Annotated in this window: 50 protein-coding genes (1 of these 50 only partly in view); 32 read left to right on the forward strand and 18 right to left on the reverse strand. The window is 41.7% G+C overall.

Going from position 1 to position 57,671, the window contains the following annotated elements; translation table 11 throughout:
• The first annotated feature begins 333 nt into the window (after positions 1-333).
• The 4 genes from RMX89_RS20850 to fabD all read left to right on the forward strand — a co-directional run bounded on the left by RMX89_RS20850 (position 334) and on the right by fabD (position 5,281).
• Positions 334-1,815: a leucyl aminopeptidase gene (locus RMX89_RS20850; protein WP_322682256.1), complete on the forward strand. Its 1,482-nt coding sequence runs from the start codon at positions 334-336 to the stop codon at positions 1,813-1,815.
• A gap of 322 nt (positions 1,816-2,137) precedes the next feature.
• Positions 2,138-3,160 carry a phosphate acyltransferase PlsX gene (gene plsX / locus RMX89_RS20855; protein WP_322673323.1) on the forward strand — a complete coding sequence of 341 codons (1,023 nt, stop codon included), beginning with the start codon at positions 2,138-2,140 and terminating at the stop codon, positions 3,158-3,160.
• Positions 3,161-3,301: 141 nt separating this feature from the next.
• Positions 3,302-4,294 (forward strand): beta-ketoacyl-ACP synthase III, encoded by a 993-nt coding sequence (locus RMX89_RS20860; protein WP_322690276.1) that lies wholly within the window; start codon positions 3,302-3,304, stop codon positions 4,292-4,294.
• 105 nt (positions 4,295-4,399) lie between these two features.
• Positions 4,400-5,281 carry an ACP S-malonyltransferase gene (gene fabD, locus RMX89_RS20865; protein WP_322690277.1) on the forward strand — a complete coding sequence of 294 codons (882 nt, stop codon included), beginning with the start codon at positions 4,400-4,402 and terminating at the stop codon, positions 5,279-5,281.
• A gap of 5 nt (positions 5,282-5,286) precedes the next feature.
• On the opposite strand, the gene RMX89_RS20870 is transcribed toward fabD, so the two are convergent.
• Entirely contained in the window at positions 5,287-5,562 is a 276-nt protein-coding gene (locus tag RMX89_RS20870) for a hypothetical protein (protein ID WP_322673326.1), read from the reverse strand.
• Here RMX89_RS20870 and RMX89_RS20875 point away from each other — a divergent pair.
• From RMX89_RS20875 to RMX89_RS20890, 4 genes are all read left to right on the forward strand, one after another.
• Positions 5,555-6,193 carry a lysophospholipid acyltransferase family protein gene (locus RMX89_RS20875; protein ID WP_322690278.1) on the forward strand — a complete coding sequence of 213 codons (639 nt, stop codon included), beginning with the start codon at positions 5,555-5,557 and terminating at the stop codon, positions 6,191-6,193. The genes RMX89_RS20870 and RMX89_RS20875 overlap by 8 nt on opposite strands.
• A 216-nt stretch (positions 6,194-6,409) precedes the next feature.
• Positions 6,410-7,447: an AI-2E family transporter gene (locus tag RMX89_RS20880; protein WP_322673328.1), complete on the forward strand. Its 1,038-nt coding sequence runs from the start codon at positions 6,410-6,412 to the stop codon at positions 7,445-7,447.
• Positions 7,448-7,521: 74 nt separating this feature from the next.
• Positions 7,522-7,818: a DUF2288 domain-containing protein gene (locus tag RMX89_RS20885; protein ID WP_289796739.1), complete on the forward strand. Its 297-nt coding sequence runs from the start codon at positions 7,522-7,524 to the stop codon at positions 7,816-7,818.
• A gap of 194 nt (positions 7,819-8,012) precedes the next feature.
• Entirely contained in the window at positions 8,013-10,436 is a 2,424-nt protein-coding gene (locus RMX89_RS20890) for an endonuclease MutS2 (RefSeq protein WP_322690279.1), read from the forward strand.
• Positions 10,437-10,712: 276 nt separating this feature from the next.
• Here RMX89_RS20890 and RMX89_RS20895 read toward each other — a convergent pair whose 3' ends face one another.
• Together RMX89_RS20895 and RMX89_RS20900 are read right to left on the reverse strand one after the other, a co-directional pair.
• Positions 10,713-11,531: a PEP-CTERM sorting domain-containing protein gene (locus RMX89_RS20895; protein WP_322690280.1), complete on the reverse strand. Its 819-nt coding sequence runs from the start codon at positions 11,529-11,531 to the stop codon at positions 10,713-10,715.
• A gap of 73 nt (positions 11,532-11,604) precedes the next feature.
• Positions 11,605-12,543 carry a molybdate ABC transporter substrate-binding protein gene (locus RMX89_RS20900; RefSeq protein WP_322690281.1) on the reverse strand — a complete coding sequence of 313 codons (939 nt, stop codon included), beginning with the start codon at positions 12,541-12,543 and terminating at the stop codon, positions 11,605-11,607.
• A 743-nt stretch (positions 12,544-13,286) separates the two neighbouring features.
• Between RMX89_RS20900 and RMX89_RS20905 the strand changes: the two genes are divergently transcribed.
• Positions 13,287-13,892, forward strand: a complete 606-nt coding sequence (locus RMX89_RS20905; protein ID WP_322660741.1) for a DUF3038 domain-containing protein — start codon at positions 13,287-13,289, stop codon at positions 13,890-13,892.
• A 253-nt stretch (positions 13,893-14,145) separates the two neighbouring features.
• Positions 14,146-15,747, forward strand: a complete 1,602-nt coding sequence (locus tag RMX89_RS20910; RefSeq protein WP_322690318.1) for a DUF4335 domain-containing protein — start codon at positions 14,146-14,148, stop codon at positions 15,745-15,747.
• Between the two features lie 251 nt (positions 15,748-15,998).
• Here RMX89_RS20910 and RMX89_RS20915 read toward each other — a convergent pair whose 3' ends face one another.
• Genes RMX89_RS20915 through RMX89_RS20925 form a run of 3 tightly spaced genes read right to left on the reverse strand, consistent with a single transcriptional unit; the run spans position 15,999 to position 17,095 of the window.
• Positions 15,999-16,460: a ferredoxin gene (locus RMX89_RS20915; RefSeq protein ID WP_322673333.1), complete on the reverse strand. Its 462-nt coding sequence runs from the start codon at positions 16,458-16,460 to the stop codon at positions 15,999-16,001.
• A complete protein-coding gene (locus RMX89_RS20920; RefSeq protein ID WP_322660747.1) occupies positions 16,460-16,846 on the reverse strand; it encodes a DUF1257 domain-containing protein in 387 nt (128 codons plus the stop codon). The genes RMX89_RS20915 and RMX89_RS20920 overlap by 1 nt, the downstream gene beginning before the upstream one ends.
• 39 nt (positions 16,847-16,885) lie before the next feature.
• A complete protein-coding gene (locus RMX89_RS20925) occupies positions 16,886-17,095 on the reverse strand; it encodes a DUF2997 domain-containing protein (RefSeq protein WP_322673334.1) in 210 nt (69 codons plus the stop codon).
• A 570-nt stretch (positions 17,096-17,665) separates the two neighbouring features.
• On the opposite strand from RMX89_RS20925, the gene RMX89_RS20930 reads away from it, so the two are divergent.
• Together RMX89_RS20930 and RMX89_RS20935 are read left to right on the forward strand one after the other, a co-directional pair.
• A complete protein-coding gene (locus tag RMX89_RS20930) occupies positions 17,666-18,211 on the forward strand; it encodes a protein-tyrosine phosphatase family protein (protein WP_322690282.1) in 546 nt (181 codons plus the stop codon).
• A 43-nt stretch (positions 18,212-18,254) separates the two neighbouring features.
• Entirely contained in the window at positions 18,255-18,944 is a 690-nt protein-coding gene (locus RMX89_RS20935) for an SAM-dependent methyltransferase (protein WP_322690283.1), read from the forward strand.
• A gap of 55 nt (positions 18,945-18,999) precedes the next feature.
• Here the strand turns inward: RMX89_RS20935 and RMX89_RS20940 are convergent, their stop codons facing one another.
• The 4 genes from RMX89_RS20940 to RMX89_RS20955 all read right to left on the reverse strand — a co-directional run bounded on the left by RMX89_RS20940 (position 19,000) and on the right by RMX89_RS20955 (position 21,213).
• Positions 19,000-19,323 carry a type II toxin-antitoxin system PemK/MazF family toxin gene (locus RMX89_RS20940; protein ID WP_322690284.1) on the reverse strand — a complete coding sequence of 108 codons (324 nt, stop codon included), beginning with the start codon at positions 19,321-19,323 and terminating at the stop codon, positions 19,000-19,002.
• On the reverse strand, positions 19,317-19,577 hold the full coding sequence (locus tag RMX89_RS20945; protein ID WP_322690285.1) for an AbrB/MazE/SpoVT family DNA-binding domain-containing protein: 261 nt from the start codon (positions 19,575-19,577) through the stop codon (positions 19,317-19,319). Before RMX89_RS20945 ends, RMX89_RS20940 begins: the two co-directional genes overlap by 7 nt.
• Positions 19,578-19,745: 168 nt before the next feature.
• Entirely contained in the window at positions 19,746-20,849 is a 1,104-nt protein-coding gene (locus RMX89_RS20950) for a hypothetical protein (RefSeq protein WP_322690286.1), read from the reverse strand.
• A 148-nt stretch (positions 20,850-20,997) separates the two neighbouring features.
• Positions 20,998-21,213, reverse strand: coding sequence for a KTSC domain-containing protein (locus RMX89_RS20955; RefSeq protein WP_322690287.1), 216 nt, complete (start codon positions 21,211-21,213; stop codon positions 20,998-21,000).
• 299 nt (positions 21,214-21,512) lie between these two features.
• Between RMX89_RS20955 and RMX89_RS20960 the strand changes: the two genes are divergently transcribed.
• The 6 genes from RMX89_RS20960 (at position 21,513) to RMX89_RS20985 (ending at position 25,879) form a co-directional block, all read left to right on the forward strand.
• Positions 21,513-21,758: a UPF0175 family protein gene (locus tag RMX89_RS20960; protein ID WP_322690288.1), complete on the forward strand. Its 246-nt coding sequence runs from the start codon at positions 21,513-21,515 to the stop codon at positions 21,756-21,758.
• Positions 21,755-22,243, forward strand: coding sequence for a DUF3368 domain-containing protein (locus RMX89_RS20965; RefSeq protein ID WP_322690289.1), 489 nt, complete (start codon positions 21,755-21,757; stop codon positions 22,241-22,243). The genes RMX89_RS20960 and RMX89_RS20965 overlap by 4 nt, the downstream gene beginning before the upstream one ends.
• Positions 22,244-22,489: 246 nt before the next feature.
• Complete coding sequence (locus RMX89_RS20970; RefSeq protein ID WP_322690290.1) at positions 22,490-23,341, forward strand: ABC transporter ATP-binding protein; 852 nt, start codon at positions 22,490-22,492, stop codon at positions 23,339-23,341.
• Positions 23,298-24,152 carry an ABC transporter permease gene (locus RMX89_RS20975; protein WP_322690291.1) on the forward strand — a complete coding sequence of 285 codons (855 nt, stop codon included), beginning with the start codon at positions 23,298-23,300 and terminating at the stop codon, positions 24,150-24,152. The genes RMX89_RS20970 and RMX89_RS20975 overlap by 44 nt, the downstream gene beginning before the upstream one ends.
• Before the next feature lie 19 nt (positions 24,153-24,171).
• Positions 24,172-24,645 (forward strand): MarR family winged helix-turn-helix transcriptional regulator, encoded by a 474-nt coding sequence (locus tag RMX89_RS20980; protein WP_012410989.1) that lies wholly within the window; start codon positions 24,172-24,174, stop codon positions 24,643-24,645.
• Positions 24,611-25,879 (forward strand): MFS transporter, encoded by a 1,269-nt coding sequence (locus tag RMX89_RS20985; RefSeq protein WP_322690292.1) that lies wholly within the window; start codon positions 24,611-24,613, stop codon positions 25,877-25,879. Before RMX89_RS20980 ends, RMX89_RS20985 begins: the two co-directional genes overlap by 35 nt.
• 228 nt (positions 25,880-26,107) lie before the next feature.
• Here the strand turns inward: RMX89_RS20985 and RMX89_RS20990 are convergent, their stop codons facing one another.
• Entirely contained in the window at positions 26,108-26,533 is a 426-nt protein-coding gene (locus tag RMX89_RS20990) for a hypothetical protein (RefSeq protein WP_322673347.1), read from the reverse strand.
• Positions 26,534-27,227: 694 nt separating this feature from the next.
• Between RMX89_RS20990 and RMX89_RS20995 the strand changes: the two genes are divergently transcribed.
• Positions 27,228-27,902, forward strand: a complete 675-nt coding sequence (locus tag RMX89_RS20995; protein WP_322673348.1) for a VOC family protein — start codon at positions 27,228-27,230, stop codon at positions 27,900-27,902.
• A gap of 51 nt (positions 27,903-27,953) precedes the next feature.
• Here RMX89_RS20995 and recN read toward each other — a convergent pair whose 3' ends face one another.
• Positions 27,954-29,702, reverse strand: a complete 1,749-nt coding sequence (gene recN / locus RMX89_RS21000) for a DNA repair protein RecN (protein WP_322673349.1) — start codon at positions 29,700-29,702, stop codon at positions 27,954-27,956.
• 347 nt (positions 29,703-30,049) lie between these two features.
• Between recN and RMX89_RS21005 the strand changes: the two genes are divergently transcribed.
• Positions 30,050-32,041, forward strand: coding sequence for an AarF/ABC1/UbiB kinase family protein (locus tag RMX89_RS21005; RefSeq protein ID WP_322690293.1), 1,992 nt, complete (start codon positions 30,050-30,052; stop codon positions 32,039-32,041).
• 31 nt (positions 32,042-32,072) lie between these two features.
• On the opposite strand, the gene cysC is transcribed toward RMX89_RS21005, so the two are convergent.
• A complete protein-coding gene (cysC, locus tag RMX89_RS21010; RefSeq protein ID WP_322690319.1) occupies positions 32,073-32,645 on the reverse strand; it encodes an adenylyl-sulfate kinase in 573 nt (190 codons plus the stop codon).
• Positions 32,646-33,543: 898 nt separating this feature from the next.
• On the opposite strand from cysC, the gene RMX89_RS21015 reads away from it, so the two are divergent.
• Both RMX89_RS21015 and RMX89_RS21020 read left to right on the forward strand, forming a co-directional pair.
• Positions 33,544-34,647, forward strand: coding sequence for a TIGR03032 family protein (locus RMX89_RS21015; RefSeq protein ID WP_322690294.1), 1,104 nt, complete (start codon positions 33,544-33,546; stop codon positions 34,645-34,647).
• A gap of 64 nt (positions 34,648-34,711) precedes the next feature.
• On the forward strand, positions 34,712-39,442 hold the full coding sequence (locus RMX89_RS21020) for a beta strand repeat-containing protein (protein WP_322690295.1): 4,731 nt from the start codon (positions 34,712-34,714) through the stop codon (positions 39,440-39,442).
• Between the two features lie 91 nt (positions 39,443-39,533).
• On the opposite strand, the gene RMX89_RS21025 is transcribed toward RMX89_RS21020, so the two are convergent.
• Both RMX89_RS21025 and RMX89_RS21030 read right to left on the reverse strand, forming a co-directional pair.
• Positions 39,534-39,968 (reverse strand): hypothetical protein, encoded by a 435-nt coding sequence (locus tag RMX89_RS21025; RefSeq protein ID WP_322690296.1) that lies wholly within the window; start codon positions 39,966-39,968, stop codon positions 39,534-39,536.
• Positions 39,969-40,127: 159 nt separating this feature from the next.
• Entirely contained in the window at positions 40,128-43,112 is a 2,985-nt protein-coding gene (locus tag RMX89_RS21030; protein WP_322690297.1) for a valine--tRNA ligase, read from the reverse strand.
• Between the two features lie 193 nt (positions 43,113-43,305).
• Between RMX89_RS21030 and RMX89_RS21035 the strand changes: the two genes are divergently transcribed.
• From RMX89_RS21035 to RMX89_RS21050, 4 genes are read left to right on the forward strand one after another with little or no spacing between them, the layout of a single operon-like run.
• The gene (locus RMX89_RS21035; RefSeq protein WP_322690298.1) at positions 43,306-43,617 is read left to right on the forward strand and encodes a hypothetical protein; all 312 of its coding nucleotides are present in this window, start codon (positions 43,306-43,308) and stop codon (positions 43,615-43,617) included.
• 7 nt (positions 43,618-43,624) lie between these two features.
• The gene (locus tag RMX89_RS21040) at positions 43,625-44,887 is read left to right on the forward strand and encodes a glutathionylspermidine synthase family protein (RefSeq protein ID WP_322690299.1); all 1,263 of its coding nucleotides are present in this window, start codon (positions 43,625-43,627) and stop codon (positions 44,885-44,887) included.
• A 30-nt stretch (positions 44,888-44,917) separates the two neighbouring features.
• The gene (locus RMX89_RS21045; protein WP_322690300.1) at positions 44,918-46,189 is read left to right on the forward strand and encodes an AmpG family muropeptide MFS transporter; all 1,272 of its coding nucleotides are present in this window, start codon (positions 44,918-44,920) and stop codon (positions 46,187-46,189) included.
• 14 nt (positions 46,190-46,203) lie between these two features.
• Positions 46,204-47,160: an N-acetylglucosamine kinase gene (locus RMX89_RS21050; protein ID WP_322690301.1), complete on the forward strand. Its 957-nt coding sequence runs from the start codon at positions 46,204-46,206 to the stop codon at positions 47,158-47,160.
• 26 nt (positions 47,161-47,186) lie between these two features.
• On the opposite strand, the gene RMX89_RS21055 is transcribed toward RMX89_RS21050, so the two are convergent.
• A complete protein-coding gene (locus RMX89_RS21055; RefSeq protein ID WP_322690302.1) occupies positions 47,187-47,927 on the reverse strand; it encodes a dienelactone hydrolase family protein in 741 nt (246 codons plus the stop codon).
• Positions 47,928-48,306: 379 nt separating this feature from the next.
• On the opposite strand from RMX89_RS21055, the gene RMX89_RS21060 reads away from it, so the two are divergent.
• Both RMX89_RS21060 and RMX89_RS21065 read left to right on the forward strand, forming a co-directional pair.
• Positions 48,307-50,424, forward strand: coding sequence for a tetratricopeptide repeat protein (locus tag RMX89_RS21060; protein WP_322690303.1), 2,118 nt, complete (start codon positions 48,307-48,309; stop codon positions 50,422-50,424).
• Complete coding sequence (locus tag RMX89_RS21065; RefSeq protein WP_322690304.1) at positions 50,402-51,985, forward strand: DUF2357 domain-containing protein; 1,584 nt, start codon at positions 50,402-50,404, stop codon at positions 51,983-51,985. Before RMX89_RS21060 ends, RMX89_RS21065 begins: the two co-directional genes overlap by 23 nt.
• 355 nt (positions 51,986-52,340) lie before the next feature.
• Here the strand turns inward: RMX89_RS21065 and mnmA are convergent, their stop codons facing one another.
• A complete protein-coding gene (mnmA, locus tag RMX89_RS21070) occupies positions 52,341-53,396 on the reverse strand; it encodes a tRNA 2-thiouridine(34) synthase MnmA (RefSeq protein WP_322690305.1) in 1,056 nt (351 codons plus the stop codon).
• A gap of 349 nt (positions 53,397-53,745) precedes the next feature.
• On the opposite strand from mnmA, the gene RMX89_RS21075 reads away from it, so the two are divergent.
• From RMX89_RS21075 to RMX89_RS21090, 4 genes are all read left to right on the forward strand, one after another.
• Entirely contained in the window at positions 53,746-54,702 is a 957-nt protein-coding gene (locus RMX89_RS21075) for a hypothetical protein (RefSeq protein WP_322690306.1), read from the forward strand.
• Positions 54,703-54,847: 145 nt separating this feature from the next.
• Complete coding sequence (locus RMX89_RS21080; protein ID WP_322673363.1) at positions 54,848-55,822, forward strand: cysteine synthase A; 975 nt, start codon at positions 54,848-54,850, stop codon at positions 55,820-55,822.
• Positions 55,823-55,967: 145 nt separating this feature from the next.
• The gene (locus tag RMX89_RS21085; protein WP_416211996.1) at positions 55,968-56,321 is read left to right on the forward strand and encodes a (2Fe-2S) ferredoxin domain-containing protein; all 354 of its coding nucleotides are present in this window, start codon (positions 55,968-55,970) and stop codon (positions 56,319-56,321) included.
• Positions 56,322-56,370: 49 nt separating this feature from the next.
• Positions 56,371-57,303, forward strand: coding sequence for a DUF5331 domain-containing protein (locus tag RMX89_RS21090; RefSeq protein WP_322690307.1), 933 nt, complete (start codon positions 56,371-56,373; stop codon positions 57,301-57,303).
• 5 nt (positions 57,304-57,308) lie between these two features.
• Here RMX89_RS21090 and RMX89_RS21095 read toward each other — a convergent pair whose 3' ends face one another.
• Positions 57,309-57,671: the 3' end of a folate-binding protein gene (locus RMX89_RS21095; RefSeq protein WP_322673365.1), read on the reverse strand. 633 nt of this gene lie beyond the right edge of the window; 363 of the gene's 996 nt are visible here — the last part of the coding sequence; its start codon lies off the right edge, out of view; it ends in the stop codon at positions 57,309-57,311.

Consider the following 57,671-nt stretch of genomic DNA (forward strand, 5'->3'; position numbering starts at 1 on the left):
GTTAACGGAGTTCTGAGGTGGATTAATGAGGATCAAAGACTCGTTAACGGAGTTCCGAGGTGGATTCACGAGGATCAAAGACTCGTTAACGGAGTTCTGAGGTGGATTAATGAGGATCAAAGACTCGTTAACGGAGTTCTGAGGTGGATTCACGAGGATCAAAGACTCATTAACGAGTGCTATTTATACTAATTCGTTAACTTATACTTACTAACCCTTGATGCCCCATGCCCCATGCCCCATGCCCAATGCCCAATACCCACTCCCCTCACCATGAAACCAGAATTTTGAGCAATACTGGTACAAGAAGGAATATTTACAGAAAATCCCAAAATGACAATTCAACCTAGTGATAAGCCTTTACTAGAGTGGGCGGGCGATAGTTTGGCAATTGGATTATTTGAAGATGCAGTAGAGTTAACCGGAGAACTAGCTACTTTAGATCAAAAGTTTTCTGGAGTCTTAAAAGAACTGATTACTGAAGAAGAATTTAAAGGTAAAGCCAACAGTACTATTTTCACCCGTGTAAATGCTGATAGCCCAGTGCGGAAATTGATTTTAGTGGGTTTAGGCAAACCAGAAGCGTTAAAACTAGATACTCTGCGCCGTGCTGCTGCTGCTGTAGCCAGGGTAGGAAAAAAGCAAAAAAGCAAAATTTTGGGTTTTAGTTTTCCATTGTGGAACAACGATCCAGCCGCGAGTGCCCAAGCGATCGCAGAAGGTGTGGAATTAGCACTTTACCAAGATATTCGCTTTAAATCTGAACCAGAAGAGAAAGGTTCACAAATAGAAAGTATAGATTTACTGGGTTTCGGCGGACAAGAAGCCGCCATAACCCGCGCCAATCAAATTGTTTCTGGGGTAAATTTGGCACGGCAATTAGTGGCAGCACCAGCCAACGCAGTCACACCAATTACTTTAGCGGAAACTGCTCAAGCGATCGCCAAAGAATACGGTTTACAACTAGAAATTCTAGAACGAGAAGACTGTGAAAAGTTAGGTATGGGCGCATTTTTAGGAGTAGCCCAAGCTTCCGATTTGCCACCGAAATTCATTCACCTAACTTACAAGCCAGAAGGTACACCCAAAAAGAAATTAGCAATTATTGGTAAAGGTGTAACCTTCGATTCCGGCGGACTCAACATTAAAGGTGCTGGTAGCGGCATCGAAACCATGAAAATGGATATGGGGGGTGCAGCTGCTACCTTCGGCGCAGCAAAAGCAATTGCTCAAATTAAGCCGGATTCGGAAGTTCACTTCATCTCCGCAGTGACCGAAAACATGATTAGCGGTCATGCCATGCACCCTGGAGACATTCTCACAGCATCAAACGGCAAAACAATTGAAGTGAACAACACCGATGCAGAAGGACGTTTGACCTTAGCAGATGCCTTGGTGTATGCCGAAAAATTGGGATTAGATGCGATCGTTGATTTAGCCACCCTGACTGGTGCCAACGTCATTGCCTTGGGTGACGATATTGCTGGTTTGTACACTCCCGATGATGGTGTTGCTTCCCAGATCGAAAAAGCTGCCCAAACTTCAGGAGAAAAGATTTGGCGGATGCCAATGGAAGAAAAATATTTTGAAGGGTTAAAGTCAGGTATTGCGGACATGAAAAATACAGGGCCGCGTCCAGGTGGTGCAATCACCGCAGCCCTTTTCCTCAAGCAATTCGTCAAACAAACCCCTTGGGCGCACATAGATATTGCAGGCCCAGTGTGGACAGATAAAGAAAATGGCTACAACAGCGCAGGGGCAACTGGCTACGGCGTTCGGACGCTAGTTGATTGGGTATTAGGGATTGGGGAGTAGGGACTGGGGACTGGGGACTGGGGACTGGGGACTGGGGACTGGGGACTGGGGACTGGGGGGCAGGGGGCAGGGGGACAAGGGGGCAGGGGGACAAGGGGGAATTATTGAACAAGCCTCTCCCTTGTCTCTCCCATCTTCCTTGTCTACCTTGTCTCTTCTCCATGCCCAATCCCCAATGCCCAATCCCCAAATTCGTGCTATCTTGAGCTTGCCAGTAAAAATTGTTGCAATAGTAACAGAATTAATTTGGCGGTCAGAAAATTAAGCTTTTTCGGGCATTGCCATCTGGTAAAATTTGTAAGGTTTCTAGAAGCTGTGAGCAATGGGATCGACTCGCGTACGGATCGCAATTGACGCAATGGGAGGGGATCATGCACCTGGTGAAATCGTTGCTGGCGCATTGCGAGCAAGAGAAGAATTGGGTGTAGATATATTTTTAGTTGGCGATCCCCAACAAATAGAAGCTGCCTTGCCATCAAAAACAAGTTTAGGGCAGGTAGAGATCGTGAATGCTGAAGAAGCGATCGCTATGGATGAGGAGCCTTTAAATGCAGTTAGACGCAAACGCAAGGCTTCTATCAATGTGGCGATGGATTTAGTCAAGCAACAAAAGGCAGATGCCGTATTTTCGGCTGGTCACTCTGGGGCCGCTATGGCATCAGCTTTGCTGCGCTTAGGACGATTGCCAGGAATCGATCGCCCAGCGATCGGGACAGTTTTTCCGACAATTATTGCTGGTAAGCCAGTGCTGGTACTTGATGTTGGCGCAAATGTAGATTGCCGCCCCAAGTTTTTAGAGCAGTTTGGTGTTATGGGATCGGCTTACAGTAAGTATGTCTTGGGTACAGATGAACCGAAAGTAGGTTTGCTGAATATCGGTGAAGAAGACTCTAAGGGCAATGATGCAGCCGTCCGCGCCCACCAACTGCTACGCGAAAATTCCCAAATTAATTTTATTGGCAATGCTGAAGGGCGTGATGTACTTTCCGGTCACTTTGATGTGATTGTCTGCGATGGCTTTGTAGGCAATGTACTGTTAAAATTTGCCGAAGCCGTCGGAGAAGTGATTCTGCAAATTCTGCGGGAAGAATTACCCCAAGGATTGCACGGTCAAATCGGTTCTGCACTCTTAAAACCCAACTTGAAGCGGATTAAGCAGCGAATGGATCACGCAGAACATGGTGGTGCTTTACTACTAGGCGTGGCAGGAGTCTGTTTTATTGGTCACGGTAGCTCTCAAGCACCTTCAATTTTTAATGCAATTCGCATGGCAAAAGAAGCTGTTGACAATCAGGTGATACAACGAATTCAGTCCCAATATATCCTAGAGCGCGAGAGCGGTTAGTCATTGGTCATTAGTCATTGGTCATTGGTCATTGGTCATTGGTCATTTGTAAAGGACAACTGGCAAATGACAAAGGACAAATGACAAAGGACAACTGACAAAAGACAAAAGACAAAAAGCTGATAGCTTGGGAGATTAGGAGTGCAAAACTTAGGCGTAGCAATTACCGGAAGCGGCTCGGCAGTACCAGCGACTTCCCTACACAACCAGACATTGAGCGAACTAGTTGAAACATCAGATGAGTGGATCGCTACAAGAACGGGAATTCGTGAGCGTCGATTAGCTCTGCCATCTGAGTCCTTGAGTGTACTCGCTACTGCCGCCAGCAGCCAAGCGATCGCCGCTTCGGGAATTAAACCAGAAGACCTAGACCTGATTCTGCTAGCGACTTCCACCCCTGATGATTTGTTTGGTAGTGCTTGTCAAGTACAGGCTAAATTGGGAGCTACCAACGCAGTCGCCTTTGACTTAACCGCTGCCTGTTCTGGCTTTGTGTTTGGTTTGGTTACAGCAGCCCAATACATTAGAACTGGTGTCTATAGAAATGTATTGTTAATAGGGGCAGATATCCTCTCTCGTTGGGTAGATTGGGAAGATCGCCGGACTTGTGTATTGTTTGGTGACGGTGCTGGGGCAGTGGTGTTACAAGCTGCCAAAAGCGATCGCTTATTAGGATTTGCACTTAAAAGTGATGGTACTCAAAACCATTACCTCAACCTTGCTTATGCAGGTACTTCCCAAGAACTGCTGACTGATGTAAATATCACCAAAGGCACTTACCAACCGATTACTATGAACGGCAAAGAAGTCTACCGCTTTGCTGTCCAAAAAGTGCCAGAAATAATTGATAAAGCCTTGTTTCAAGCCAATCTTAGCGTTGACCAGATAGATTGGCTGATATTGCATCAAGCCAATCAGCGAATTATCGATGCCGTTGCTCAACGCCTGAATATCCCAGAACATAAAGTTATAAGTAATCTCGCCCAGTATGGCAATACCTCAGCTGCTTCCATCCCCTTAGCTTTAGATGAAGCAGTACGACAAGGTAAAATTAAACCCAATGACATCGTTGCTACATCCGGCTTTGGTGCCGGTCTTACTTGGGGCGCGGCAATCTTTCAATGGGGAAGATAGGGATTGGGGACTGGGTATTGGGTATTGGGAAACTCTTCCCCAGTACCTAATCCCCAGTCCCTAATCCCCAGTCTCCAATGACCAATGACCACTGACTATTGACAAATGACAAAAACTGCATGGGTGTTTCCCGGACAAGGTTCCCAAACGCTGGGAATGGGAATGGATTTACTAGATATACCGTCCGCTAAAGACAAGCTTGCCAAAGCTGAGGATATTTTGGGCTGGTCTGTAACTGAAATTTGTCAAACTCAAGAAGAGAAGTTATCACAGACGCTGTATACTCAGCCAAGTCTTTATGTGGTCGAAAGCATTCTTGCTGACCTGCTTCGAGAGCGAGGACACCAGCCAGATTTAGTTGCTGGCCACAGTTTGGGAGAATATACTGCTCTTTATATAGCAGGTGTCTTTGAATGGTCGGCTGGTTTATATCTGGTGAAACGTCGTGCAGAACTGATGGATAGTTCCATCGATGGGATGATGGCAGCTTTGATGAACTTTGACCGCGAACAGTTAGAAAAAGTTATTGCTCAAACGCCTGATGTGGTGATAGCAAATGATAACAGTTCGGCTCAAGTGGTAATTTCAGGCACGACTGAGGCTGTACAAGCGTTGATGACTCAAGTTAAAGCAAAGCGTGCGGTTCCCCTAAAAGTTTCTGGAGCATTTCATTCACATTTAATAGCACCAGCAGCAGCGGAATTTCAAGACATTCTAGAATCTGTGGAATTTCAACCCGCGATTGTGCCAGTGCTGTCTAATGTCGAGCCAACTGCATCTATTGATGCCGAGATTTTAAAACAACGCCTGAACAAACAAATGACTGGTTCTGTAAGATGGCGAGAAATTTGTCTGCAATTACCAGCCAACGGTATCGAGCGAGTAATGGAAATTGGCCCTGGTAAAGTCTTAACTGGCTTGATTAAACGTAATACCCCTGATTTGATTTTACAAAACATCCAAAGTGCTACTGATTTACCTGTTTAATTTTTTTAGCTGGATCTCTTACCCACATCTTTAGTTGTCAAAAAAAGGTTAAATAACCTAGTTAAATTTGTGTCTGCAACTCCAAGACCATTCTCTGCGATCGCAATCTTGATTTGGTTTTCAGATACCAAGCAAGTATGAATCCAAATTGTGTTGGGATGTGAAGCAATTTCTGTAGGCGTGCGTTGCTGATTTGCATCTTTAACTTTTTTGCGTTTGATCTGGGTGTTGCGATCGCGTATGCTAAATTCAGTTTGATTTGCATTATCTTCTGTGGACAAAAACCGCGAACCGTTGATCAGTCTGGCACTTTACCACGCCTTTAAATGGTCAGTCGTCAGCCCCATGCTTCACGCTTATTTTCAGGGCCATATTTATGGTGCGGAAAATGTCCCCAAATCAGGGCCTCTATTAGTAGCAAGTAATCACGCTAGTTATTTCGATCCGCCGATTGTCTCTAATTGTGTACGTCGTCCGGTAGCGTATATGGCGAAAGAAGAGTTATTTAATATCCCCGTTTTGGCGCAAGCGATTAAATTGTATGGTGCTTACCCAGTGAGTCGGGGAAATGCCGATCGCAATGCCATCCGTTCCGCCCTAGAATATCTCAATAAAGGTTGGGCTGTCGGTGTTTTCTTGCAAGGTACTCGCACCCCAGATGGTCGAATTACAGATCCCAAAAGAGGCGCACTGTTGCTAGCGGCGAAAGCAAAAGCGCCAATATTGCCGGTGAGTGTCTGGGGTACTGAAGGGATTTTACAAAAAGGAGCATCCCTACCTCGCGCAGTTCCGATCACAGTCAGAATTGGTAACTTGATTGATGCTCCTAGTTCCAGTAATAAAGAGGAATTGGAAAGTTTAACACAAAAGTGTGCCACAGTCATCAACGAAATGCATGATTTAGGGCGATGAACCTAGAGAAACTACAGATATATGCTTTTGGGAGGTAGCGATCGCTATTAGATTACTCTAATCTTAAACTCTATTCCTCTAGCAATAAACTAAAGGACTGCCAACAAATAACTCTCAATCTTACAGGGGAGCTGACTCGATCGCGCTAAACAACTAGCATTTTTATGGTTTGATTACCACAAATTACGAATTACGAATTACGAATTATGAATTATTATGAGCGGCTTTGAAGCCAAGAGTTTTTGGGAGCGATTAAATAATCTAGCATTAGTTCGATTTTTGCTTTTGGTTGCTTCTGGCTGGGCAATTGTACAACTTTTAGCTTATTTTGAATCGGTCATTGTTATTTTTACATTTGCAGCAATTTTAGCTTTTTTGCTCAGTTATCCTGTACAAGGGCTGCGGCGTTTTTTGCCCCACGGTATAGCTGTTGGTGTCGTTTTCTTGCTCAGTATTGTGATTATAGGCGGTCTGATAATTACTGTAAGCTTAACGGTTTTATCTCAAGGACAACAATTAATTGATAGTATCACTGCATTTTTAAATTCTTTAGTACCTTTATTAGAGGGAATAGAAGGTTTGTTACGAAACCGTAATTTACAAATAGATTTAAGTTTTATTCAAGAACAATTGCGGAATCAGGCTGTATCAAGTCTTGTTAATAGTTTAGCTATTTTACAAGGATTCATGACGAACTTTGTCACTTTTATCTTGATTGCAGTTGTGGCTTTTTTCATGCTATTAGATGGAGACAAATTATGGAACTTTATTTTGAAAATAGTTCCAAAACAGCGTCGTAATAGATTTACCAATATAATTAGAAAGTCTTTTCTGGGATTTTTTAGAGGTCAGTTACTATTAAGCGCATTTTTAACAATTTCAACATTTCTAGTATTTTTACTATTAAAAGTACCTTTTGCTTTGATATTGTCAATAATAGTCGGAATTGTTGATATTATTCCTGGTATAGGAGCAACATTAGGAGTAAGCACAGTTACTCTATTCGTATTGTCTCAAGGTGTTTGGTTAGCAGTCAAAGTATTAATAGCTTGTATTGTCCTCCAGCAGATACAAGACAACTTGATTGCGCCCAGAATTATGCAAGGCGCGCTGAATCTTAATCCTGTAGTGGTGTTTTTTGCTTTACTAGTAGGGGCTAAAGTAGCAGGATTATTAGGTGTTTTTATATCTATTCCCATCGCTGGAGTAATTGTGTCTTTATTTGAAATAGATGAAATGAAATCTGAAGTTTAGTTATTGGTCATTTGTCAGGAACTCGGAACTAGTGAATAATGTAAAAATAGCCATTTACAAATAATTGGGAAGTAATGTCGGATTTAAGAGCGGAATTAACAGAAATTTTGGATGAGGCAGAGTGGGAATGGTTAATTCCTCATGTACAACGAGATGCAGTAATTTTGGTGGCGCTTGAGCTAGACTTGGTGGATGTAGGAGTAGCGATCGCCAGTGATAACATTCCATCAGTGGAACAGTGGATTGATAAACAATTAATTACCAAACCCACAACAGTACAAGTGGGAGAATGGAATGGCGATCGCAGTAAGCGATTTAATACTCTCATCGTTCAACCTTACGTTCTAGCCCAAGAAATAGTTGCTGCCTAATTCGTTTATGTGTTTTTTGATGGCAGTTGGTGTTGGGATATTTTCTCAGAAAAGATAGTCTAATGTGTCAGTTATTACTTGGCTATAGTCACGGACTATCTGGCTGATTGAATTAAAGCAAAATTTTCTCCTTTAAGATTTATCCATCTAGGAGCTAGAATTGTTACCATAATTTCAGATTAGATGTTGAAACCTTGATCCAATCTGAAACCTTAGAATTATTAGAATGGCATCGCCTGTGCCAGCACCTTGCCACCTTTGCCGCAACTAAGCTGGGGGCGACAGCTGCGCGTCATCTGAAAATACCTGATTCTCAGACCCAAAGCGAACTGTTGTTAGAGCAAACCAAAGAAATCTACCAACTGGAAAGTCGCCTAACCACGGGACTGTCATTTGAAGGAATTCAAGATATTGGCGATTCCTTAGAACGAGCAGAACGCAGTGGAGTTTTGGCTGGAGAAGAACTGTTAGCGATCGCTACCACCCTCGCTGGTGCCAGAAATTTGCGCCGTGTCATCGACAATCAAGAAGATTTGCCGATATTGACTGATTTGGTTGCCGATTTGCGGACTTATCCCGAACTAGAACAGGAAATTCATCGCTGTATTGATGAACGGGCCCAGGTAACTGACCGCGCGAGTCAAAAACTGGGAGAAATTCGCACAGACTTGCGGCGAGTACGCAGCCAAATTACTCAAAAGCTGCAAAATATCTTACAGGCAAAATCTGGTGCAGTTCAAGAACAGCTGATTACGCAACGGGGCGATCGCTTTGTTATCCCTGTAAAAGCACCGCAAAAAGACGCCATTCCCGGTATAGTTCACGATACCTCTACCAGTGGTGCCACCCTGTATGTGGAACCGAATTCAGTAGTACCTCTAGGCAACCAACTGCGGCAAATTATCAGAAGAGAGCAAGCCGAAGAAGAAACGATTCGCCGTGTTTTGACGGAACAAGTAGCCGCAGTCAAACCAGATTTAGAGAGGTTGTTAGCGATCGCTACTACTTTGGATCTGGCAACCGCTAGATCGCGATATAGTTTCTGGCTAGGAGCAAACCCCCCGCGATTTATCCAGCGCGAAGACAGGGAAATGATTACCTTGCGGAACTTGCGACATCCTCTGTTAGTGTGGCAACAACAGCACGAACAAGGGCAACCAGTAATTCCTGTAGATTTATTGATTAGTCCGCAAATTCGGGTAGTGACAATTACCGGGCCCAATACTGGCGGTAAAACTGTAACCTTAAAAACCTTGGGGTTAGCAGCATTAATGGCCAAAGTGGGTTTATTTGTCCCCGCCCGCGAACCAGTAGAAATACCTTGGTTTGATAAAGTGCTGGCAGATATTGGCGATGAACAATCCTTACAGCAGAGTTTATCCACATTCTCTGGACACATCCGCCGAATTAGTCGGATTTTGGAAGCATTGGGAACTGGGGAAGCAGAGGAAGATGAAAAAGATTCCAATGCCCCATGCCCTATGCCCAATTCCCTAGTTTTACTTGATGAAGTCGGTGCAGGAACCGATCCAGTAGAAGGTAGTGCTTTAGCGATCGCCTTGTTGCAATATCTCGCCAACCATTCCCAGCTAACGATCGCTACCACTCACTTCGGGGAACTAAAAGCCCTGAAATACGAAGACGATCGGTTTGAAAATGCCTCTGTAGAATTTGACGAAAGTACTCTGTCGCCTACTTACCGTCTGCTGTGGGGCATCCCCGGACGTTCTAACGCTCTAACAATTGCCCTGCGCTTGGGATTAAAACCAGAAGTGGTACAACAGGCAAAAACCCAAGTCGGAGAAGCCACAGATGAAGTTAACCAGGTGATTGCTGGCTTAGAAGCGCAACGCCGCCGCCAGGAAACCAAAGCTGCGGAAGCCCAAGTTTTGTTGCAGCAAGCGGAACGTTTATATAAAGAAGTATCTGCAAAAGCCGCAAGTTTGGAGGAAAGGGAAAGCAGTTTGCGGGCTTCACAGGAAATAGCAGTGCAACAAGCGATCGCTCAAGCAAAAGGTGAAATTGCCCAAGTTATCCGCCGTTTGCAGAAAGGTACGCCCACAGCCCAAGAGGCGCAGCAAGCAACCAATGCTTTAAATCAAATTGGCCAGCAATATCAGCCAGCAACGCCAGCAAAACCAAAAGTTGGGTTTATGCCCAAAGTAGGCGATCGCATCCGCGTTCCCAAATTGGGACAGATAGCAGAAGTGATCGCTGCTCCTGATGAAGATGGCGAGTTAAGCGTTCGCTTTGGGCTAATGAAGATGAACGTGAAGTTGCAAGATGTTGAATCTCTAGATGGTCAAAAACCCGAACCAGTTGTTAAAGCCAAACCAGCCCCAGCAGCAGTAACCCCCCCACCGCCAGCTGTCCCAGAAATTCGGACTTCCAAAAATACCATCGATTTGCGTGGAAAACGAGTAGCTGATGCCGAATACATTTTAGATAAAGCTATTTCGGAAGCTATAGGCCCACTCTGGATTATTCACGGGTACGGCACTGGGAAACTGCGACAAGGAGTTCACGCATTTTTGCAACAGCATCCCAGAGTGAACAACTACGAACCAGCAGAACAAGCAGATGGCGGCAGTGGTGTTACTGTTGCTTATATCAAATAAAGTTCACTTGCAAATGGTAATCCTTACAATATTTACAGAAAACACCAATTAACATTTACTGTTTGCAAGTCTCTTTATTAAAAATTTGTTACGACTAGCTACTTCTTGTGTATTTCCCATTTTTACTCTTACTTGTAAAATTGGACATTACTAGATAGATGACACTTTTGCCAGTAATATGCAAAATATTGAATCCGATTCTGTAACTGCTACGACTTTACCAAAACCACTGATTTATGATTTCATCATCAAAATAAAGGATGAAAATATTGAAATCTATAGCAATTCTTGGCGGTTTCTACGTAATTTCCATACCATAAAATAAGATGAACTAACTAGCAATAAACCTGAAATTGATGGTTCTGGAACTTTGGTAATTACTAACGAGAGGTTATCAGCATAGCCATCATTCACTTGCCCACGGACATAATTCATATCCAGAGCAACATTAATTTGTCTTGCACCAACGGGAACAAAACCCTTTGTAGACTGGAATAATAAACCTGTAGTGTTATCTCTTTCGTCTGGAGTGGGCGAAGTAATGAATGCTGTATTTAAAGATTGACCATTTTGATTTATAAAATTAATATTCAATTTCACATTATCTAAATCAGTGTCGTAGCCACCTAACCAGGCGCTCAAATCGTATTCTCCTTGACCAGCATCAATTATAGAGGCAAGGTTAGGTATATCAATTACTTGAGAAGCACTTGATGAGCCTCTATTAGCACCACCAAAAAATAGATTTTTTCCACGTAAACTTGGGCCTGCACTATTAACATCAGGAAGTCCACTAACAGCAACTATATTACCCAAAGGATTAGTAAATTCAAAACCTGTTGCTCCATATTTCAGTACACTAAAACTATTAATTGGAATCCAACCAGGGATAACGGGGATATCAGTTCCAACAGCATTACCAATGGGATCTCCTTGCCCTTGTTCTGCATCCCCATTAACAATAAGATTTTGACCGAGGGTCGCTGCATGGATAGGGTTAGTAAGCAGAATACTCGATGAAATTCCTGCTATTAGAGTTATACTTGCCTTTGCTATTTTTTGAGAGAAAAAAAGAAATGTATTGAGCTTATTCATATTTTACTTCGTTAGTAAATGTACTATCAGATTGATTTATAACAAGACAAATTTAGTAATTTATCTACCTATATTAGTCTAATTTTATTAATTGCTTTTTGACCAATACTTGTTTTTTATTGAGGATAAAAGCTACACCTATCGCTAGCAAAATTCCATCCGCACCTTGATGTTCGGGAACAGAAGCAGAGGGAGCGATAAATCCATACTTTGCTAAAATTTCTTGCCCTTCTTGTAACAAAATATATTTAGCTAATTTTTCACCATCAGGATCGGCATCTTTCAGTGTAGTTAGTCCATAATTAGCTTTCGTTGCCAAATAGTCGGGTAACTCTACTATTTGCAGATTGTCACCACCTTTTGTTGCTTGGGCAGTCTTGCCACTAGTGTAATAAGCTAAAAAGATATTTGCCTGCTTTGTTTCTTCTAAAAAGTAGACTAAATTATTTTTGCCATTAGGAACTATAGGAGCATTAGGATTACCACCTACTAATTGCAAGGCTTTATCCTTCAGAATTTGAGAATTACCAGGTTTAATCCGATTAGCCTTATCAAATATCTCCCATGCATAGTCACCAGATGGATCTGCTACAGGCGTCGAAGTTCCTAACTTGATTTCAGGTTTTAATAAAAAGTTTAACAAATTATCTGATGTGATACCAAGTCCCGATCTGACAACAGCAATCATGCGGTTGCTGGTGAAATTTACTACAGGTTCACTTAAACCTTCTTCAAACAATTTTTGAGGGTTATTAATATCTGCACTGGCAAAAACATCTGCGGATTTTCCAGTTTTGGATAATTCTTGTTCTATAAGTTCTCGTGTTAACCCAGACGGGCCAAATCGCGTTTCGACTGGAATCCCATATTTTTCGTTAAAAGATTCAGCTACTTCTGTGAGACTATCGCGCAAACTTCCAGCACCGTACAGCTTAACTGCAAATGCCTGAGTTGGCAGAGTCACACCGACAGCACAAGCTATCAGTGAAAAGGCAAAAAAATGCTTTTTCATAGTTGTTATATTATTGGGTTGCTATTTCTACTGAGTGAATTATCTGTAACCCATACTGAAGCATGGGTTTTGGTAAATATTTAAACTATTACCTCTGCCCATCAACTTTATAAATGAGTTCTGATATGTGCGTGGTTTGTGGTTAGAGTTATAGTACCAACTTAGTTGGAATAAATCAATCGCCAACATCTTCAAATGCTGACTTTATCAAATTTTTAAGTTTGTCATCGGTTTTATTTATGGAGGCGTCAATCGTCCTGATGTTGCCCAGCCTATACTGAAATAACAGGCTGCACACAAATAAAACTCAGTTAGGGTAATGTCCAGCAGCAAAAAGTGCCTTTAGCAAATAGGAAAAAGATTTGTATAGTAATTATGTATATATTAAGACCAAGTAATAAATATCAAGAAATTTCAAAATTTAAAAATGCAAACAAATTAGGAGGTATTCTACATAATTACTTAGCGATCGCTAGCGGTTAGCATTCAAAACAATAATTTATTTATACTTTGATACGGAGCTAACAGCGAAAGTCGGGTAAACCTCAATTAGAATTGATAATTTTTTACTTTGTCGAAAATAAATTTTCATCTAGAGTAAGACAAAGATACCTACTGTTTACCACATATAAAAGCTAGCTGAAGCCTCCGGCTCATAGCTATCTATGGGAAACCAAGCTTGATTCTTAAGAGTCTGGTTTCAAAATGGGTAACAGCAACATCCCCTATCAGCTCGATCACCTATGCTAAAAGTTATGCACTCGGCCGCCAACTCAGCCACTCCAAATTCCCAGTGGGAGGATTTAATCAAGCTTCCAGCCCCAAACACAGTTCAATGGGACAATATCAAAACCCAATTAGACTTGGTGCTGTTAGCGCTAGAAACCTTAACTGGGATTGGTTCAGAGGCAATGCTTTCGGCGGCAACCGATCTGAATTTAGAGTCAAGAGTGCCAGACCGCGTAGCTTTATGGCGATTGCGCCAATCAAATCCTCTACGCAAAGGTCAAGGAGGGCGAAAAAAGCTAGATGTCGAAGAAGCGCGATCGCTTGTTTTGATCGTCTGCTACCTAGCCAAACAGCACCAGGAATTGATTCGCCGCGCTGTCGGTCTGTTAGAACAAATGGCAGAAAATAACCGGGAACCTCACCAGGCTGCTTTACTTGGAGACTATATTGATGCTTTTTGCAACACCTACCAAGAGCGGATGGAAGAGGACGAGCAAATCTCAACGGATTTACTAACTAACCTGGCCCTAAAACTGCTTGTAGATTTACTTTTTTATAGCGCTCCTGGTGGGCATCGCCGTCTCTGGCTAGCACTTATAGACCGTTCAACAAAATTTTAAATTTTAGATTTGAAATTCCTCAACCAAAATTCGTTTTCAAAAGTTTGCTAGGTAAGGATTCCTTTTTGATGGTCATTAGTTCTTGAGCGATGCACTATCAACAATGCTTCCTCCTTGCACGCCAGTTTGCATAACAGAAGGAACCTCACAAATTTCTGAGTGGAAGAATCCACCGTTCCAACTTTTCTTTGCAAGCAAGCAACTGGCTCAATTTTTGCAAAATCCCAATATAGTCTTCTTCGTAGTTCCTGTCATGCCTCTATCAAATTCAGTTATTCGTTGCTACACACCACCGACTTGCACGCTAGAAGTATTCGCGCAAAGCTCACCTCTGTCTCGTTGGATGGGGAAAACTGTCCTCAAACATCTGAGTTTTGAGCTACGTTTTGACGATCCTCGACTCCCAGAAGAACAAAGAGTTCCAATTCGGGGCGATCGCGAGCAACTTGAGGCTTTATGTGATGCCGTCACTAACTATGTACAGCAATTCCTTCAACAGTCTCCAGAAAGCTTTTGGGTGAGTTTCCCCAGTACCCAGGAGTCAAGCACAGCACTGGACGATCCGGAATTAAAGTCTTCAACAAAAACATTAAATGCTTTTAGTAACCAGATTCCAGGAGCAAATATCTACTTAGAACCAAGTAGCTATTTAACTCACAACCTATTTCTTGGTTCTCTGGCCAACTATTCATCCGGCCCCGTAATTAAACTCAGTTTGCTACAACTATTCGACTTGGCAAGTGCTTTAGATGAATACTCGACTGATGTCATGGCACTCCCAACTCTCAACAACACGAGTTCGACTCTGAGGTTCCCTGCTTGGGCACCTGTTGCCGCAGTATTAGTATTAGGTGTAGGTTTTTTACCAGTTACTTGGCAATATGCTAACAATATTAGAGAAAAGCAACAGCAGACAGCCAAAACATCAAATTCAGAAGCAGTAAAGACTGCTCTAGAACCTTCATCTTCACTAAACTTTCCCACCCCTGAACCTGGGCTAACCCCTCCATCAAATAATTTGCTAGGTTCTACCCCTCCACTTTCCACATCCACTTTACCTCAAGCACCTCTAACAGCCCCTAGTTCTAGTAGTTTCTCTCCACCGCCACCAAATACGTTGACAATACCTCAAGGGACGACTGCAACCCTTCCTAGTAATCGAGCGAGCGCACCATCCAAGAAAATCCCAGGTCAGGAAATTGCCATATTACCAAATCTTGGACAGAATCCAACCGGGTCAAGTCCCCAAGGCGGTGCTATCCCTCAACTGCGGAATTTGCCACCCAGACTGTCTTCTAATGCCAATAGCTTACCAACTAATATCTCACCAGTCCTCCCTCCATCTCTTGACACCATACCCAATAAGAATCGTGTCAATACCCCAGCCCAACCCTCTCCACTAACTTCACAACAGCTAGACGAAACAATTAGTTCTTTACAGCAATCTTCTGCTGGAGAGAAGCCTACTTCACAACTTCCTTCCTCTAGAACTGCTGCTAATAATCCATTTATCGATCAATTAGGGGACGCAGGTAAAAACCCCACATCTCGAGAAGTAGCTACTGGCACATTATTTGACACACCGCAAGTAGCAGAAGCTAGACAATACCTAACAAAGCGTTGGCAACCACCTACTGGACTGGGACAAACATTAGAGTACAGTTTGATAGTTGGTGTTGACGGCACAATTGAACGAATTTTCCCCCTTAATAAGGCAGCAAGAGAATTCGTTGATAATGCTGGGATGCCAGAAGTTGGCAAACCTTTTGTTTCCGCTAATAAAAATGGACAAAATGTCAGAATTCGAGTTGTTCTCAGTCCTGATGGCAAAGTACAGACTTTTCCAGATGAATAACTAAACTCATCCTTTTAATGCCACTTGTAAAACTGGTACAAATCTTGTGCCAGTTTCTACTGACTACATAGGTTAAACGAGGCAAAAGTAGAAAAATTACTTTCACAACACGATCCTCTCAATTTCAAATGAAGAGAGTTAGCTCTTACAGGGAATTCAAAATTATCCTGACATCAGAAATTAACTACATAACGAAAAACAAAAGGACTGGTAAATCCAGTCCTTTATTATATCGATTTAACGTTTTTATCTTAATAACGGGATTTTTTGGTTTTTAACTTTTGCTTTTTACGCCGACGTTCGCTAGCAACAATTGCCTGTTCTACAGGATAACCCACTAAAGGAATTACCTGATATTTGCGCTCGTCTTCTAATTTTTTCAGTTCAGTGTAATCAACCCAATGAATGCAATCAACCGGACAAGTGTCAATTGCTTCTTGAATAATTTCCTCAGCGTCCCCATCTTGCCGAACCACGCGCGATCGCCCGTAATCTGGTTCAATATAAAAGGTGTTACGCGCAACATGAGCGCAATGCTTGCAACCAATACAGGTGATTTCGTCAACATAAACACCATTTTGGCGTAGCATACCACCCAATTCCGGTTCTAAACCAGAACGTTCTGGGGCATCCCGTAAAAAACCCCCTAATTCTGGTTCCAAACCGGAACGGTTATCTTCTTGTTCTTCCAGTGACGGCAGAAAATCAGCCATTACGCACTCCAGCGCTGTACTACCAGGCGAATTGAACCATCTTCATTTTTTTGTTGTTCAGAAACTTGAAAACCAACACGAGCAGTTTCTTTCAGAACTGTTTGATAAGCATAGCGCTGTGTTACTTGGCGCAAAAATCCATCTACAGACAAATCTTGTTGCCAATATTGCAAGTCAGCCACCAATTCATATTCCTTGCCATTCCATCTAAAGCCGATGTCATAGCCATTTTCCTGCTCAATACTAACTTCTGCAGGATGGGTTTGACCGCGATAGCCACGGACTTCGCGCGGGCCGGGTTTCCAGTCTACGCCCAATTCAGTCAAAGCATCTTTCAAAGAATCAAGGTTACGGATTTGAGTCTTAATTTGGCTAAAGTGTGACATGGTGGTTGTGAATTAATAACACTAAACTACTGTGAAAACTTACCAATCGCTGTAAGTGGTGTGTGTATTCGCCACATTAGGTTGCTGCACCTTGGCGGCGAAATATTCTGAGGTTGGCTCATGATTAAGTACTTGCCCCAGCTGCGCCTCTATTGCTGCTGTAACTTCAGCGCAAGAATTACCCACAATGCCAGTGACTTTCTCTTGTACCCGACCGTCTGGATAAATTATGAACTCTAATGTCTCCATTCTTTTGGCCAACCAGGATAAGTACGCTTAAATTCTACTGCCTTAGCAGAAGGCTACAAATATAGCCATAGGAACATTTTTACTAGATATAAACTTGCCATTTGTTAACTAATGTTCCATTTTTCAACATATATATCTCAGAATCTTTACAAAACTTATTAATATTATAAGCACACGCATCAGTATTTAGTTAGTTTCTCTTAACCTCATTGATTAGTCAAGGTAACTACTGGAGTAAGCGAAGTAAGCTGCAAAAGTCCTAAGAATAAGCATTAGAGGTAGTATAGGCAGCAAGACAATTCACAAAAATATAAAATTTATTGAAAAACTTTATTCTTAGCATTCGTTCTACCTTATTATTTTCCAGGTAGATTAGATGCAGTGCAGTATAACTCTAAAGTAATATAGTGTGTATACGTAGGTATTGTATTAGGCTTTTAGGTATAGTTACTTTAGTTGGCATTGGCTGTAGAAAGATTTTTAAACGGCGTTCGCTGAAAGCGTTGGCGCAGCCATTGCTATTTTCTGCCATTGGTAAGATTTATCAACCTCGATTCTAGACAGTTAAATATGTACAAATTTGCCCCAGCTTGGGAGAAGGAGCAAATAGTCTTTGGTGCTGCGCGACCTGGATACACTGACAAGAATGTTCAGGATTGGATAGAGTTCATGAAGCGCCAAAATATCAAGCGTGTTTGCTGTCTTCTTGATGAACAACAGCTAGGTTCTTACTCTAATCTTCTAAACATATACAAACAGGAATTTGGGAATAAGCTAATTTGTTGGGCACCAATTGCAGATTTCCATTTATCTGATTTAGAAACCCTCACACAGAAAATACTTCCTTTCTTAATAGAAGCTGAGAAACAAAATGAGAAAGTTGTTGTACACTGTTCCGGTGGAATTGGACGTACTGGACATGTATTAGCGGCATGGCTAGTTAGTGTGCGAGGATTATCAAATCAAGCTGCAATAAATGCTGTCAAAAAAACAGGTAGAAATCCTTATGAAGCTGCGATCGCTGCTATATTTAGAGGTAGAAATCCCTTGACAGTTATAAAAGAACTTAACGCGCTTCTGAATGATTGCCGTCTCTCAGTAAATAAAACATTTTGATGCTATCATCCTGTTTAATCAGTCTATTGACGAGGTAAATTCTATGGCAATGGTTCTTGATAAAGTAGTTCCTTTTGGGAGATCAATGGATGAATATATAAAAATATTCAATTTAAAAAATGCAGATTTAAATAAAAAAATCATTGGGATTGGAGATGGGCCAGCAAGCTTTAATGCAGAACTGACACGTCAGGGTAAAAGTGTAGTCTCTGTTGATCCACTCTACCAATTTTCTGGTGATGAAATATTGCAAAAATTTAATGAAGTGGTAGATAACATCATTAATCAAGTCAAGGCTACAACGAATGATTGGGTATGGAGCTATCATAAATCTCCAGATGATTTGCGACACAATCGAGTGAAAGTTATTCGAGAATTTCTGTCTGATTATGAAACTGGCAAAAAACGCAACAGATACGCAGTCGGTGAATTGCCAAAATTAGCTTATGATAATCAAGAGTTTGATATAGCTCTTTGTTCGCATTTATTATTTTTATATTCAGATCATCTCGATTACGATTTTCACTTAAATTCAGTAGGTGAGATGCTGCGTATTGCTAAAGAAGTCAGAATATTTCCCCTCATAACTTTAATGTGGAAACATTCACAACATTTAGATGAAATAGTAAAATATTACATTTCAATGGGTTATCAAATAGATATTGGAAAGGTTGAATACGAATTCCAGCCTGGTGGAAATAAAATGTTGAAGATAACCAGAGATGTTATATAACTCCTAGCCATAAAGAATTGGTATAACTATCCGGTTTATAGAATTATTAGGCATATTATTCAGCAAACATTTCAGCCAAGGTATCTAAAACTGCTTTTTGTTCATTAGAGTCAATCTGACCTAGCTTTTTGACTAATCGAGTTTTGTCAACTGTACGAATTTGATCTAGAACTATTTGCCCATCCTTACCCTGAAACTCACAAGTGACACGAGTCGGATAAGACTGTCCTTTAGTTGTCATCGGAGCAACAATAATCGTGGCAATATATTTATTTATCTCATCTGGTGAAATTACTACACAAGGTCTTGTCTTCTGAATTTCACTGCCAACCGTTGGGTCGAGGTTAACCAAAAACACATCAAATCGATTGACTACCACTCCCACTCTACATGCTCCCACTCTGTAGCTATGCCATCATCAAGCAGTGCATCGTCGTGTTGCTTCGCCATTCTTGAAAATGCTTCATCCCACCCCTGACGCGATTGAGAAGCAGCACGGACAATTAGGTGACAATCTTGAATTTCAATTTCCACCTCTTCACCAATACCACTTTGTTCTAGCAGAAGTTTAGGAATGCGGATACCTTGAGAATTCCCAATTTTAACAATACGGGTTCTAATTGCTGTCCCCATAAGGATATTTATCCTTGATTGTAATTACATTGTGATTACTAATCGGGCTTTTGTCAACAAGCGCTCAATTTTTCAATAATTTTTAATGCGATCGCTCACTACAACAATATACAATAAGCAATCGCTAGATTCTATATATTGTCTAGTACGCGATCTTGCTGCCTCAAGTCATAAATTTGACTTATTGATTTCTTTATATGTTTTCAATATACGATCAGCAAGTTGTTTAAATTGTTCTTCAGTACCTATATTAAGAGGAAACAACTTTAGACGATCTATTATATCAAGCGCATTCCCTATCAAAGCTAATTTGATATAACAAAGATATATGAATGCTACTTCACAAGTAATAAAGCCAAAGTTATTTTTATTGCTTCCACTAATCCATAACACGGCAAACTCTATAATTTGGTTTCTATATTTTTCTAAATCTCTTTTGATTTCCTCTAAAGTAGAGAAACCTGAAAAAAATAGGCGTTCGATTATATCCGATTCAACACCTTGATTTTCGTAGAGAGGTACATTTATTTTGGTAGATATAGCTTTACTTATTTGCTTAACTAAAGGTTCTCTTTGTATAAACTCTTTAATTGACTCTATATCAATTCTTACATTGTTCAAATTGTTTTGATTTATACTATCTTCTACCTGACTTTTGTAGTCCTCAATTGAATTACGAAGATGTTTAAATTCCTCATCAGCCACTTCGAGAAGTCCCGCAAGACGGTAAAATCTTCGCTGAATTGGTTGGGGAGGTGAATTTTTGCTTTTGTATCCAAGGTCATGTTCTATCTCAGCCCAGGTATGCTGAAGAATTGAACGAATTTGTATTTCAAAACGAAAATCTGAAACTGAACTATTTTCAGTTAACTGACCTCGAATATCAGATAAATAAGCTACATAATGAAGCGAAAGATAGCCAAATCTATTGGGTTCTAAAACTTTTCTTTTATCAATAGAATTTTGCTCATCTATCTTAAATTCCGATTCAACAACTTTTGCAACTTCATCAACAGTATCAGAATAAAGGGTGATGACTCGAAAACCAACAATATCAGTTATATCTCTTAAATAAGAGTACTTGTTTTTACGCTCTATTTTCTTGCTAAGGCTATCCTTAGATTTTATTCTTGAACTTATAGTATGAATATTTGCTTTATTTGGTTCTAAAAGATCCTTTAAAAGTTCTTTTACCTTTGTTTCAAGTTTATCAAGTATTTTCAGGCTATTATCATACTCATTGAGAATATTGTTTTGCACGTTATCAGTCATGGTTATCCCGTTTAGTGTAGTGAAATGTTATATCTCTGAGCAGCATACTTTCAGACAATATTAGGACTTACGCAAAACTACACAGTGTAAGGGCAATTCATCAATTACCCCTAGCTGAGAATCAGGGTTTCGGCTATTGTTTGCGTAATTACTGAATCTGTCGGTAAGGAAAACTTCCTTTCTTTATGTAAGTGTCAAGATAGTTACCGTGAGAATCCGCACTCATCAATCCAGTGTACAAAGACTCCGATACACCAGAGTACTGATAAACAGAACCTTTCAGGAACTCAACCTCCAAAATTTGTTGTTTTGCATCGTAACCGATAGAAGCAATGTTTGATGATGAAACAGAAGTTCTTTGCATTATCTTTTATCCAAACTATATTAACTTTGTTTACAACGATAATAGCAATATTACTCTACAGGTATTAGTAATATCACTGATATAGTAGCCACAACCCAAAACTCAGGGAGTATTTGCGCTGTCAGTAAACATTCCTCTCCCTGTGCAAGTATCGGAGTCCTGGGTTTTGGCGGACTAGGACAAGCAGCAACCAAGGTACTTACCCTGCTAATGATTTAAATAGTGACTGCAAATTTACCTGATTATCACTTGGCAATGCCAAGCTGCTTAGAATAGTAGTGATAGAGAGAATTATAATTATGAGCATCGTCATTTCTAATGAAATATTAACCGCAACTCGGATGACTGAAGGCGAAATGAAGCAGGAAATTGCAGTGATGCTCTTTCAAAAAGAAAAGTTAACCCTTGCTCAAGCCAGTCGGTTTGCAGGGATAAACCGTATAGCATTTCAGCATCTACTCGCAAGTCGTCAAATTTCAGTGCATTATGGGGTCGAGGATTTTGAACAAGATATAGAAAACTTGCGGGCGATGGGTAGACTGTGATCGTTGTCAGTGATACTTCACCCATTAATAACCTCGCCGCCATTAACCATCTTCATTTACTACAACAGCTTTATGGAACAGTCCTAATTCCTGAAGCTGTCTACCGAGAACTGACTGATCCTAACTTTCCAGTTGCGGGTGCAATTGAAGTCCAAACTTTTATCTGGATTCAAACTTGTCCAGTTCAAGATCGAGCATTGGTTGAAGCACTCAGCAATGAACTGGATATTGGTGAAGCTGAAGCGATCGCTCTTGCGCTGGAAACGAAAGCAGAGCAAGTTTTGATTGATGAACGTCGTGGCCGCATGATTGCAGCTAGGCTAAATCTTGGTTACACAGGGATTTTAGGGATTTTGGTTGAAGCTAAAAGCCAAAGGCTGATTTCTGCTGTGAAACCTTTGTTAGATGCTTTGATTAACCAAGCAGGATTCTGGGTAGCAGAACCTTTATACAAGAGGGTTTTGCAGCTAGTTGATGAAAATTAAATGTGGCATAGACTTTATAACTGAGCAGCAGTAGGCATTCTAAAAATTTTTTCACCTATTAACTCTCTTAGCAAGTGTTTGCGGTTAGTTTTTCAGTAATACTTCCCCTATCAATAACTTCGCCGCCACTATACTGAGTTTCCTTTTACTCTGATTCAAATTTCCGCCAGAAGTCTATTGACTTCTGGTAAATCTCTTGAGAAGCTAATAGTTAGATTTACTAATTAATAGAAGTGCATCAAACTTGTGACAATACTGACAGGAAAAATAAATCGATCGCAACCTCAAGAAGAACCAAAACGGTTGATTTTGGAAACTCAGGGACTCACACGCCGTTTTGGGAAGTTCACCGCAGTTAATAACCTGAGCATATCTGTGGAACAGGGCGAAGTATTTGGACTGCTTGGCCCCAATGGCGCAGGGAAAAGTACAGTTCTTAAGATGTTGACAACCTTACTGCCTATCAGTGCAGGGAAAGCAACCTTAGCTGGCTATGACGTGGCTCGTCAATCTAATCCTGTGAGACGGGCTATAGGCTATGTACCCCAGGCGCTCTCTGCTGATGGTAGCCTCACGGGTTACGAAAATCTCTTAATCTTCGCCAAGCTGTATGGAATACCTGCCAAAGGACGCGATCGCCGCATCTATGAAATTCTAGAATACATGGGTTTGCAAGATGCGGCGAAACGCTTGGTACGAAACTACTCTGGTGGGATGATCCGTAAGCTGGAAATTGGCATATCAGTTCTACATCAACCCCAAATTTTGTTTCTTGATGAGCCGACTGTCGGACTAGATCCCATCGCTCGAACTCAAGTATGGCAGCTTGTACTACAACTCTGTGCTGATTACGGCACAACTATATTTTTAACAACCCACTTTTTAGAAGAAGCGGATAACTTATGTAACCGAGTAGCGATTATGCAGCAAGGTGAAGTCGTTACCACAGGTAGACCAAGCGACTTAAAAGCTTCTTTAAATAACCCAAATGCAACTTTGGATGATGTCTTTATTTACTATACAGGCGACCAGTTAACATCAGGAGTGAACTACCGTGACACAGCAAGAACCAGACGTACTGCTCAACGATTGGGTTAAATCACCACCCACTGTCCGAGTAGATTTGATCTCTGCAATTAAAGAGCTAGTTACGAAAACCCTGGCGATCGCAGAATTAGAAATACGTAAACTCCGCCACGATCCCACTGATTTAGTCGTTCGGGCTGTGCAACCAGCCTTATGGCTGCTAATTTTTGGGCAAGTTTTCGCCCGAACTCGCGCGATTCCAACAGGAAACTTACCCTATTTAGACTTCATTTCTGCTGGTATTTTGGCTCAGAGTATTCTGTTTGTGGCAATTTTCAGTGGCGGAATGACCCTAATCTGGGAGCGAGATTTAGGGATTGTACATAAATTTTTAGCTAGTCCTACACCCCGTGTAGCGATGGTGTTGGGCAAAGGTCTAGCATGTGGGGTACGGTGCTTATCTCAGGTAATATTCATTTACGGATTGTCATTTTTATTAGGTGTCAAACTAAATTTTCATCCCCTAGCTATTCTCCAAGTACTGCTGCTAGTCATAATGGGGGCGGGAACATTTTGTATTTTTTCATTAATTATTGGCTGTTTGGTGAAAAGCCGAGAAAGGATGACGGGTATTGGACAATTGTTAACCATGCCGTTATTTTTTGCTAGCAATGCCATCTATCCGATCTCGTTGATGCCCAGTTGGTTAAAATTCATTTCCCATTTAAATCCGTTGACTTATCTGGTTGACGGGTTACGTAGCACCATGCTGTTGAATGGCACTAGCATCTATGGCTTTGGTCTGGATTGTACAATTCTCTTATTCACATTAATAATTTTGGCCATTCTAGGTGGAAAACTTTATCCACGGGTGGCCATGTAACTAGGAGAACAACAAGCCCATGACCTTGGATAAACCTAATCAAGGTGCAACTTCCGAAGAATGTGCCGCTAGAGTAATGGAAACAGTTCCATTGGTGATGCGGTTTATCCGAGCGGATATGCGTGCCCATAGTGCCGCTTTTTTATCTATACCTCAATTGCGATCGCTAGCATTTATCAACCGTAATCCTGGTGCTTCATTATCTGACTTAGCAGAGCATTTAGGTGTCACCTCTGCCACGGCATCAGCAACCATAGAACGCTTGGTACAACGCGACTTCGTGAAACGGATTGCTCATCCTCAAGAGCGGCGGCGGGTGCTGCTCAATTTAACTGAAGATGGAAAACACCATCTCAAGCAATCCCAAGATCAAACTCGTGCTCATATTACCGATCTGCTCAAAGGTCTTTCAGAAGACCAAATTTCCAACATTGAAGAAGGCTTAACTCTACTAAAAAATGTCTTCGAGAAAACAGAACTCAAAGCCCCATAACTTTGAGGTTGCACAACACGATCCCTTTGCAGCCTTTAAGTTTCGAGACTATCGGCTATTTACCATTGGACGGCTGGTGCTGTTCGTGGGGTCGCAAATGCAAACTGTAGCCATCGGCTGGGAACTCTATGAGCGGACTAACTCAGCGATCGCTTTAGGCGGTGTAGGACTGGCGCAAGTCCTACCGATGATTATTCTCACCTTAATTGCCGGAGATGTTGCCGATCGCCGCGATCGCAAAGTGACCATGTTACTCTCGGTAATGTTGCTAGCCCTCTGCTCCCTAGCTTTAGGGGTACTTTCTTATACTAAAGGTGCAATTTTTCTAATTTACGCCTGTTTAGTATTTACAGGTGTAGCGAGGGCATTCCTCAAACCAGCCAGTGATGCTTTGATGTGGCAATTGATACCTGTCACTGCTTTTACCAATGCAGCCACATGGAATAGTAGTAGCTTTCAATTGGCTGCTGTTATCGGCCCAGCCTTCGGAGGATTTGGGATTGCGCTATTGGGAAGTGCTACAGGGGTTTATGTGTTAGCAGCGATCGCAGCTTTACTGTGTTTTATTTTAACGCTGGCGATCAAACAGCAAAAAGTCACCCGCGCAACTGAGCCAATTTCATTTAAAGCACTTGCAGCTGGTGCTAAGTTTGTTTGGCAGAATCAGTTGATTTTAGCAGCGATTACATTAGATATGTTTGCTGTATTGTTGGGTGGTGCGATCGCGCTCCTCCCCATTTTTGCCAAAGATATTTTACACGTGGGGCCAGTGGAATTAGGATATCTCCAAGCAGCCCATTCCATCGGTGCTTTGACTATGGCGATTACCCTGGCATATTTACCACCGTTACGCAAAGCAGGCCCAGCCTTATTGTGGTCAGTGGTTGGCTTTGGGGTTGTCACAATTATCTTTGGGCTTTCTCGTTCCTTTTGGCTATCTATGTTGATGCTGATCCTTGGTGGCGCACTAGATAGTATTAGCGTTGTGATTCGCCATACATTAGTTCAAATCAGAACACCGGATCATTTGCGTGGTCGAGTTGCTGCTATTAATAGCGTGTTTATTAGTGCTTCAAATGAATTAGGCGGCTTTGAGTCCGGCTTGACTGCGGCTTTATTTGGCCCAGTGATTTCTGTTGTGGGTGGTGGAATTGGCACAATTTTAGTAGTGATTGCTACAGCTATGATTTGGCCAGGAATTCGTAAGTTAGGAGCTTTGCAAGAGTATAAATAAATTTAAAATGGCAGTATTAGATGATGGAGTTATATCCACTACTAAGTCTTCCATAGATAATAAAAATCCCATCCTATGTAAAAGCTACAAAATTATAATTGTTATCTTTTGCTAGGATGGGATTTTTGTTTAGTGAAAGTTGCACATCACATAATTAAAAGATAGATCAACCCAGACTTTTGGAATTATGTATAACTTGAATTTGCCCTTCAAGTTATACAATTGCCACTAAGCAGTTGGGCCACCACCACCAAAACTTGGTACACTGCCTCCAGTTGGAATACCATACTTAGAAGGGTCGAAGCTATCAGCCGTTGGAATACCATACTTAGAAGGGTCGAAGCTATCAGTCGTTGGGATGCCAGCGCTACCTAAACTAAAACTGCCTTCTTTTGGAATACCATACTTAGCAGGATCAAAGCTGCCTTCTTTGGGAATTCCATACTTATCAAAATCGAAGCTGTCAGCCGTTGGGATGCCATACTTAGCAGGATCGAAACTGCCTTCTTTGGGAATTCCATACTTATCAAAATCGAAGCTGTCAGCCGTTGGGATGCCAAAAGCGCCTCCAGATGCGAAAGGATCGCTGGGGTTGCTAGCCTGATCACCACTATTAACGGTATTACCAAAAACAGAATTTGAATCAGATGCCATTAGAGTTAATTCTCCTATTAGGACATAAATTTGGCTTCATTAATCAATATCACAAAGCAGAATTAAGCTTCATCTGTAGCTTTTTTATTGTTTTTTTAATTTCTAATCTTGAGCTTTTCGGACTAAATTACAGAGTTTTTTTAGGAAATTTACTAACTCCAAAAAACACTTGTAATTAATGCTATTTACCTAAAAAATATATAAAAACTTACCGTTCTATGCAATGAAAAATCTTTAGATGCTTATGTCAAATCTTTAGATACTTTTTCTATTGCAATTTGCAGGATAAACTCATTTAAATTTGTATAGATCGGACTTGACAAATTGGCTTCATGAGTAGAGAGACTATAATGCTGTATTTAAAAATTTCAAATAACAGATTGCTCGTATACTTGAAAAATTATCTAAAGTGGGAGGGCAACAAAGCTGTTCCTGGCTTGCTAGGTGCAGCGTCTCGCTCAGAAGAATACAAAGAGACAAGCTACTACGTAGCTTTCATCGGGAATAAAAGGAAGAGATAAGTTAAGAATTATTCGGCGCCAGTTTAGAGACAGTTAGTATTATTAGTTACTATAATTGCCTTGCAGGTGTCTGAGATTAGCTCAAAGTATTTGACTATAATAGTAGATATAAACCTTGTTTCTAAGCCTCAAATTTGAATAAATGCTATAGATTGTTTTTATAGGTGAGCATTATGAACAACAACCTTCCATTAAATCCTAGAAAAGGTTTTAACTTAGCCAAAACTTCAATGAATAAGGAGTCGCCTTTTGTAGAAAATGATGGATTGCTATTGTATAAAGATGGGTGCAAGACTCCAGAATTTCTCAACTCATCATTTTGCATACATCTCTTTGGTGAACGAGTTATTGTAGATCACTATGTACTGTTGTTTCCTGATTCAGAAGCTCTTACAGACTATGCTAAAGCTCTGATTAACTATGATGCCAAAATTACTGAAGGGCCAGGAAAATGGCCTGATGATTTTTGTCCTGAGCAAAACCTATTGCCTGAAGATGCTAGTATGTACTTTCTCTCAGCCTTAATGCCGTCAGGCATGATTTTGGTACTGCTTGCGCCTAACGCACCAGATGAACAGATTGCTAGCTTATTCCAACGGCAAGGTTTTAATACTGTCCATCACGTTGCAATTCTTGTTGATGATATCTATACAGCAGCAGAAGTATGGCAGAAGAAAGGTTTTATTCCTCTGTCTTTAACACCTCAAGAAGATGATTCCTTGTGCCAATGGTTTTTCCGCAATTGGGCAGGGCAAATTATAGAGCTAATCTGTCGGCGATGTATGGGCAAAGAGACTTTTTCCTGTGAGAATATTGCTGGTTTACGGCTTTCAGAATTGGCAGCCTAAATTTATAATTAGTAATTAGTAATTAGTAATTAGTAATTCGTAACTATTTGGTCAAGTATGCTTCGTGCTACGGTGGTTAGCAGCTTGTAATAATAGAGATTCTGCAAAAGCGATCGCATCAGTTGCAGATTTACCACCAGCCAACTGCGCTAGTTCTTCCCGACGGGTGTTTAAATTATCCAAGGTAGTAACTCTAACAACGGTACGCTGTTCGTCATTATCATTGTTGGCTTTTTTACCTTTACCTTGATTGATAGTTTGCTTATCTACCCGAAAATGCCGATCGGCCATTGCCGCAACTAAAGGTTGATGGGTAACACATAACACCTGGTTGCGTTGACTTAGCTGGTATAATTTTTCCGCGATCGCTTGGGCTACCCTTCCCGAAACCCCGACATCAATTTCATCAAATACCATTGTCCCAACTACGTCAACCTGAGAAAAACAAGCTTTCAGCGCCAGTAAAAAACGGCTCATTTCACCACCAGAGGCAACTTCTGTTAAAGGTTGCAGTGGTTCACCGGGGTTGGAACTAAACATAAAGGTAATTTTATCTGCTCCCATCGCAGTTGGGAAAGCTGGTAATATTTCAACCAGAAATTTCACCTTTTCCATCGCTAGGGGCTTGAGTTCAGCGATCAAACGTGATTCTAAATTAGCCGCCGCCTTACTCCGCAATTGAGTTAACTGATTACTTGCTTGGGTAAGTTTATCAAAACAGGCCTTTTCTTGCTGTTCCAGACTTTCGATAGATTGTTCGCTGTCGTTAAGTTGGGCTAATTCTGCTTGGATACGTTGGTAGTAAGCGATCGCTTCTTGTAGTGTCGGCCCATACTTACGACAAATTTGCTTTAACTCCTGAATCCGTTCTTCCACCTCTTCCAATCGCTGCGGATCGGCTTCTAAACCATCTCCATAAGCATTAATTTGCCTTCCCACTTCCATTACCGCAGCTTGCGCGTCCCGTACCAACTCCAATAGGGGTTGTAGTTGGTTATCGTATTCCACCATGTCATTTAATGTCGCCTCACTGTCTCCCAATAAATCACCTGCGGCGGGAGTTTCATGATCGTTTTGATACAAAGCCTGATAAACCTTGTAACTCATTTGTTGCAAATCGACGACATGATTCAGGCGTTCCCGTTCTTGTCCCAACTGTTCCAATTCATTAGGTTCGCCCAGATTGGCTGCTCCCAATTCCTGCACTTGATAAGTAAGCAAGTCGAGTTGTTGCAATCGTTCCCGTTCCGATGTCCGGCGTTTTTCTAGTGCTAAATGCGCCTGTTGGTAAGCACTGAAGCTTGCGGCGACTTTATGACGTTGCTGCATGAGAGAGTCGCCCCCATACAAATCTAACCAGTCGCGGACTTGGGCAGATTGTCCCACTTGTACAGTTTGACCTTGGGCGGTGATTTCCACCAAGCGATCGCGCATTCCTGCCATGATCTGTCGATTTACCAACACACCATTCACTCGCGATCGACTGCGGACATTACTCGTAGTGGCTGTGATTTCTCGGCTAATGACTACAGAATTTTCATCAAGCAAATCTATTTCTTGTTCGGTCAACCAAGCGGCTAAAGGAGCGTTTGAGGTGAAAGTAGCTTCTACCATCGCCCGACTTGTCCCCGTGCGAATGACTCTACTAGAGACTTTACCGCCCAAAGCAGCATCAATGGCATCTAAGATAATCGATTTTCCAGCGCCGGTTTCACCTGTTAACACATTTAGTCCCGCGCCAAATTCTAATTCCAATTGGTCAATTAGGGCAAAGTTTTCAATTCGCAGGCAAAGCAACATCAAGCCAAATTCTCCATGAGGGCAGATGCCGGATAATTCTAATTTACAGGATAATAAGTCTCATCTCTGAGCAACTAGCAATACCTAATACTATTGAACTAGTATGCCCGTTTAAGTGTAGCAGACTAGTGGGGAGTGGGGAGCAGGGAAAGAAGCAAGGGAGCAGGCTTGCCGTGAGCGTAGTCGAACGAAAGCAGGGAGCAAGGGAGAATTTTCCCCTTTGCCCCCCGCACCCTGCCCCTCTGCCTCTTTCAATGCCCAATACCCAATGCCCCATTCCCAATACCCAATTTCTAAACATATTGTTACAATACTTAATGTGATCGTTCTGACTGGTGGCCTTCTTCATGATTGTTAAGACACTTCCCCCTAGTTCCCGACCGATTCAGGAGGACAGTCGCAACGGCACAAATCGCCGAGGCGACGAATTAAATGTTATTGATGTAGTGCCAGAAGATGGTACATCAACGTTAGTTGTACGCTCACCAAGACTCTTAGCAGCCCAAAAGGTGAGAACAGCAGCCCAACCTGAGACGCTTTACGATCCCGTGGGCATAGCGGCGCATTATCGAAATAGAAAAGTGCAAGTTTTACGGCGGATTTTTGCCGTGTTGGGGCCAACTCTATCCTTTGTGTTTGGATTGTGGTCGGATAGTAAACGGGGAATTGTCGTTAAAAATGACCGCCGCCGAGCCACTCAGCTACGAGTATTGCTGACCCAATTAGGGCCTGCTTACATCAAAATTGGACAAGCTTTATCCACCAGACCGGATCTAGTTCCTCCCGTATACCTAGAAGAATTAACTAAATTACAAGACCAATTACCGCCTTTTCCCAACGAAATTGCTTACCAGTTTATTAAAGAAGAATTAGGCGCACCTCCAGAAGAGGTTTACGCCGAACTTTCGGCACAGCCAATTGCTGCGGCTTCATTGGGGCAAGTGTATAAAGGTAAGCTAAAAACTGGTGAAGAAGTAGCTGTTAAAGTTCAACGCCCCGACTTAAGAGAGGGAATCACCATTGACTTGTATATTTTGCGTAACCTCGCCGCTTGGGTGCAGAAAAAAGTCAAACGGGTAAGAAGTGACTTAGTTGGGATTCTTGATGAATTAGGCGATCGCATTTTTGAAGAGATGGATTACATCCATGAAGGTGAAAATGCCGAGCGATTTTTCGAGTTATATGGTCATATAAAAGACGTATACGTACCGAAAATTTACTGGGAATATACCAATCGTCGCGTCCTGACGATGGAGTGGATTAACGGCACTAAATTAACCCAGACAGAAGAAATTAGTGCCCAAGGGATAGATGCTCGTTATCTCATTGAAGTGGGTGTGCAGTGTTCCCTGCGCCAGCTGCTAGAACATGGATTTTTCCATGCAGATCCCCACCCTGGTAATTTGTTAGCGACAACCGATGGCAAATTAGCTTATCTCGACTTTGGGATGATGAGCGAGATTAAGCCACCACAGCGTTATGGTTTGATAGAAGCGATCGTCCACGTTGTCAACCGCGACTTTGAAGGATTAGCAAAAGACTACGTGAAGTTAGATTTCTTATCACCAGAAACCGATTTAACACCAATTATCCCAGCTTTTGCTAGAGTTTTTGCTGATGCCCAAGGAGCCAGCGTTGCCGAACTCAACATTAAAAGCATCACCGATGAACTATCAGCCTTGATGTATGAGTATCCTTTCCGCGTACCGCCCTACTACGCCTTAATTATTCGTTCCCTGGTGACGCTCGAAGGTATTGCAATATATATAGATCCAAACTTTAAAGTTCTCAGCGAAGCTTATCCCTACGTTTCTAAACGTCTGTTAACAGACCCAGCACCGCAATTAAGAGCATCATTGCAAGATTTGCTATTTAAAGATGGCAGATTTCGCTGGAATCGTTTAGAAAACTTGTTAAAAAATGCGCGTAATAGTCAAGACTACGACTTTAATTTAGTGCTAAATCAGGGGATAGAATTTCTATCATCTGAACGCGGTGCTTTTATTCGTGACAAGCTAGTAGATGAATCTGTTAACGGACTCGATGCTTTCGGTAAAAATGTTTTACATAACTTTACCTCCTTGTTACGAGAACGGGTAGGATTGACAGCAGTTAATAAAACTCCAGCAGCTACAGTTGAGCAACAGCAAACCTTGGAGCATATCAAACGTATATTAGGTATTCTCCGAGAAACAAGAGGCTTTGACCCAGTGCAAATTACATCCCAAATTGCTCAGTTATTGGTAAATTCAGATGTACAACGTTTAGGTCAACAAATTGCCAACCGCTTCACGCAGAAAGCTGTGGCCAGGTTAATTCGGCAATTATTGGCATCTTAATAAAAGTTATGAGTTAAAAACTTTATTTAACTCATAAATAATTCATTCTAGCAACTATATAACCCAACTCTTCTAGCTTTTCTAAGACCTTAGTTGCACTTTGAGCAACGCTTTCCTGGTTAGTTTTACATTCGACTTCAGGGCAGAGTGGTATTTCATAAGGATCGTCAATACCAGTAAAGTGCTTAATTTCTCCTGCTCTTGCTTTTTTATATAACCCTTTTACGTCTCGCTGTTCACAAACTGCCAATGATGCGTTGACGTAAACTTCAATGAAAAATGGAGTCATTTGGCGCACTTCTTCCCGAATTTCCCGATACGGTGAAATTGCCGAAACCAATACAATGACATTATTTCTGGCAAGAAGTTGAGCTACAAAGCCAATGCGCCGAATATTCTCTTTTCGATCCTCTTTACTGAAACCCAATCCTTTGCATAGGTTTTGACGTACCGCATCACCGTCTAGAACTTCAACTCTATATCCCTGTATCCGCAGTTCCTTTTCCACGAATTGACAGATAGTAGTTTTACCTGCACCACTCAAACCAGTGAACCATACTGTCACACCACACTCTTGTTGTCTCATCCTACTTTCGTCGTAAATTTTAAATGGCACACTAAAAAAACTTTTTTAAGTAATTGTGAGTCAAATAGTAATTTTATTTTTATAATCCTTTTTAGCAATAATTTCAGCAATTGCAAGGCACCCTATGTCAACCTTGCTACTTTTACCTCTACTGATTTCGAGTGAAAAATCGCATAGTTATACGTATTTAGGCTAAATATTTAATACGAAGGATGGCGATATATACGACAAGCTACATCTACGCATTTTCTCTACCCTAACAACGTAATTTGCCGTTATAGTAACAAAACTTGCCGATCGAGTTTTTAAATTATTGAAGTTTTAACTAATTTTTACATTCAGTATATATACAGTTTATTTTTAAATAAAAAAGTCTTTATTATAACAGTAGATTACCAAACAATATTTACCGCTAGGACATTATAAAAAACTAAGTTCAAAATATCTGCAAAGTTAGATCCAGTGGAGCTTTATGGCGGCGCGACCTATTTTCTGGGGTCGATTCCTTTAAGTACTGTTTCTGGTACAAGCTTGTTTATTGACAATGATGGCACGCTTAGTGGTCTGTGTCATCAATTCTGAAAGTTTCGTAGTGAACGATTTATCAGTCAATTTCAAGGGTTTTAGCCCTGACTACAAACTTTCACAACTCATCAAAACTAATGACATCAATCACTAGTACACTTTGGCATAAATTTGTTCACCTTTAATCAGTTGCTTTGAGCAACTTGTCTGCTTAATTGAGGTGATAGCTCGATTTACGCCATGCTGTACTAGTGCTTTGTGCCAGTAATTTTCGGGGTTCGTAGTTGGTGATTTACAGCTCAATTTAAAGGGCTGGAGCCACTGAGTATATTTTGTATTTAACTAAGTCTAAAGTTCTTCAACAAAATTTGAAATTTAATTCAACTGATTTATGTTGTCCACTTTTCCTACTACTGCGCCAGAAGAGAATAACTTAATTCAATGTGATGCCGATGGGGGATTTATTTCCTGGCTAAGTCAAACCGGAGGTTCAATTGCCATCACCACCTACCAAGCTGGAAAACTGGCACTAGTAGGCTGGAATGGAGAACAGATAACCATGCTGTTACGCCAATTTTCTAAACCAATGGGATTGGCAGTGAATGGTTCACGACTGGCACTGGCTACCCATCACGAAGTCTGTTTATTAGCCAATGCCCCCGCCTTAGCTTATGAGTTTTTAGAAGACCAGCCCGGACGCTACGATGCCCTTTATGTGCCACGGATGACATATTTTACAGGCGACCTTAATATTCACGACCTGGAATTTGGCAGAGAAGGGCTGTGGATCGTCAACACTCGCTTTTCGTGTCTTTCTGCTTTGAGTCCAGACTTTAGCTTTGTACCGCGCTGGCATCCGAAATTTATTTCTGAAGTAGTGCCAGAAGACCGATGTCACCTGAATGGATTAGCGATGGTGGATGGCAAACCCAAGTATGTGACTGCCCTCGGTGCGACAGATACCGTTGGAGGATGGCGACCGGGCAAAGCCAACGGTGGAGTCGTAGTGGAAGTAGAGAGCAATGAAATTATTGCAAATGGATTATCAATGCCCCATTCCCCAATTTGGCATGACGGGTTTTTGTGGTTACTCAACTCTGGAGCAGGGGAAATATGGCGCATTCATCCAGAATCAGGAGACAAACAAGTAGTTTGTGTACTCCCTGGATTTCTGCGGGGGTTGTGCTGCGTAGGATATTACGCCCTAGTCGGACTATGCCAGATTCGGGAACGGCATATTTTTGGAGGTTTGCCCATAACGCAACGATTTGAGCAGTTGCTCTGTGGTGTGGCAGTCGTGGATTTACGAAATGGGCAACAGGTGGGAATGCTGAAGTTCACCGCAGGCTGTCAAGAACTTTATGATGTACAGTTTCTTGCTGGTGTACAGCGTCCGATGGTTTTGAATCAGGAACGAAAAGAAATCCGCCAAGCATTTACTGCACCAGAGTTGAATTATTGGCTGCGACCGAGTGCAGTGATTCCTAATGACTAAGAAATCTGTTTAATCAGGCCGTAATTGTTGAAATCAAATTTTTAGTTTTTTCAGAGGTTTTTTCATGAATGAATTTAAAGTCAATACTTTCACTACTGATGATCAATACGACTCAGTAGTAGCAATGGATGCTGATGGGGATTTCATTATTTCCTGGACTAGCGATGGTCAGGACGGTTCTGGCAGTGGGATATATGCCCAACGGTACAACAGGACTGGTGTGGCTGTTGGGGGCACATTCCAAGTCAATACCAACACCAGCGGCAATCAACTTAACTCTACAGTAGCGATCGATGCCGATGGTGACTTTGTTATTTCCTGGCAAAGCCAAGATGCGTCTGGCAGTGGGATATATGCCCAACGCTACAACAGTTCTGGGGCAGCTATTGGGGGCGAATTTCAGGTCAATACCTCCACTAACAACGAGCAAGTTAACCCCACAGTAGCGATGGATACCAATGGGAACTTTGTCGTTTCCTGGCAAAGCAGTGGTCAGGACGGATCTGGCTATGGGGTATATGCCCAACGCTACAACAGTTCTGGGGCAGCTGTTGGCACCGAATTCAAAGTCAATACCCAGACCGGAAACTCTCAATATAACCCCACAATAGCGATGGATGCTGATGGGGACTTTGTTATTTCCTGGCAAAGCTATTATCAGGACGGGTCTTACTTAGGCATATATGCCCAACGCTATAACAGTGCTGGGGCAGCTATTGGGGGCGAATTTCTGGTCAATACCCACACTAACAGCTTTCAAAGTAACCCTACAGTAGCAATGGATGGTACTGGGGACTTTGTAATTTCTTGGCAAAGCTATGGTCAGGACGGATCTGGTTATGGAATATATGCCCAACGCTACACCAGTGCTGGGGCAGCTATTGGCGCCGAATTCAAAGTCAATACCTACACCAACGGGAATCAAATTAACCCCACCATAGCGATGGATGCAGATGGGGACTTTATCATTTCCTGGACTAGCAATGGGCAGGACGGATCTGGGGAGGGCATATATGCCCAACGCTACAACAGTTCTGGGGTAGCTATTGGAGGCGAATTTCTGGTCAATACCCACACCAACAACAGTCAAACTAACCCCACAGTAGCAATGGATGCTACTGGAGATTTTGTAATTTCCTGGCAAAGTTATGGTCAGGACGGATCTGGGGATGGCATATATGCCCAACTAAACAACAACAGTGGAGTTCCTCCAACAGTCACCTCTGGTTCTGCCTCTGTTCTAACATACACTGAGAACACTACTATAGCTATCGATTCAGGCATCACCGTCAGCGACACAGACTCTCCCAACCTGGCTAGTGCCACCGTCAGGATTACCAGTGGTTTTGTCTCTGCTGAAGACATACTAGCCTTCACCAACCAAAATGGAATTACCGGCAGCTACAACAGCACCACAGGTGTTTTAACCTTAACTGGCAGTTCCACCGTTGCTAATTATCAAACCGCACTGCGTTCCATTACTTATAACAACAGCAGTGATAACCCCAGTACTACACCTCGTACCGTTAGCTTTTTAGTTAATGATGGGACTGCTAATAGTACTGCCGTTACCCGCAATATTAATATTACGTCGGTAAATGATGTAGCCATCGCTACTGCCACGAGTTCTGCCTTATCATATACTGAGAGCGCAACTACAGTACTTGACTCAGGCATTACCGTCAGCGATGTAGACTCCCCCAACCTGGCTAGTGCCACCGTCAGTATTACCACTGGTTTTGCCTCTGGCGAAGACATCCTCGCTTTCACTAACCAAAATGGGATTATCGGCAACTACAACAGTAGCACAGGTGTTTTAACCTTAATCGGCAGTTCCACCGTTGCTAACTATCAAGCCGCACTACGTTCCATTACTTATACCAACAGCAGTGATAACCCCAGTCTTACACCTCGTACCGTCAGCTTTATAGTTAATGATGGGACTGCTAATAGTACTGCTGTTATCCGGAATATTAATATTACGGCAGTGAACAATGCGCCCATTGCTACTGCTACCAATTCTGCCCTGGCATACACCGAGAACGCCACTACAGTCATTGACTCAGGTATCACCGTTAGCGACGTAGACTCCGCCAACCTGGTTAGTGCCACCGTCAGCATTACCAATGGTTTTGCTTCTGCTCAAGATACTCTCGCCTTCACCAACCAAAATGGGATTACAGGCAGCTACAACAGTCGCACAGGCGTTCTAACCTTAACTGGCAGTGCCACCGTTGCTAACTATCAAACTGCACTGCGTTCCATTACTTATACCAACAGCAGTGATAACCCCAGTACTACACCTCGTACCGTTAGCTTTGTCGTCAATGATGGGACTGCTAATAGTGCCACAGTTACCCGCAGTATTAATATTACGGCGGTGAATGATGCTCCTGTTGCTGTTAACGACAAAATCACCACAAACAAAAACACACCCGTTATCATTAGCGCTACAAGCCTGTTAAGCAATGATACAGATGTTGATATTAGTGAGGTATTGAGCATTACTGGCTTCACCCAACCTAGCCAAGGAAGCTTAGTTAACAACAACAACGGTACTTACACTTATACACCTGGCCAAAACTATTATGGCTCTGACGGCTTTACTTACACCATAAGTGATGGGCATGGAGGCAGTAGCACTGCTACTGTCAACTTGACCATTAGTGAAATCACCCCTCCGATTAATGGCACTTCAGGTGCAGATAAGCTGACTGGTACAGTGAACAGCGATAGCATCTTAGGATTGCTAGGCAATGACACGCTCCAAGGATTAGGTGATAGTGACACACTTGATGGCGGTGATGGCAATGATTCCTTAGATGGTGGTACAGGAACTGATAGCCTCATCGGTGGTAAAGGCAATGATACTTATATTGTGGACAGCATCGACGACATCATTACTGAAGGCTTAAATGCGGGCACAGATTTAGTCAAGTCTTCGGTGAGTTGGGTGTTGGGAGTTAACCTGGAAAACTTGACTCTGATTGGAACCGACGCAATAAATGGTACTGGTAACAGCCTTAATAATATTCTGACCGGAAATACTAGTGCTAACATCTTGAGCGGAGAAGTTGGCAATGACACCTTATTAGGTGATGCAGGCAATGACACATTATTGGGCGGTGTAGGCAACGACATCTTGGATGGAGGTACAGGAGCTGATAGTCTTAATGGTGGAGTCGGCAATGACACTTATATCGTAGACAACCTCGGTGATACGATTACTGAAGGCTTAAATGCAGGCACAGATTTAGTTAAGTCTTCCGTGAGTTTTGTGTTAGCAGATAACGTGGAAAACTTGACCCTGACTGGAACCGGAGCAATCGATGGTACTGGTAACAGCCTTAATAACATCCTGATTGGAAATACTGGTGCTAATAAGTTGAGCGGAGGAGATGGTAACGATAGTCTCTTTGGTAGCTCAGGCAATGACACATTATTGGGCGGTGCAGGTAATGACACCTTGGATGGAGGTTTAGGAACTGACAGTTTTGATGGTGGAGCCGGCAATGACATTTATACTGTAGATAACCTGAACGATTCTATTACTGAAGGCTTAAATGCAGGCACAGATTTAGTTAAGTCTTCCGTGAGTTTTGTGTTAGCAGATAACGTGGAAAACTTGACCCTGACTGGAACCGGAGCAATCGATGGTACTGGTAACAGCCTTAATAACATCCTGATTGGAAATACTGGTGCTAATAAGTTGAGCGGAGGAGATGGTAACGATAGCCTCTTTGGTAGTTCAGGTAATGACAGTTTGTTAGGCGGTGCAGGCGATGATACTTTGGATGGAGGTACAGGGATTGATACTCTCAATGGTGGAGTCGGTAATGATATCTACACAGTAGACAATATTAGCGATATTATTACCGAAGGCTTAAATTCAGGCACAGATTTAGTCAAGTCTGCTGTGAATTGGGTATTAGGAGAGAACTTTGAGAACTTGACCCTGACTGGAAGCGCGACAATTGGTACTGGTAACAGCCTTGATAACATCCTGGTCGGAAATGCTGCTGCGAACACCTTGACCGGAGGAGATGGTAACGATAACCTTTTTGGTAGCTCAGGCAATGACACCTTGTTGGGTGGTACAGGCGATGACACCTTGGATGGAGGTACAGGAATTGATAGTCTCAATGGTGGAGTCGGCAATGACATCTACACTGTAGACAATGTTAGCGATATTATTGTTGAAGGCTTAAATGCAGGCACAGATTTAGTTAACTCTTCGGTAAATTGGGTCTTGGGAGATAACCTAGAGAATTTGACCCTGATTGGAACTGGGGCAATCACTGCTACTGGTAACGGCCTTAATAACATCCTGATTGGAAATACTGGGGCTAATACGTTATCAGGAGGAGATGGTAATGATAACCTCTTTGGTGGTTCAGGTAATGACAGCTTATTAGGCGATGTAGGAAACGATAGCCTCTTTGGTGGAATTGGTAAAGATACGCTGATTGGTGGATCTGGACAAGATAGCTTATATCTGACTGATACCCGCACTGGAGGCTATGATACTATTACTGATTTTACTGTTGGAGATGATACTATCTTCATTTCTAAGGCGGAATTCGGGCTGACCCAATCTCAGAATACGGCACTTGATTCGGGCTTGTTCCGACTTGGTACGATCGCTACAGCTGCAAGCGATCGCTTCATCTACAATCAAACTACGGGTAACTTATTCTTTGATAAAGATGGATTGGGCGGTACAGCACAAGTTCAAATAGCCCAGTTCTCCAATAAGGCACTACTAAGCAGTGCAAATATTACTGTGATTGCCTAATGCTAAGACAATTAACTTAGCATAAACCTACGTAGGGACGCGAAATTTCGCGTCCCTACGTGCTTGTGGGTTATAGGGAATACAATTAAATTTAACTTTCCTCTTGGGGATAACCGTTTTTCTCGCGTTTGAGGCTTTCTTCTAAGGCTTGAATTTGTTCGCGTCTAGCTTCCAATTCTAAGGAACGCCGCGCTAAGTCTTGGTTTTGCAATGTCAGGGATTGTCGCCAATGTTCTGCTCGTTCGGCTTCGTGCTGCAAAAATTCCGGAGTAATGCCTATGGTGAGGTAGTTTTGTACCAGATGGAGTACCCAGTTGGTAGCGTCTTCTATTCTTTCAATGTCGCCTGTAGGAGAAAGTTCTACTAAAACAAGCAAGTTTTCACTCATAACTTTTCCCTTCCCCAGCAGAATGAAAGCCTCTTCGGGAATTATCGCCCACAAGTTATCAGCTTCTTGACGCGCTAACAAGCGTAACTGGTGCTGGTCTAAAAAATCGTTTTTACGCACCTGGGCTAGATATAGCATGAGGGTCGCTTCGCTCCAATTAAAAATTAAAAATTAAAAAATTTTAATAAAATAATAAGTCCTAGAATTGAGATTTGGATCTTGTTAATTGGTAATGGGTAATTGGGAATTAATAATCCCATTACCCATTACAGTTATCCTAAGCCACGCAGGCGATCGCTACGACAACCCCTTCAGACGCTCGCGCAAAATTTCAGCTTGCTTCTGTGCTTCTACTAAGGCATCCCGCGCCCCTTGTACCACATCAGCCCTAGCTCTATCTACGAAACTAGGATTGTTTAATCTAGTACTCAGAGATTGAACTTCGGCTTCAGCTTTACTCAAGCTTTTTTCTAGCTTGGCACGTACAGCTTCAATATCTACCACACCGCTTAGAGGAATTAGCACCTGTATTGTACCAATTACACCTGCGATCGCATTTTCTGGTTCTTGTGATTGTTCTAATTCTTTCTGCGGAAAAAACTGTCTCCATAACTTTTGTCTAGCTTGAGCAGTGAGTAAATTTTGGCTAACAAACCACGCTGTGTAACTAAAACCAACTAGTTCAAAGAAAGTTCCGATGATGGGAATGTCATCAATGGCATTTCCCGCAGCTAAAGCCACTCTACCAAAGACAATGGCCACGATAATTAAGCCAATTGTCTTCAAACCTCTTTGAGGTTTTTTCGCAGCAACAGTTTGGTTTTCTTGCTTGTCGGTAATAGTTAAAGTCTCAACCTTCGCCAAATCTTTAATATAAGACTGTCCAGCAGTGAGAACTTTCCGCTCCTTTTCGCTTTCAGTTTGCAAATTTGCTGTTACTTTAACCCCTGGTTTAATATCTGCTTCAGCCCGCAAATTCCGAATTGTGCGGATAGTAGCAATTAGCAATTCAAACTGTTCTTCTAAACCTAAATCAATCAAATTTGCATCTATCTGAGGATATAGTTGTAATGGTAAAGTTTGCGGCGAATCTGCTGGTTGTTGGGTGAGAGTCTGCCAAATTTCTTCGGTAATATGAGGCATGAAAGGATGAAGCAGTTTTAAAATTCCTTCCAGCACATAGCCAAGGGTTTGTTGTGCTACACGCCGCGATGCTGGATCGGCATCTGCTTGCAATCTGGATTTCGCTAATTCAATATACTGATCGCAGAAATCACCCCAAATAAACTCGTAGAGTCCTTTTGCTGCTTCGCCTAAACCATAATTATCGATGTAATTCGTGGTTTGTTTAATAACTTGATGATACCGCGAGATAATCCAGCGATCGCTCAATTCGGTAGCGGCTGGGTTCCCCAATTGTTGCGGCGTTTGTCCATCCAAATTCATCATCACAAATCGGGCTGCGTTCCACAACTTATTTGCAAAGTTGCGCGATGCCTCAACCGATGCTGATTCATCCTTTTTGCGATCGTATTCTAAGCGGATATCTTGACCAGCGCCAGCTACTTCTCTAATTAAGGTATAGCGCAGGGCATCAGTACCATATTTGTCAATCAGTAACAATGGGTCAATGCCATTACCTTTGGTCTTTGACATCTTCTGGCCTTTTTCATCCAGCACCAAGCCATGAATGTAAACTGTTTGGAAAGGCATTTGCTGCGTAAAATGCCCAGCCATCATTGTCATTCTGGCTACCCAGAAAAAGATGATATCAAAGCCTGTTACCAAAGTAGTAGTCGGGTAGTAAGTTGCTAAATCTTGAGTTTGTTCCGGCCAGCCCAAAGTCGAAAACGGCCACAGTCCAGAAGAAAACCAAGTATCCAGCACATCTGGGTCTTGTTCTAGCTTGACATTTTCGCCAAATTGTAATTTTGCTTTATCCCAAGCTTCGGTTTCCGATTTCGCTACTACAAAGGGCGTATTATCGGTAATTTGTCCATCCGTTTCACTGACAGCGTACCAAGCCGGAATTTGGTGTCCCCACCATAATTGACGAGAAATACACCAATCAGTGAGTTTTACTAGCCAATCACGATAAACCTTAGTCCAGCGTTGAGGAACAAACTCTGGAGAAGTTTGCTGGTCGAGGAATTCGAGAGTTTGGTCAGCTAGCGGGCGAATTTTGACAAACCACTGAGTTGAGAGGAGGGGTTCAATAGGTACTTTACCGCGATCGCTGTAGGGAACGGTATGCTTATAATCTTCTATCTTCACCAAAAAGCCATCTGCTTCTAAGCGAGAAACCACATTTTTTCTAGCAACAAAGCGGTCTTGTCCTTGAAACTCCCCAGCGTTGGCGTTGAGAGTGCCGTCTTTGTTCATAATGTTGATAAACGGCAGATTGTGACGCTTACCCATGTCAAAATCGTTCGGGTCATGGGCGGGAGTTATCTTCACGCAGCCTGTGCCGAAAGTCGGGTCAACATATTCATCGCCAATGATCGGAATTTCTCGTTGTAGAATTGGCAGAGTGAGAGTTTTGCCGATGAGATGTTTGTAGCGATCGTCATTGGGATTAACCGCTACAGCCGTATCACCCAGCATCGTTTCTGGTCGAGTTGTCGCCACCTCTACAAAACCGGAACCATCGGTGAGGGGATAGCGGAAGTGCCAGAGATTTCCATTCACCTCTTGATTTTCTACTTCTACGTCAGACACAGCCGATTGCGAAGCAGGACACCAGTTAACTAAATATTCACCACGATAAATTAAGCCTTCCTCGTAAAGGCGAGTAAACGCCTCGACAACAGCTTTAGATAAACCCTCATCCAGGGTAAACCTTTCCCGTGACCAGTCCACCGAGACACCCAAGCGTCGTAGCTGATTCAAAATCGTTCCCTCAGACTCCGCCTTCCATTGCCAAGCGCGTTCTAGGAATTTCTCGCGCCCCAATTCGTAGCGAGTCTTACCCTCTTTTTTGAGTTGCTTTTCCAGCATAGTATGCACAGCGATGCTGGCGTGGTCAGTTCCGGGTAGCCATAGGGTATTACGTCCCTGCATCCGGTGGTAGCGCACGAGGGTATCAATCAAGGAACTTTCAAAAGCGTGACCCATGTGCAAACTGCCAGTGACATTCGGCGGTGGAATGACGATGCAGTAGGGTTCGCCACTTTTGTTGGGGTCAGCTTTGTAAACTTGGTTGTCTTCCCAGAATTTTTGCCACTTGGCTTCAGTGGAAAAGGGGTCGTAGAGACTGGGGAGATTGGGAATGGTTGCGGTCATGCTGGGCAAACTAACTATGGAAGGACTCTAATAAATTTTGCCACAGGGTTGGAGAGGGTTTGTTTAGCAATTCTCTAAATCGTAGATATACCCTTAAAAAATCTATCTGGAAATGCGAAATCTATTTTTGACCCTTGTAGTTATCTTGCATAAATTCCGTAACTGACATCTGTATATTCATCCAGAAAGACTCATGAAATTGAAACCAGGTTTATTTCAACTCATAGTGTTCGTTATGACTGTATCGCTACTTGCTTCTTGTGCGACAACCCCAGAAGCAAGACAGTCAGATTGCATCTCCACAACGTCGCCGAACGCTAAACAACAACCCAATAACTGTTCACCCTCATCTAATAGTAGCGGCAGATCGAGTGATTACTCTGGTGGGAGTAGCATTACAAGACCCGGTTTTGGTGATTCATCGGAAGCCGGGACTTCCAGAGGTTCTGCTAATGGTCGTAGTGGTTTTGGTAGTTTCGGTCGCGGTGGTCATGCGGGTGGATAAGAGAGTTATGAATATTTTCAACAGTCCTCAACGAAAGCGTCTATTTCAGTCAATGAAAATGGGTTGGTATAACTTTGCTCCTATTGAAGAAGGAACAGGTATACCTCTAACTGACCAAGAAACACCTTACGCTCTTTATTATTGCCATAAAGTTTTACCGCAGACGATACAAGAAATCCAGCAAGCATCGGAATTAGTCGGTAGTGTTTTAACCCAAGCATGGGAAATTATTCGCACTCTTGATGAGGATACACTACTTTACTATGGATTTCCGGAAGCTACCATCAAGTTAGTTAAATATGACTTTCTCGCACCATTTTGTATGCGTCTTGACTGGTGCTGGAATCAAGAAAAAGGGATAAAAAAGGTAGTAGAAACTAATCCCCAAACTCCTAGTTTTTGGTTTGAATGTACGGATGGCAATAATAAAGTTGCCAGACATTTTGGATTGCAAGAACCAGATTTAGATGCTCAAAAACTTTTAAAAATAACACTTAATCAGCATGTAAATAGAACTGCATTAAATTTGGGTAAACCAATTGCAGACTGTCGCGTAGCATTTACAGCTTTGAATAATGCCGAAGATTTAGGTACTATGCGATGGCTAAGAAATTACTTAGAGTCCGAAAGTACCATTTTACCCTTAGAATATCTTGGCATCAAAGATGGTGAGTATTTATTTGACCAGAGAACAAAAAAACCAATAGATATACTGTTTATGTGGTATCCAGTGGAATGGCTAATCCATGATACTGATGAAAAAGGTGAAAGATTATGGCCGGCTCTAGAGCAACTAATTTTTGAGAATAAAATTGTGATTGTGAACTTTGGTTCTGCCTTTGCACTGCAACCAAAAAGTATATTTGCCCTGATTACAGATTTGGGATATGACTTTTTTTCTGGCAAAGATGCTGGGACAGTCTGGGAATATTTTCCTAAAACATCACTGAGTACAACAGCAATAGGTAACTCATACTTTGCCAAACCTATTTTAGGAAGAGAAGGTGAAGGAGGATTTGCAGTTAATTCAGGAAATATCTCTGTGCGTAGTAGTAATAATGACCCTTGGTATACACAACAGAATTATGTCTATCAAGAGTTATTAGAATTTCCTAAATTAGAAATTGATGGCAAGTCAATGACTCAAGTTTGGGGAGCTTGGCTATATAACAATGGTAATGACAAATTTATATCTGGAGGTGTAGGAATCCGCCTTTCTGAAGGGGAAATTACAGATAACTTATCCTATTGGTGTCCTATTGGATGCTAATTTTAATAACACCGATAATTAGAGGCAAATATGAAACCTCAAACTACCACTCCTTCGCCCTGGACATATATACCCACTCTCTATTTTGCCTCTGGCATACCTTACATCATTATCAATACAGTTTCCGTAATCTTTTACAAAAAGCTCGGAATAGATAATACTCAAATTGCCTTGTGGACAAGTTTTCTCTATCTACCTTGGGTGATCAAAATGTTTTGGGGCCCAATTGTCGATATTTATTCTACTAAACGTCAATGGATACTTTATACCCAATTTGCGATGTTCGCTTGTTTGGGTTTGATAGCCTTCTCCTTGCAACTGCCAAATTTCTTTTTCATCTCCCTTGCAACGTTAACAATAGGAGCATTTATTTCTGCGACTTATGATATCGCCACAGATGGCTTTTATCTGCTGGCTTTATCTCCAGAACAACAAGCCTTATTTGTTGGCATTCGCTCACTGTTTTATAGAATGGCTGTCATTTTTGGCTCTGGAATATTAGTAGTCTTAGCAGGTCAGCTTGAAGTGTCTCTGAACAACATTCCTTTAAGCTGGACTATAACTATTGGTTTCTCAGCTTTAATTTTAGCAATCCTGTTTATTTTCCATCGCCTAATTTTACCTTTACCCGAATCAGATAATCAGCGACAAATAGAAGCTAGGGAAAATATACCTTTTTGGTCAATCATTAGCTCATATTTTGCTCAAGATAAAATTATAAATATTTTAGTCTTTATATTGCTTTATAGACTTGGTGAAGCAATGCTTGTGAAGATAGCCTCTTTGTTTTTATTGGACAAACCAGAAGTAGGAGGTTTAGGGTTATCAACATCAGATGTCGGGCTTGTCTACGGGACATTTGGGGTAATATCCCTAATCTGTGGAGGAATTTTAGGAGGCTTGCTAATTTCTAGATATGGATTAAAAAAATGTTTGTTCCCTATGGCTTTAGCATTGAATTTACCTGATATTTTTTATGTGTATATGGCTTACACTCAGCCTTCATTAACATTAGTGTATCCCTTGGTTTCCTTAGAGCAATTTGGCTATGGTTTTGGATTTACAGCTTTTAGTGTTTATTTAATGTATATTTGCCAAGGCGAATATAAAACTTCTCATTTTGCTATATCTACTGGCATTATGGCTTTAGGAATGATGTTACCCGGATTAGTTAGTGGTTATCTGCAAAAAGCACTTGGCTATCCATTATTTTTTGTCTTGATTTGTTTGTTGACCATTCCTGGAATGATTGCTCTATTTTTTATACCTTTAAAAGAAGAACCAAAGCGTCAAAATAAGTAATTTTCTTACAACTTATGAGTTATGTTTTGGGAATAGATGGTGGCGGTAGCAAGACTGTTTGTGTCTTGATGGATGATTTACGTCAGGTGCTAGGCTGTGGTGAAGCAGGCCCATCTAACTATCAGAGTATAGGTATCGAAGCCACTCTACAATCTATTCAATCTGCAATTTACAATGCGGTTGAGGCAGTAATAATTACAAACACTGTGAATATTGATGCGATATGTCTGGGTTTAGCAGGTGTAGGTCGTGCAACAGATATCGAAGTAATGAAAGGTTTAGTTAAAGAGTTACAGAATAACAAATTGCCTATTACTTGGGCATTACAACCAGCTAAGATTGTAATTTGTAACGATGCTTTGATTGCTTTAGTTGGTGGAATTGGTCAGCCTGTAGGAATTGTGGTTGCAGCCGGTACTGGTTCGATAGTTTTCGGACGAAATCATCAAGGAGACACCAAACAAGTTGGCGGCTGGGGGTATATTTTAGGTGATGAAGGTAGCGCTTATAAAATTGCGATCGCAGGCATGAACGCAGCGTTAAAATCTTATGATGGACGAGAGATTTCAACGAGTTTGATAGAGGGTTTCAAACAGCATCTTGATTTGGAAAGTATAGAAGATTTAATAGAAGTAGTATATCGCCGAGAATGGGGAGTTAAACAGATAGCAGCTTTAGCACCAGTTGTAGATTTTGCAGCAGCGTCAGGTGATATAGTAGCGAATATGATAATTGATGATGCTGTAAAAGAGTTAGTAAAAGCTACATCTACAGTAATTGATGCAATTTTTACTGCCGACTCAATTTTAGAAGTAGTCACAACAGGAAGTGTCTGGCGCGGTAGATGCAAGATCCATGAAAGATTTGCAGCGTCTCTTGTTAAGAAATTTCCTAATGTAAAGGTGATTTTTCCGAGGTATGAGCCTGCTTATGGTGCTGGTTTGTTAGCGTTAAAAACAACTCAAAATTGACACGAAGAAAGCAATAATAGGAGTTTTCAGTCTGCAAATATGCGCCCCAAGAAACTTACTATTTCAGCCCAAGCTGCGGTGCTAGCACTAGAATCATAACGATAACCGTCGTCGCGCATGAATGTATGTTCTGCTTCATATAAGAAAACTTGGTGAGGGATGTTAGCATTCTCAATTGCTTTGATTATGGTTTGGCGATCGCTCTCTGGTATATGAGGGTCAAGAGTACCAAACACCATTAGCATCTCGCCTTTGATTTCATTTACCCTCTGGATTGTATCGGCTATCTCTTTACCCAGTTTGCCACTAGGAATACCAGTAGGGTAACAGCAAACGGTAGCCCGAATTTCGCTTTGAAATGCTGCGCGGAAAGCTAAATGTCCACCAATACAAAAGCCAAGAGTGCCTATTTGATTTGGAGAAACCGCACTCTCTGTTTTCAGAAATTCAATCACAGCAAGGCAATCGGCATCATAATAAGCTACGGAGGTTCGACGCGCATCGTCATTACCCCGCATCCTTCCCAGATCGTCTGGCTCAATTACTAAACCAACTGGCTCAATTCGGTGAAAAATTTCTGGGGCTGCTACTACATAACCGTATCCTGCTAAGTAGTTAGCTAGACGAATCATTGGATCACCTAACTGATAAATATCACTGTAGAAGACAATACCAGGGTATTTTCCTGCTGCTTTGGGAGCCGCTACATAAACACGCATTAAGCTGCCATCTACTCTTAATTCAACATTGCGCTTAGTGATTTGCACTTTTTTGTCTCCGTGTTACGCTTGCTGTCATTAGCTTCTACACTATAGCGCCGCAGCATCCGGTTACTTTCAATCCACAATTTAGCGTTCTTTTATCATTACTGCGATCGTTTAATATGCCCAGTTGTTAAGAATTTTTCTGAGGTAAAAGTAATTTTTGTAAGGTATGAACCTGCTTATAGTGCTGGTTTATTAGCGTTACAGAGGTTAGCGGGGGAAGCGGAATGAAAAAGCGATCGCATTTTAACAAAGAAACGAACCGCAGAGGCTCAGAGAACACAGAGAGGTTAAGAGTGCGATCGTATTTCTAAAGCAGTGAAGTAGTTAGATTTTTTGTAATATGTCACAATAATAATTTTAGTTATCGTTATCAGTCCAAATGACAGAAGTTTTTGTAAATCCAGAATGCCCATTTTCATTAAAAAGTCTTGACCTTCTTGCACAATTAAAAAAACATTCAAATAAAAGAGATTTTTATTTAAAAAACCAAGAAGCTTACAAAAGCTATATTGAGCAGCCATTAGAACAACTATACCAGTTTACAATTGCTCAGATATCAGGGGAAATAAGAAAGTTACTCAATACAAATGCTGTTTTGAAATATAATTTTCATATTCCTTATTTTGAATATAGATTATTTTTAAAACAAATAGATAGTGAAAACAATAATGCTCATTTTATTATACAAATTACACAAGAAGCTTTCTATTTTGGATTATACATTCCTGAGACAAGTAACGATAGGCAAAAATTCATTAAAAATATTCAGACTAACAAAATAATCAAAGAAATTTTACTCCAAAATATTCGATTATCAGATAAATATTCTCTATTTACTGAGCCTAGTCAATCGATTAATACAATCAATCGTTTAGCTGACTGGTTAAAAATAGTAGCTCGACAAAATAGTGCTACTAAGAAAATTATAGTATATAGAGCTATCAGATTAGAGAATAATATATTAACTTTTGACTATCAACAGCTAACTAATGAAATAAAACAGGTATTGGAAGAAATTTTTCCTCTATTTTTGGTGGCAACGTGTGATGAACCAATCACAGCTATTAAAAAATATTTACATCAAACTAATATAGAATATGGAAAAATATACTGCCGACGAGGATTGAGTAAGTATCAAGAAGGGAACTATCAAGATGCTATTAAACAATTTGACTTCGCTTTAGAAGAAGCTCCCAATTTAGCTGATGCTTATCGATATCGAGGAAAAGTAAAAGCTGAATTAGGATATACTGACGAAGCTATATCTGATTATGATTATTTACTACTTATTCAACCTAAAAATTACGAAATTTACGAGGAGCGAGGTCAGATTTACTGTAAACTTGAAAATTACGATAAAGCCATTGGTGATTATAACCAATCTTTACATATTAATCCTAACTTCGCTTTAGCCTATTACCATAGAGGACTTACCTATTTAAAAATTAAGAATCAGCAAAAAGCTTTTGAGGATTTATGCAGAGCTACAGAATTATTTGATAAGGAAAAAGACGTGGATAATTACGAAGAAGCGCAGCGTATCCTCAAAACTATTTATCCAGACTATTCTGAACCTTTGTTTACAGAGATTAATCAAAATATCCGCTCTAAAGGTCTACGTATTTCTGAAAGTATCTTGCGACGCTACCACTTAGCTCTTAAAACCAGAAAATTTGTAATTCTTTCAGGAACTAGCGGGACTGGCAAGACTTGGCTTACCAAAGCTTACGCTGAGGTAGTAGCGGCTGAATACCTTTTAGTTCCTGTGGCTCCTAATTGGACTACTAACGAAGATTTGCTCGGCTACTTCAATCCAATGGACAAAGAATACCATTACACTGCGTTTAGTCATTTTTTAGAAAAAGCGGCTCAAGAGTATGAACAAGCTCAAACAGAAAAACGCACCCCTAGACCTTACCATTTAATCTTGGATGAGATGAACTTAGCACGGGTAGAGTATTACTTTGCCAAGTTTCTCTCAGTGATGGAAGTTAGGATGCGTGAAGGACTAGCCCAAATTGAACTTGCATCTAAGAAACAAGTTTTGTTACCACCTAACCTTTACTTTATTGGCACAGTCAATGTAGATGAAACTACTCATAATTTTGCTGACAAAGTTTATGATAGAGCGCAAATGATAGAACTTGAGGTTTGCCGTGATGATTTATTTGAGCATTTGGGTGAAGTTGACTATCGTGAAATTTTAATGGAAGTTTGGGATAATCTGCATATAGTAACCCCATTTGCTTTTCGTGTTTTAGATGAAATAAATAACTATGTGAATGAAGCGAAACTTTTGGATATATCTTGGGAAGAAGCTTTAGACGAACAGTTATTACAGAAGATTCTGCCCAAATTAAAAGGTGCTGATGATAGGGTGGGAGAAGCCCTTAAGGCATTTGTCGATATTGCTGAAAATAAATTTAATCTAAGCCACGCTAAAGCTAGCAAAATGCTAAAAACATTTGAACAACATGGATTTACCTCCTACTTCTAAACTGAGTTTTCTTAGCCGCGAAGGCGAGATTATAGATGCTCCAAGTGAGTGGCAACCTGCTTGGTTGGAAGTTCATGTACCTCAAGAAAAATTACAACAAACACGGCTTTGGCTTCAAGATAAAAAACTCCCACTCTTGGTAATGGATTTGAGTGGAAAGTTTCGAGTACTAGCTGAGTGGCCTCGCTCAAACCCTGGTTACTACCAACTGCGACTTGAGTATCAAAATGAGATTGAGGAACAGACAATTGCGGTTTGGCCTCAGAAAATTAGTCGTGAAGCTTTTGCTCAGATGCTAGAGGATCTCGATTCTCGTCTGCCAACCTCAGTAGCGATAGGCTTACAGCGTACCGGGGCTTTAGCTGGTCTGAAATTACCACAACTAGGTGAAACTACTTTAGCTCAGGAACTACTTCGCTTACGTCGGGCTATTAATGGCACAGGTAACAGACTAGGGCTGAGTGAGATTTTGAGTCAACTTGCTCGGAATCCTCATCAAATTCTCAAAACTAATGAAATTTGGGTTCGGCAAGATCAAGTCCGCAGACCTCCTCTTGGTGGGCTAGTTCAAGCTTTTTTTCGAGGGCATAACTTGGATGTGAGTGGAAGACCGATTCGCTTACCGGATGTCCGAGTTGAGCATACTGTTAATGTTTATGAGAACCAGTTGGTTAAGTTATTTTTTGAGCTTGTCAATCAGAGACTTAGACGAATTCGGCAAGCTTTTGAAGCTGACCCTAAAGGTAAGCCTTTGGAAGAGATTAAGTCTCTGTTTTACCAATTAAAAAAGGCTCGTCAACAAGCAGCTTTTCTAGATGAGGTGAGCCAGCCTAAATATTTGCCCAATCAAATTACGATGGTTTTGTTAAACCGTCCACTTTACCATGCTGCTTTGGAAGGCTATTTAGAATTTATCAGAAGTCCTGCTGTGCGTTTGGATGATTCAGACCTTGATGCACCTTTGGAGAATCTCTACAAACTTTACCAAATTTGGGGAACTTTGTGGATAATTGCAACGCTATTGGAAGTAGCTATAGACAAAGGATACAAAGTTGAAACCCAGTGTTTAGTTGCTAGAGATAAAATGGGAGTCTACGTCAGAATTTTACCCAATGGACAACCAGCATTAGTTTTAATTCACCCACAACATAAGACAAAAATTAAGTTAATTCCTGAACGAAGCTATGGCAAAGATGGAGAACTGCGAAGCGCCAGCGTTACATTGCGCCCTGATGTAGCAGTGGAGATCACATTAGCTAATGGCTCTAATAATGTCTATTTATTTGATCCCAAGTACAAACTTGAGAGTGAGTCACTAGAAAATACAAGCAATGAAGGAAAGCCTAAAAGTGTTGATATTCAGAAGATGCATACTTACCATGATGCTATCCAAAACAGAGAAGGTAGGCAAGTAGTCAGCTATGCTGCGATTATTTACCCTGGTTCCTACGCATCTTATTCCAACGCAGAAATTGAGGCTCTTCCAGCTTATCCTGGGGCTGAAAGTATCCTACAGGAGCATCTGCGTCGCTTGCTAAATAAAGCCCTCGAAGTTTCTTGACAATGAACCATCTGGACTTTTGATGTCGGACTTGACGAACCTAACAAATATCATTCATAGCTTTCTTTTACTATCACTGTGATCGCTTAATATGCCCAGTGAAAGTTTGTGCGATCGCCTTAATACACTGTGTGTACACCGTAGCCTTTTAGGAGAGAGATTTAGAGAGAGGTTTTTCAAATACCGTGAGAAGTCAGGTTGAGCCTTTGGCAATTCTATAAAAGGCGATTATTACCAAAATTATGGTTTTGTTGATGAAAATCATAATTTTGTTAATGGAAAGGGTGTATCATCCAAGACGGTTTAGTTAAGGAAAGAGACGCGATAAATCGACGTCTCTACAAAGGGGTGATTCTTAACTAAACTGTTCAATAATTCCGCCACCTAACACTTTCTCGCCGTCGTACCACACCGCCGCTTGTCCGGGGGTGATACTGATTTGGGGTTCATCAAACACCAAACGCACACGGGAGTTTTCCAACGGAATTACTGTCACTGGTGTAGCCGTTGAACGATAACGAATTTGCACTTCGGCATGAATTGGAGTGGATGGTTCGGCAATGGAAACCCAATTTACCCGATTTACAGTGCATTCTGGCTGAGTTACCTTGGTGCGATCGCCTACTACTACTTTATTATTTTCCGCATCTAATTCAATCACATACAGCGGTTCGGCAGCAGCAATTCCCAAGCCTTTGCGCTGGCCAATGGTGTAATGATGCACACCATCATGCTGTCCCAAAACTTTGCCTGTAACATCGACAATATCGCCTGTTTTGGGAGCTAAATATTTATCCAAAAATGCCCGCATGGAACCGTTACTTTCCACTAAGCATAAGTCTTGACTTTCTGGTTTATCAGCAGTTTTCAGTCCGTATTCAGTTGCAATGCGGCGCGTGTCAGTTTTTTCTAGTTCCCCTAGAGGAAATACCGTTGCTCTTAGTAAATCTTGAGACAAATCATAGAGGAAGTATGACTGATCTTTATTGCGGTCAACAGCCCTTAATAACTGGTAACGTCCAGTTGCTTCGTCATAGCTAATTCGGGCATAATGACCGGTGGCAATGCGATCGCACCCCAATTCTTCACGAGCATACTGCACCATTGGCCCAAACTTCACCGTTTTATTGCACTGGGAGCAAGGCAAAGGCGTAATTCCTGCACTGTAACCAGTTACCAGGTAATCGACAATATGCGTCTGAAAGACATCTCGAATATCCACAACCTGATGGGGAACGCCCAATTGTTCACAGATATCAGCCGCGTCGATCATACCTTCAGAGCAACATTGACCTTTGCCTTTCATTAGCCAAAGAGTCAAACCAATCACTTCATAGCCCTGATGGTGCAGGATAGCTGCGGCGGTGGAACTGTCAACGCCACCAGAAAGACCAACGACGACTTTTTTCATACAAAGCACGACACGATATGCGTGGTTGTCCAATTGTAGCATATACTCTTCAAAGCCTTGCTACTAAAGCGCTTCAGTTTTAAAGGCAGGAGGGAAGAGGCAGGAGGGAAGAGAATTTGATTTGTTTCTTCCATCCATAACGGAAGCGATCGCGTCCGTAAACAGCTTTCATCTAAGATTAATTACAGATGTATTTTTTGCCACGCAGATGAGGTAACTTTACGTTAACGCTATATAGTTGCTACAACGTTGAACTAATTAGTTCTTGATGAAAATTACTTAAAAATATTTTGATTACTTTCTAACTATTATGTCGAGAGGAATATCAAGTAAATTTATCTCATTTCAGATGTTGCGTCGAAGTTCTAAGGGTTGGAAGCCCACTATTAGACTTCTCTTTTTGTTAGTGGGAGGGTGGTTAGTACTGATTCCCGACTCTACCCCAGCACAGGCACAAATCTCCAACCGCAACGTGCTACTGGCTCAAGAAACTGGTGAGATTTTACCGCCACCGCCAATTCCCTTTGGTCAACAGCCATCACCGCAGTTACAACCAATTCAAGCACAGGACTTCAACCAACCGGAAGTTAACTTTCAGCCTTCCCAACCAGTACAAAACAATCAATTTGAGCAGAATTTTCAACCCTCTCAACCATTACCAAACAATCAATTAGAGCAGAACTTTCAGCCTACCCAACCAGTACAAAACAATCAATTTGAGCAGAATTTTCAGCCCTCTCAACCTTCACAGTTTAGTCAATATAACCAGAACTTTGAACGCTATTTAGTTTATGTTGATGGTAGTGATTTCCAGACACTACAAGCCATACGTCAGATTGAACCCAGTGCTTACATTCGCCAGTTCCAAGGCCGGACTGTAATTCAGTCAGGAGTTTTTAACAGAGTCGCCAACGCCCAACAACGGGTGAATGAGCTACAGTCACGAGGCATATATAACGCCCGAATTATCAGCTTTGGTAACGGACAGGAAATAAATGCAGACAATGGCAACTATAACTATAGAGACGATCGCAATAATATAAATGCTAATAGGCGAGTCTCTAGATATTATGTCGCCATTCCCACCACTTCCGAACAATTACCTGCGATCGCAGCACAACTTAGGCAGAATTTAAGCCAATTTACGCAAGATTTAGGACGATCTGGTGGAGTCATCGAAAGGACGCAACCACGAGGCCCGCATGTAGCAGTCGGGCCTTTCCAAAATCGATTCCAAGCTGAGGAATGGAACAAATATATCCGAAATATCGGATACCGTAATGCCAGAGTTTACTACGGAAAGTAAATAAGTCAGGAGTTAGGAGTGAGGGAAGTACACCAACGGCAAGCGCTCCAATGTAAGTATCATAGAATTTTAGGCAAATCAGTTGTAAATCATACTACAGCTATCAGCCAAAATTTTTATAGAGACTCATACAAGTACAGTCAAAATGGATATAAAGAATGGCTTCGTTGGCGCTGTTGGCAACACCCCTTTAATTCGCTTAAACAGTTTTAGCGAAGAAACAGGGTGTGAAATCCTCGCAAAAGCAGAATTTCTCAATCCTGGAGGTTCCGTCAAAGACCGCGCCGCACTTTACATCATCGAAGATGCCCAAAAGAAAGGTTTACTTAAACCTGGTGGCACGGTTGTAGAAGGAACCGCTGGTAATACTGGCATTGGATTAGCACATATTTGCAACGCCAAAGGCTACAAATGCCTAATTATTATTCCCGATACCCAGTCACAAGAAAAGATAGACGCGCTGACAGCATTAGGAGCAGAAGTTCGTCCCGTCCCCGCCGTACCTTACAAAGACCCGAACAACTACGTCAAACTATCGGGCAGAGTAGCTGCTGAGTTGGAAAATGCCATTTGGGCAAATCAGTTTGATAATTTAGCCAACCGCCTCGCCCACTACGAAACCACAGGGCCAGAAATTTGGACGCAGACAGATGGTAAAATAGATGCATGGACAACTGCAACCGGTACTGGTGGTACTTATGCTGGTGTAGCATTGTACTTAAAAGAACAAAATCCAGCAATTAAATGTGTTGTAGCCGATCCGCTGGGTAGTGGACTTTATAGCTATGTCAAAACTGGCGAAATCAAAATAGAAGGAAATTCCATCACTGAAGGCATCGGTAACGGTCGTGTCACAGCCAATATGGAAGGCGCACCTGCTGATGATGCCATTCAAATCGATGACCAAGAAGCTTTGCGAGTAGTTTACCAACTGCTGAGGAAAGATGGGTTGCTAATGGGCGGCTCAACAGGTATTAATGTTGCGGCAGCTGTTGCCTTAGCGAAGCAATTGGGGCCAGGACATACCATTGTCACCATCTTGTGTGATAGTGGTTCTCGGTATCAGTCGCGGATATTCAACCCGGAATGGCTAGCCTCAAAAGGACTTTCAATAAATTAGTTATTAGTCATTAGTCATTAGTCATTTGTCATTAGTTATTAGGCATTAGTCACTTGTACTGAGCCTAGTCGTTGGCACAGCCTCTCCAAGAGTTTATTGGTCATTAGCTTCCAACTTTTGACAAAGGACAAATGACAAATGACAAATGACAAATGACAAAGGACAAATGACAACTCAACCATCAAACTTCCCCACAATAGACCAACCCTCTTCTCCTAAATGTGTGCGGGTTTGTCAAAATCGTACTTGTAAAAAGCAAGGTGCAGCCAAGGTTTTAGCCGCTTTTACAGCTTTGCCAATCTTTGGTGTAACTGTAACGGCTAGCAGCTGTTTAGGACAATGTGGCAATGGCCCAATGGTGCTGATATTACCTGATATGGTCTGGTATAGCGGCGTTCAACCTGATGAAGTATCTCTACTGATAGAAAATCATTTGCTAGGTGGTCAAAGAGTCGAACAGATGCTCTATTATCGGTTTCATCCCCAGAAAGAAAGCTAAATTTTTAATATTAAGCTCTGCAATCTTTTTGACTGAAGTGAGGCATCCAATGAATATCCAGCAGCTGCGTCAATCCTTAAAACAAAAGTGGCTTATTTACTACAAGCAAAATATTTCCTGGCTGGTCAAAATGCGAATTTGGGCCACTTACGATGGTCTGCGCCGCCCTTTGTCCGGTTTTATTTTGGCAACACTGTCTGTTTTAGAACCCCAGTTTGATGAAATACTTTCTTTTATGGTGGATCTGAATAACGATCCAGATAAAATAGTCGCTGCTTTAGGTCTTAACTTCAATCCCGATGAAGAGTTACATTTAATCAAATCAGAGTATTCTATGGCTATAAGCCAAGTTGAAAGCGAGCCGCCAAATGAGAAGCATTCTGAGGATAAACATCTATCATCGGCTGTAACTGCCAGCAAGATTGCGCTTCATTCTCTTGCTAAGACTCTAGATTCCAACTTGTCACGCATCGATGAACTTGTGCCATCAATTACAGCTACCACTGAAGTAGTTCGCACACGCAAACTTGAGTTGATAGTAGCAAATGCAACTAAAATTTCTCCAGATACTCCGGCAAAAACGCCATCCTCCGGTTTGCTAAGGAAATATCAACCAGTACGCTGGCACTCTGGTCAGTTACCTTCAGGAGCATCGGCGACAATGACTAGTGAGGTTAACAGCAAAGCCAAAACTATGCCATCTGTGGCGTTAGCTACTGAGGTTAAAAGCAACCCACCACCTGTCCGAATCCCTGTGGGCGCATCGTTGGCAATTACCACTGAGATTTCTAGTAATGGTAAATCAGGGCGATCGCTAGCAATTACTACTGAGGTTAAAAGTAACGGCAAACAACCGAATATTCAACCACAAGAGGTTAAGAGCAAAATAAATTTACCAACTACAAATGCCCGTAGTATAGCTTCTTGGGTAGATGAATTTTGTTACGGTGCTGGGGAGAAAGAGAAAGATATCTTGATTTGAATTACTTACGGATATTCGTGAGAAACAAACGGGATTTCTATGACTTCACCCTCAGTTTCTCCCACTTTGACTTTTAAACCTACACCACCAGCTTTGGTGCGAATGTAACCTAGTCCAAAGTAACCATCAGCGGTTTGGGTGTAACTAGTAAGTTTGCCAACCTTTTCATCTGCAACTGCGATCGCACTTCCAACTTCCACAGGGGCATTGAGGCGGATACCTAAAAGGTGTTGTTTTACACCTTTATATGTATTTAACCGAGCAATAGTTTCTTGCCCAATATAGCAACCTTTAGTAAAAGAAATTGTTTGCCACAAACCCACTTCTAGAGGATTGTAATCGTCTGTGAGTTCCGCATCTGGGGCGGG

Origin of the sequence: Nostoc sp. DedSLP04 (genome assembly GCF_034530775.1) — a bacterium.
Taxonomy (GTDB): Bacteria; Cyanobacteriota; Cyanobacteriia; order Cyanobacteriales; family Nostocaceae; genus Nostoc.

Bases quoted from the DNA above. Each gene is read 5' to 3' on its own strand.
- RMX89_RS20850 (WP_322682256.1), top strand. From the start codon at position 334: ATGACAATTCAACCTAGTGATAAGCCTTTACTAGAGTGGGCGGGCGAT.
- plsX (WP_322673323.1), top strand. From the start codon at position 2,138: ATGGGATCGACTCGCGTACGGATCGCAATTGACGCAATGGGAGGGGAT.
- fabD (WP_322690277.1), top strand. From the start codon at position 4,400: ATGACAAAAACTGCATGGGTGTTTCCCGGACAAGGTTCCCAAACGCTG.
- RMX89_RS20880 (WP_322673328.1), top strand. From the start codon at position 6,410: ATGAGCGGCTTTGAAGCCAAGAGTTTTTGGGAGCGATTAAATAATCTA.
- RMX89_RS20885 (WP_289796739.1), top strand. From the start codon at position 7,522: ATGTCGGATTTAAGAGCGGAATTAACAGAAATTTTGGATGAGGCAGAG.
- RMX89_RS20895 (WP_322690280.1), bottom strand. From the start codon at position 11,531: ATGAATAAGCTCAATACATTTCTTTTTTTCTCTCAAAAAATAGCAAAG.
- RMX89_RS20900 (WP_322690281.1), bottom strand. From the start codon at position 12,543: ATGAAAAAGCATTTTTTTGCCTTTTCACTGATAGCTTGTGCTGTCGGT.
- RMX89_RS20905 (WP_322660741.1), top strand. From the start codon at position 13,287: ATGCTAAAAGTTATGCACTCGGCCGCCAACTCAGCCACTCCAAATTCC.
- RMX89_RS20910 (WP_322690318.1), top strand. From the start codon at position 14,146: ATGCCTCTATCAAATTCAGTTATTCGTTGCTACACACCACCGACTTGC.
- RMX89_RS20915 (WP_322673333.1), bottom strand. From the start codon at position 16,460: ATGGCTGATTTTCTGCCGTCACTGGAAGAACAAGAAGATAACCGTTCC.
- RMX89_RS20920 (WP_322660747.1), bottom strand. From the start codon at position 16,846: ATGTCACACTTTAGCCAAATTAAGACTCAAATCCGTAACCTTGATTCT.
- RMX89_RS20925 (WP_322673334.1), bottom strand. From the start codon at position 17,095: ATGGAGACATTAGAGTTCATAATTTATCCAGACGGTCGGGTACAAGAG.
- RMX89_RS20930 (WP_322690282.1), top strand. From the start codon at position 17,666: ATGTACAAATTTGCCCCAGCTTGGGAGAAGGAGCAAATAGTCTTTGGT.
- RMX89_RS20935 (WP_322690283.1), top strand. From the start codon at position 18,255: ATGGCAATGGTTCTTGATAAAGTAGTTCCTTTTGGGAGATCAATGGAT.
- RMX89_RS20945 (WP_322690285.1), bottom strand. From the start codon at position 19,577: ATGGGGACAGCAATTAGAACCCGTATTGTTAAAATTGGGAATTCTCAA.
- RMX89_RS20950 (WP_322690286.1), bottom strand. From the start codon at position 20,849: ATGACTGATAACGTGCAAAACAATATTCTCAATGAGTATGATAATAGC.
- RMX89_RS20955 (WP_322690287.1), bottom strand. From the start codon at position 21,213: ATGCAAAGAACTTCTGTTTCATCATCAAACATTGCTTCTATCGGTTAC.
- RMX89_RS20960 (WP_322690288.1), top strand. From the start codon at position 21,513: ATGAGCATCGTCATTTCTAATGAAATATTAACCGCAACTCGGATGACT.
- RMX89_RS20980 (WP_012410989.1), top strand. From the start codon at position 24,172: ATGACCTTGGATAAACCTAATCAAGGTGCAACTTCCGAAGAATGTGCC.
- RMX89_RS20985 (WP_322690292.1), top strand. From the start codon at position 24,611: ATGTCTTCGAGAAAACAGAACTCAAAGCCCCATAACTTTGAGGTTGCA.
- RMX89_RS20990 (WP_322673347.1), bottom strand. From the start codon at position 26,533: ATGGCATCTGATTCAAATTCTGTTTTTGGTAATACCGTTAATAGTGGT.
- RMX89_RS20995 (WP_322673348.1), top strand. From the start codon at position 27,228: ATGAACAACAACCTTCCATTAAATCCTAGAAAAGGTTTTAACTTAGCC.
- recN (WP_322673349.1), bottom strand. From the start codon at position 29,702: ATGTTGCTTTGCCTGCGAATTGAAAACTTTGCCCTAATTGACCAATTG.
- RMX89_RS21005 (WP_322690293.1), top strand. From the start codon at position 30,050: ATGATTGTTAAGACACTTCCCCCTAGTTCCCGACCGATTCAGGAGGAC.
- RMX89_RS21015 (WP_322690294.1), top strand. From the start codon at position 33,544: ATGTTGTCCACTTTTCCTACTACTGCGCCAGAAGAGAATAACTTAATT.
- RMX89_RS21020 (WP_322690295.1), top strand. From the start codon at position 34,712: ATGAATGAATTTAAAGTCAATACTTTCACTACTGATGATCAATACGAC.
- RMX89_RS21025 (WP_322690296.1), bottom strand. From the start codon at position 39,968: ATGCTATATCTAGCCCAGGTGCGTAAAAACGATTTTTTAGACCAGCAC.
- RMX89_RS21030 (WP_322690297.1), bottom strand. From the start codon at position 43,112: ATGACCGCAACCATTCCCAATCTCCCCAGTCTCTACGACCCCTTTTCC.
- RMX89_RS21035 (WP_322690298.1), top strand. From the start codon at position 43,306: ATGAAATTGAAACCAGGTTTATTTCAACTCATAGTGTTCGTTATGACT.
- RMX89_RS21040 (WP_322690299.1), top strand. From the start codon at position 43,625: ATGAATATTTTCAACAGTCCTCAACGAAAGCGTCTATTTCAGTCAATG.
- RMX89_RS21045 (WP_322690300.1), top strand. From the start codon at position 44,918: ATGAAACCTCAAACTACCACTCCTTCGCCCTGGACATATATACCCACT.
- RMX89_RS21050 (WP_322690301.1), top strand. From the start codon at position 46,204: ATGAGTTATGTTTTGGGAATAGATGGTGGCGGTAGCAAGACTGTTTGT.
- RMX89_RS21060 (WP_322690303.1), top strand. From the start codon at position 48,307: ATGACAGAAGTTTTTGTAAATCCAGAATGCCCATTTTCATTAAAAAGT.
- RMX89_RS21065 (WP_322690304.1), top strand. From the start codon at position 50,402: ATGGATTTACCTCCTACTTCTAAACTGAGTTTTCTTAGCCGCGAAGGC.
- mnmA (WP_322690305.1), bottom strand. From the start codon at position 53,396: ATGAAAAAAGTCGTCGTTGGTCTTTCTGGTGGCGTTGACAGTTCCACC.
- RMX89_RS21075 (WP_322690306.1), top strand. From the start codon at position 53,746: ATGTTGCGTCGAAGTTCTAAGGGTTGGAAGCCCACTATTAGACTTCTC.
- RMX89_RS21080 (WP_322673363.1), top strand. From the start codon at position 54,848: ATGGATATAAAGAATGGCTTCGTTGGCGCTGTTGGCAACACCCCTTTA.
- RMX89_RS21085 (WP_416211996.1), top strand. From the start codon at position 55,968: ATGACAAATGACAAAGGACAAATGACAACTCAACCATCAAACTTCCCC.
- RMX89_RS21090 (WP_322690307.1), top strand. From the start codon at position 56,371: ATGAATATCCAGCAGCTGCGTCAATCCTTAAAACAAAAGTGGCTTATT.